This window comes from Pseudomonas sp. NCHU5216, from assembly GCF_052156495.1.
Classification (GTDB): Bacteria; Pseudomonadota; Gammaproteobacteria; order Pseudomonadales; family Pseudomonadaceae; genus Aquipseudomonas.
This window is the reverse complement of sequence record NZ_JBQLIX010000026.1, coordinates 1-57,671: the sequence shown is the minus strand read 5'-3', so window position 1 is coordinate 57,671 and position 57,671 is coordinate 1. Positions and strand designations below refer to the sequence as shown.

Annotated in this window: 38 protein-coding genes (1 of these 38 running past the window's edge); 20 read left to right on the top strand and 18 right to left on the bottom strand. The window is 65.3% G+C overall.

The features are described 5' to 3' along the window. A protein-coding gene (locus tag ACSVIK_RS17555; protein ID WP_442445528.1) for a non-ribosomal peptide synthase/polyketide synthase crosses the window boundary here: on the top strand, positions 1-9,081 show its 3' portion. Its footprint begins 6,915 nt before the window's first position; only the last 9,081 of its 15,996 coding nucleotides appear in the window; its start codon lies beyond the left edge, outside the window; it ends in the stop codon at positions 9,079-9,081. Between the two features lie 2 nt (positions 9,082-9,083). Next, positions 9,084-22,616 (top strand): amino acid adenylation domain-containing protein, encoded by a 13,533-nt coding sequence (locus ACSVIK_RS17550; RefSeq protein ID WP_442445527.1) that lies wholly within the window; start codon positions 9,084-9,086, stop codon positions 22,614-22,616. Between the two features lie 137 nt (positions 22,617-22,753). Here ACSVIK_RS17550 and ACSVIK_RS17545 read toward each other — a convergent pair whose 3' ends face one another. The 12 genes from ACSVIK_RS17545 to ACSVIK_RS17490 form a co-directional block, all read right to left on the bottom strand. Further along, positions 22,754-23,665, bottom strand: coding sequence for a GNAT family N-acetyltransferase (locus ACSVIK_RS17545; protein ID WP_442445526.1), 912 nt, complete (start codon positions 23,663-23,665; stop codon positions 22,754-22,756). Positions 23,666-23,845: 180 nt separating this feature from the next. Beyond that, the gene (locus ACSVIK_RS17540; protein ID WP_442445525.1) at positions 23,846-24,553 is read right to left on the bottom strand and encodes a GntR family transcriptional regulator; all 708 of its coding nucleotides are present in this window, start codon (positions 24,551-24,553) and stop codon (positions 23,846-23,848) included. Positions 24,554-24,709: 156 nt separating this feature from the next. Next, complete coding sequence (locus ACSVIK_RS17535; RefSeq protein ID WP_442445524.1) at positions 24,710-25,417, bottom strand: GntR family transcriptional regulator; 708 nt, start codon at positions 25,415-25,417, stop codon at positions 24,710-24,712. Between the two features lie 54 nt (positions 25,418-25,471). Then, positions 25,472-26,500, bottom strand: a complete 1,029-nt coding sequence (locus ACSVIK_RS17530; RefSeq protein WP_442445523.1) for a proline racemase family protein — start codon at positions 26,498-26,500, stop codon at positions 25,472-25,474. 10 nt (positions 26,501-26,510) lie between these two features. Further along, positions 26,511-27,992 carry an aldehyde dehydrogenase family protein gene (locus ACSVIK_RS17525; protein ID WP_442445522.1) on the bottom strand — a complete coding sequence of 494 codons (1,482 nt, stop codon included), beginning with the start codon at positions 27,990-27,992 and terminating at the stop codon, positions 26,511-26,513. Then, positions 27,989-29,272, bottom strand: a complete 1,284-nt coding sequence (locus tag ACSVIK_RS17520; RefSeq protein ID WP_442445521.1) for an NAD(P)/FAD-dependent oxidoreductase — start codon at positions 29,270-29,272, stop codon at positions 27,989-27,991. Before ACSVIK_RS17520 ends, ACSVIK_RS17525 begins: the two co-directional genes overlap by 4 nt. A gap of 208 nt (positions 29,273-29,480) precedes the next feature. Beyond that, the gene (gene dapA, locus ACSVIK_RS17515; RefSeq protein ID WP_395503002.1) at positions 29,481-30,359 is read right to left on the bottom strand and encodes a 4-hydroxy-tetrahydrodipicolinate synthase; all 879 of its coding nucleotides are present in this window, start codon (positions 30,357-30,359) and stop codon (positions 29,481-29,483) included. Positions 30,360-30,385: 26 nt separating this feature from the next. Continuing rightward, positions 30,386-31,051 (bottom strand): amino acid ABC transporter permease, encoded by a 666-nt coding sequence (locus ACSVIK_RS17510; RefSeq protein ID WP_395503003.1) that lies wholly within the window; start codon positions 31,049-31,051, stop codon positions 30,386-30,388. Between the two features lie 10 nt (positions 31,052-31,061). Beyond that, positions 31,062-31,733 (bottom strand): amino acid ABC transporter permease, encoded by a 672-nt coding sequence (locus tag ACSVIK_RS17505; protein ID WP_395503004.1) that lies wholly within the window; start codon positions 31,731-31,733, stop codon positions 31,062-31,064. Positions 31,734-31,744: 11 nt separating this feature from the next. Further along, entirely contained in the window at positions 31,745-32,566 is an 822-nt protein-coding gene (locus ACSVIK_RS17500; RefSeq protein WP_442445520.1) for an amino acid ABC transporter ATP-binding protein, read from the bottom strand. A 53-nt stretch (positions 32,567-32,619) separates the two neighbouring features. After that, positions 32,620-33,465 (bottom strand): substrate-binding periplasmic protein, encoded by an 846-nt coding sequence (locus ACSVIK_RS17495; protein ID WP_442445519.1) that lies wholly within the window; start codon positions 33,463-33,465, stop codon positions 32,620-32,622. Positions 33,466-33,699: 234 nt separating this feature from the next. Next, positions 33,700-34,611 carry a LysR family transcriptional regulator gene (locus tag ACSVIK_RS17490; RefSeq protein WP_442445518.1) on the bottom strand — a complete coding sequence of 304 codons (912 nt, stop codon included), beginning with the start codon at positions 34,609-34,611 and terminating at the stop codon, positions 33,700-33,702. 100 nt (positions 34,612-34,711) lie between these two features. Here ACSVIK_RS17490 and ACSVIK_RS17485 point away from each other — a divergent pair, with 100 nt between their 5' ends. From ACSVIK_RS17485 to ACSVIK_RS17460, 6 genes are all read left to right on the top strand, one after another. Further along, the gene (locus ACSVIK_RS17485; RefSeq protein ID WP_442445517.1) at positions 34,712-36,058 is read left to right on the top strand and encodes an aspartate aminotransferase family protein; all 1,347 of its coding nucleotides are present in this window, start codon (positions 34,712-34,714) and stop codon (positions 36,056-36,058) included. Positions 36,059-36,154: 96 nt separating this feature from the next. Beyond that, on the top strand, positions 36,155-37,651 hold the full coding sequence (locus ACSVIK_RS17480) for a CoA-acylating methylmalonate-semialdehyde dehydrogenase (protein WP_442445516.1): 1,497 nt from the start codon (positions 36,155-36,157) through the stop codon (positions 37,649-37,651). Positions 37,652-37,864: 213 nt separating this feature from the next. Next, a complete protein-coding gene (locus ACSVIK_RS17475) occupies positions 37,865-39,373 on the top strand; it encodes an alanine/glycine:cation symporter family protein (RefSeq protein ID WP_442445515.1) in 1,509 nt (502 codons plus the stop codon). A gap of 66 nt (positions 39,374-39,439) precedes the next feature. Continuing rightward, the gene (locus ACSVIK_RS17470) at positions 39,440-40,144 is read left to right on the top strand and encodes an SDR family oxidoreductase (RefSeq protein ID WP_442445514.1); all 705 of its coding nucleotides are present in this window, start codon (positions 39,440-39,442) and stop codon (positions 40,142-40,144) included. 207 nt (positions 40,145-40,351) lie between these two features. Next, positions 40,352-41,521: a hypothetical protein gene (locus ACSVIK_RS17465; protein WP_442445513.1), complete on the top strand. Its 1,170-nt coding sequence runs from the start codon at positions 40,352-40,354 to the stop codon at positions 41,519-41,521. 10 nt (positions 41,522-41,531) lie between these two features. Beyond that, on the top strand, positions 41,532-42,251 hold the full coding sequence (locus ACSVIK_RS17460) for a ferritin Dps family protein (protein ID WP_442445512.1): 720 nt from the start codon (positions 41,532-41,534) through the stop codon (positions 42,249-42,251). Between the two features lie 712 nt (positions 42,252-42,963). Here the strand turns inward: ACSVIK_RS17460 and ACSVIK_RS17455 are convergent. Continuing rightward, on the bottom strand, positions 42,964-43,218 hold the full coding sequence (locus ACSVIK_RS17455) for a general stress protein (RefSeq protein ID WP_442445537.1): 255 nt from the start codon (positions 43,216-43,218) through the stop codon (positions 42,964-42,966). 241 nt (positions 43,219-43,459) lie between these two features. Here ACSVIK_RS17455 and ACSVIK_RS17450 point away from each other — a divergent pair, with 241 nt between their 5' ends. Beyond that, entirely contained in the window at positions 43,460-44,944 is a 1,485-nt protein-coding gene (locus ACSVIK_RS17450) for an FAD-dependent oxidoreductase (RefSeq protein WP_442445511.1), read from the top strand. A gap of 8 nt (positions 44,945-44,952) precedes the next feature. On the opposite strand, the gene ACSVIK_RS17445 is transcribed toward ACSVIK_RS17450, so the two are convergent. From ACSVIK_RS17445 to ACSVIK_RS17435, 3 genes are all read right to left on the bottom strand, one after another. Further along, positions 44,953-45,435 carry a hypothetical protein gene (locus tag ACSVIK_RS17445; protein ID WP_442445510.1) on the bottom strand — a complete coding sequence of 161 codons (483 nt, stop codon included), beginning with the start codon at positions 45,433-45,435 and terminating at the stop codon, positions 44,953-44,955. Positions 45,436-45,510: 75 nt separating this feature from the next. Further along, entirely contained in the window at positions 45,511-45,975 is a 465-nt protein-coding gene (locus ACSVIK_RS17440) for a ferritin-like domain-containing protein (RefSeq protein WP_442445509.1), read from the bottom strand. A gap of 193 nt (positions 45,976-46,168) precedes the next feature. Then, the gene (locus ACSVIK_RS17435) at positions 46,169-46,720 is read right to left on the bottom strand and encodes an ATP-dependent Clp protease proteolytic subunit (RefSeq protein ID WP_277374707.1); all 552 of its coding nucleotides are present in this window, start codon (positions 46,718-46,720) and stop codon (positions 46,169-46,171) included. Positions 46,721-47,597: 877 nt separating this feature from the next. On the opposite strand from ACSVIK_RS17435, the gene ACSVIK_RS17430 reads away from it, so the two are divergent. Beyond that, positions 47,598-48,011 carry a CopD family protein gene (locus tag ACSVIK_RS17430; protein ID WP_442445508.1) on the top strand — a complete coding sequence of 138 codons (414 nt, stop codon included), beginning with the start codon at positions 47,598-47,600 and terminating at the stop codon, positions 48,009-48,011. 45 nt (positions 48,012-48,056) lie between these two features. Here ACSVIK_RS17430 and ACSVIK_RS17425 read toward each other — a convergent pair whose 3' ends face one another. After that, positions 48,057-48,518, bottom strand: a complete 462-nt coding sequence (locus ACSVIK_RS17425; protein ID WP_442445507.1) for a DUF2231 domain-containing protein — start codon at positions 48,516-48,518, stop codon at positions 48,057-48,059. A gap of 144 nt (positions 48,519-48,662) precedes the next feature. Here ACSVIK_RS17425 and coxB point away from each other — a divergent pair, with 144 nt between their 5' ends. From coxB to ACSVIK_RS17375, 10 genes are all read left to right on the top strand, one after another. Then, entirely contained in the window at positions 48,663-49,550 is an 888-nt protein-coding gene (coxB, locus tag ACSVIK_RS17420) for a cytochrome c oxidase subunit II (protein ID WP_442445536.1), read from the top strand. Next, positions 49,547-52,078, top strand: coding sequence for a cytochrome c oxidase subunit I (ctaD, locus tag ACSVIK_RS17415; protein WP_442445506.1), 2,532 nt, complete (start codon positions 49,547-49,549; stop codon positions 52,076-52,078). Before coxB ends, ctaD begins: the two co-directional genes overlap by 4 nt. Continuing rightward, on the top strand, positions 52,078-52,431 hold the full coding sequence (locus tag ACSVIK_RS17410) for a hypothetical protein (protein WP_442445505.1): 354 nt from the start codon (positions 52,078-52,080) through the stop codon (positions 52,429-52,431). Before ctaD ends, ACSVIK_RS17410 begins: the two co-directional genes overlap by 1 nt. Then, positions 52,422-53,219 (top strand): cytochrome c oxidase assembly protein, encoded by a 798-nt coding sequence (locus ACSVIK_RS17405; RefSeq protein WP_442445504.1) that lies wholly within the window; start codon positions 52,422-52,424, stop codon positions 53,217-53,219. Before ACSVIK_RS17410 ends, ACSVIK_RS17405 begins: the two co-directional genes overlap by 10 nt. A 295-nt stretch (positions 53,220-53,514) precedes the next feature. Beyond that, positions 53,515-53,832 carry a hypothetical protein gene (locus ACSVIK_RS17400; RefSeq protein ID WP_442445503.1) on the top strand — a complete coding sequence of 106 codons (318 nt, stop codon included), beginning with the start codon at positions 53,515-53,517 and terminating at the stop codon, positions 53,830-53,832. A 120-nt stretch (positions 53,833-53,952) separates the two neighbouring features. Beyond that, positions 53,953-54,270, top strand: a complete 318-nt coding sequence (locus ACSVIK_RS17395; protein ID WP_442445502.1) for a hypothetical protein — start codon at positions 53,953-53,955, stop codon at positions 54,268-54,270. A 74-nt stretch (positions 54,271-54,344) separates the two neighbouring features. Next, positions 54,345-54,569: a PLD nuclease N-terminal domain-containing protein gene (locus tag ACSVIK_RS17390; protein ID WP_442445501.1), complete on the top strand. Its 225-nt coding sequence runs from the start codon at positions 54,345-54,347 to the stop codon at positions 54,567-54,569. A gap of 136 nt (positions 54,570-54,705) precedes the next feature. Further along, positions 54,706-55,083 (top strand): four-helix bundle copper-binding protein, encoded by a 378-nt coding sequence (locus ACSVIK_RS17385; RefSeq protein ID WP_442445500.1) that lies wholly within the window; start codon positions 54,706-54,708, stop codon positions 55,081-55,083. Positions 55,084-55,175: 92 nt separating this feature from the next. Then, positions 55,176-55,700 (top strand): DUF4142 domain-containing protein, encoded by a 525-nt coding sequence (locus ACSVIK_RS17380; protein ID WP_442445499.1) that lies wholly within the window; start codon positions 55,176-55,178, stop codon positions 55,698-55,700. A gap of 17 nt (positions 55,701-55,717) precedes the next feature. Next, the gene (locus ACSVIK_RS17375) at positions 55,718-56,830 is read left to right on the top strand and encodes a mechanosensitive ion channel family protein (protein ID WP_442445498.1); all 1,113 of its coding nucleotides are present in this window, start codon (positions 55,718-55,720) and stop codon (positions 56,828-56,830) included. 41 nt (positions 56,831-56,871) lie between these two features. On the opposite strand, the gene ACSVIK_RS17370 is transcribed toward ACSVIK_RS17375, so the two are convergent. After that, on the bottom strand, positions 56,872-57,354 hold the full coding sequence (locus tag ACSVIK_RS17370) for a CinA family protein (protein ID WP_442445497.1): 483 nt from the start codon (positions 57,352-57,354) through the stop codon (positions 56,872-56,874). Positions 57,355-57,671 lie beyond the last annotated feature (317 nt).

Here is a 57,671-nt window from a genome sequence, read left to right as displayed (position 1 = left end):
CAGACCAGCGCCCTGCCGGCGCCGGTGCCGTACCGTGAGTTCATCGCCCACCTGCAAAGCCTGCCGGCTGACAGCCACACCGAGTATTTCCAGCGCCGCCTGGCCGATATCGACACACCCACCGCGCCATTCGGCCAGCTCGATGTACAGGGCGATGCGGCCAGCGTGCACGAGGCGCACCGGCGCCTGCCGAACGCACTGGCCGAGCGCCTGCGCAACTGCGCGCGCCAGGCCCAGGTGACTCCGGCGGTACTCTTCCATGTCGCCTGGGCCCAGGTACTGGCGCGCTGCACCGGGCAGTCGGATGTGGTGTTCGGTACCGTGCTGGCCGGCCGCTCGCAGGGTTCGCTGGGGGCCGGTCGTGCCCTGGGCGTGTTCATCAATACCCTGCCGCTGCGGGTGGCCTTGCAAGGCCGCAGCAGCCAGGCGCTGCTCGCAGACACCGCTGCCGACCTGGCCGAACTGCTGCGCCATGAACAGGCCCCGTTGACCCAGGCACAGCGCTGCAGTGTGGTCGCCGCCCCGCTGCCGCTGTTCACCACCCTGCTCAACTATCGCCACCAGACCGAAGGTGGCTCGCTGGCCAACGATGGCGCGGTTCTGGCCTGGGACGGCGTGCAGGTACACAGCAACGAAGCACGCACCAACTACCCGATCGAAGTCGCGGTGGGTGACGAGGGCCTGGGCTTCTCCATCAGTGCCCAGGCCGTGGCGGGCATTGATCCGGCGCGGGTCGCCCAGTATCTGGAGCAGGCCGTGTCCTCCCTGGTCGATGCCCTGCAGCACGACCCGGCACGCCCGGCCCAGACCCTGGAGGTGTTGCCCGACACCGAGCGCGAGCAACTGCTGCACGGCTTCAACCACAGCGCCGAGGATTTCGGCGCGGTGCGCCCGCTGCACCAGCAGTTCGAGCAACAGGCCGAGCAGCAGCCCGACGCCACGGCGCTGGTTCATGAGCAGCAACAGCTCAGCTACCGCCAGCTCAACCGCCGCGCCAACCACCTGGCTCGTCAGTTGCTGGCCCTCGGTGTGCAGCCCGACGACCGCGTGGCGCTGTGCGCCGAGCGCAGCCTGGAGATGATCGTCGGCGTGCTCGCCGTGCTCAAGGCCGGTGCCGCCTATGTGCCACTGGACCCGGCCAACCCCACCGAGCGCATGGCCTTCCTGCTCGCCGACAGCCAGCCTTGTGCGCTGCTGGCCCAGGCCGCCCTGACGCTGCCGCCAGTCAGCGTGCCGCGCCTGGCGCTGGACACCGCCGAATCCCTGGCCGCTATCGACGACTCCGGCTACGACAGCAACCCGCAGGTGCCCGCACTCACCCCTGAACACCTGGCCTACGTCATCTACACCTCCGGCTCCACCGGCCAGGCCAAGGGCGTGATGGTCGAGCACCGCTCGCTGTTCAACTTCAGCCAGGTGCTGGCGCGTACCACCCACAGCCATTGCAGCGCGCAAGCGCGGGTGGCGCTGAACGCCGGCTTCTACTTCGACATGTCGCTCAAGGGCATCTGCCAGCTCGGTGCTGGCCACTGCCTGGTGATCGTGCCGCAGCACCTGCGCGCCAGTGGCCAGGAGCTGCTGGACTTCCTCGAAGCCGAGCAGATCCAGGCGTTCGACTCCACCCCTTCGCAACTCGACGGCCTGCTCGCCGCCGGGCTGCTCGAGCGTGAACGCTACAAACCGCGCAGCGTGCTGCTGGGTGGCGAGCCGATCAACGCCGCGACCTGGGCACGCCTGCGTGCCTGCCCGAGCATCCACTTCTACAATATGTACGGGCCGACCGAAGGCACCGTGGACGCCAGCCAGGGCCGGATCGCCGACCTCGGCGAACAGCCGAGCATCGGCCGCCCGCTGGCCAACGTGCAGCTCTACGTGCTCGATGCTCTGGGCCAACCAGCACCGATTGGCGTGGCCGGTGAGCTGCACATCGGCGGTGCCGGTGTGGCACGCGGTTACCTCAACCGCCCGGAACTGACCGCCGAGCGTTTCGTGCAGACGCCGCTGGGCCGCCTGTACAAGACCGGCGACCTGGGCCGCTGGCGCGCCGACGGCACCCTGGAGTACCTGGGCCGCAACGACTTCCAGGTGAAGATCCGCGGCTTCCGCATCGAGCTGGGTGAGATCGAAAGCGCCCTGCTGGCCTGCGACGGCGTGCGCGAAGCGGCGGTGCTCGCCCGCGATGGCAAGCAACTGGTCGCCTACCTGTGCGGCACGCCTGCCGATGCTTCAACCCTGCGCGCTGCGTTGCTCGAACGCCTGCCGGAGTACATGGTGCCCAGCGCATTCGTGGTGCTGGAGCAGTTACCGCTGACCGCCAACGGCAAGCTCGACCGCCGCGCCCTGCCTGCCCCGAGCGCCGACGCCCTGGCCAGCCAGGCCTACCGTGCGCCAGAAGGCGCAACCGAACAGGCCATCGCGCAAATCTGGCAAGCCCTGCTGGGGGTCGAACAGGTGGGCCGCGACGACAACTTCCTGGCCCTGGGTGGCCATTCGCTGCTGACCGTGCAATTGCAGGCCCGCCTGCTGCAGGAGCTGGGCGTGCAGCTCGACCTGCAAACCTTGTTCGCCCAGCATTCGCTGCGTGAGCTGGCCACCTATGTGGAGCAGGCCAAGCCGACCGAACTCCAGGCCATCGAGCTGGTTTCTCGGCATAAACCCGTGCCGCTGTCGCTGGCGCAACAGCGCCTGTGGTTCCTCGACCAGCTCGACCCGGCGGCCAGCCAGGCCTACCAGATGCCTGCCGCCCTGCACCTGCGTGGCGAGCTGAACGTGGACGCGCTCAAGCAGGCGCTGGATCGTATCGTCGCCCGCCACGAAAGCCTGCGCGCACGCTTTCCGCAGGCCGGCAGCGTGCAGTTCGCCCCGGCCAACTGCGGCTTCAGCCTGGTCGAGCACGACCTGCGCGGCCAGCCGGCAGAGGCCGTCGAGCAGCAGCGAGCCGAGGAAGCACGCACGCCGTTCGACCTCGGCAATGGACCACTGGTACGTGGCCGTCTGCTGCGCACCGCCGATGACGAGCACCTGCTGCTGGTCACCCAGCACCACATCGTCTCCGACGGCTGGTCAGTCGCGGTGATGATCGGCGAATTCAACCGCCTCTACGCTGCCTTCTGCCAGGGCCAGCCGGATCCACTGCCGCCGCTGGCACTGCAATATGCCGACTACGCCGCCTGGCAACAGCAGCAGCTGCAGGGTGAACGTCTGCAACGCCAACTGGCGTTCTGGCAGCAGCACCTGAACGGTGCCCCGGCGCTGCTGGAGCTGCCCGCCGACCGCCCACGCCCCGCCGAGCAGAGCTACCGTGGTGCGGCCCTGGCCGTGCAGTTGCCGAGCGAGCTGAGCCAGCGCCTGCGCCAGTTCAGCCAGCAACAGGGCCTGACCCCCTTCATGACCCTGCTGGGTGCCTGGTCGATCCTGCTCTCGCGCCTGAGCAACCAGGCGCAAGTGGTGGTCGGCACCCCCGTCGCCAACCGCACCCGCCAGGAAACCGAGGCGCTGATCGGCTTCTTCGTCAACACCCTGGCCCTGCGCCTGGATCTGTCCGCCCACAACCGCGTCGACGAGCTGTTGGCGCATATCAAGGCCACCACCCTGCAGGCCTACGAGCACCAGGCGGTGCCGTTCGAGCAAGTGGTCGAAGCCCTGCAACCGGAGCGCAGCCTGGGCCACAGCCCGCTGTTCCAGGCCATGCTGGTGCTGGGCAATACGCCGCAGGATCAGGCCATCACCCTACCGGGCGTCGAGCTGACCGCGCTGACGCCCGAGGCCAGCACCACCCAGTTCGACCTGACCCTGGCACTGAACGACGACGGCCAGACCTTCAGCGGCCAGTTCGAGTACGCCAGCGACCTGTTCGACGCGAGCACCATCGCCCGCTGGCGTGAGCACCTGCTGTGCCTGCTCGACGCCATGCTGGCGAGCGCCGAGCAGCCCGTGACGGCGCTGCCGCTGCTGACGCCGGCCCAAGCTGCGCAACAGCAAAAGGCCTTCAGCGGCCCGCAGGTGGCCCTGGACGAGCGCGCCGAACGCCTGCCGCAGCGGGTGTTCCAGGCCCAGGCGGCACGCACCCCAGACGCCCTGGCGGTGGTCAGCGCCAGCGAGCGCTGGAGCTATGCGCAACTCAATGCCCGCGCCAACCAGGTCGCCCATTGGCTGATCGGCCAGGGCGTGGGCGCGGATGACACCGTCGGCCTGTGCGCCAGCCGCAGCCCGCAGATGGTTGCGGGCCTGCTGGGCATTCTCAAGGCCGGTGCCGCCTACGTGCCACTGGATGCCAACTACCCCGCCGAGCGGCTGGCCTACATGCTCGCCGACAGCGCCCCCCGCGCGCTGGTCTGCGAGGCTGGCCTGAGCCTGCCGGGCGCCGACGGTCTGCCGACCCTGGTGCTCGGCAGCGCCGACCAGCAACGGGCCGCCAGCCAGGATCCGCAGGCGCCTGCGCCGAGCTTCGAGCAACTGGCCTACGTGATCTACACCTCCGGCTCCACCGGCAAGCCCAAGGGCGTGATGGTCGAACATCGCGGCCTGCGCAATCTGCTCGACTGGTACCTGCAGGACCTGGCCCTGGACGCCAATGACGCGGTGCTGCTGGCTTCTTCCTACAACTTCGACCTGACCCAGAAGAACATCCTCGCGCCACTGATGGTCGGTGCCGCCCTGCACCTGGCCACCGAGCCGTTCGACCCAGTGGCCATTGTGGCGCACATCCATAGCGCCGCTATCAGCCACCTGAACCTTTCGCCCAGCGCCTTCCGTGCGCTGGTCGAAGCCGACCCCGAGCAACGCATGGCCGGCCTCAGGCGCGTGGTTCTGGGCGGTGAGCCGATCCAGTTGAGCGTGCTGGAAAAGCTCGCCCAGCCGCGGCCACAGTTCATCAACAGCTATGGCCCCACCGAGTGCAGCGATGTGGTGGCCTGGCATCGCCTCGACAGCGATCTGGAACACTACCGTGAGCAGCTCATCCCGATTGGCCTGCCGATCCGCAACCTGCACCTGCATGTACTCGACGCGCACGGCCAGGTGCAGCCGATTGGCGTGGCGGGAGAAATCCACATCGGCGGCGCCGGTGTGGCGCGCGGTTACCTCAACCGCCCCGACCTGACCGCCGAGCGTTTCATCGATACGCCACAGGGTCGCTTGTACAAGACCGGTGACCTGGGCCGCTGGGCGGCCGATGGCACCCTGCACTACCTCGGCCGCAACGATGAACAACTGAAGATTCGCGGCCTGCGCGTCGAGCCGGGCGAGATCGAAGCGGCACTCACCAGCCTGCCTGGCGTACGTGAAGCCGCGCTGGTGGCCCGCGACAGCGACCAGGGCAAACAGCTTGTGGCGTACCTCTGTGGTGAGCCGGGCGAGCCTGCGCAACTGCGCGAAGCGCTGGCCAGCCAGTTGCCGGCGCACATGCTGCCGGCGGCCTTCGTGACCCTGCCAACCCTGCCGCTGACGCCCAATGGCAAGCTCGACCGCCGCGCGCTACCCGAGCCCGACGCCAAGGCCTGGGCCAGCAGTGCCTACGAGGCCCCGCAAGGGCCGCTGGAACAGGCGCTGGCCGGCCACTGGCAGGCCCTGCTGGGCGTGCCGCAGGTGGGTCGCCACGACAACTTCTTCGCCCTCGGCGGGCATTCGATGATGGCCGTGAGCCTGATCGAACGGCTGCGCGGGCAAGGTCTGAACGCCGACGTACGCACACTGTTCAGCGCCCCGACCCTCAAAGCTCTGGCTCAGGCGCTGAGCGACAGCCACGGCCAGCACTTCCGTGCCCCGGCCAACGCCATCCCGGCCGGCTGCACCGCCCTCACCCCGCACATGCTGCCGCTGGTGGACCTCAGCCAGGCGCAGCTCGACCAGTTGAGCACGGCGGTAGCGGGTGGCGCGGCGAACATCCAGGACATCTACCCGCTGGCGCCGCTGCAGCAAGGCATCCTGTTCCACCACATGCTCGGCCAGCAGAGCGATGCCTACCTGGTGCGTTCGCTGCTGGAATTCGCTGACCGCGCCGCACTGGACGCCTTCCTGGCGGCCCTGCAGCAGGTCATCGACCGCCATGACATCCTGCGCACCGGCGTGCACTGGGAAGGTCTGCCGCAGGCCGTGCAGGTGGTGCAGCGCCAGGCCAGGTTGCCGGTGCAACTGCTGGAGCTGCAGGCCGAAGGCGATGCACTGGAACAACTCAAGGCGCACACCGAGCCGGCGCGCACTCGCCTGGATCTGCGCCAGGGCCCGCTGATGCGCGCCTGCATCGCCCAGCAGCCGGGCAGCGAGCGCTGGCTGCTGGCCCTGCTCAACCACCACATGGCCAGTGACCACGTCACCCTGGAAACCGTGCTGGAAGAGATCCACACCTTGCTGCACCGGGCCGATGCGCCGCTGCCACCCGCGCAGCCGTTCCGTGACTTCATCGCCCAGGCCCTGGCCACCCCAGCCGAGGTTCACGAAGCCTATTTCACCGCGCGCCTGAGCGATATCGACACACCGACGGCGCCGTTCGACGAGTTCGACGTGCAGGGTGATGGCAGCCTGCTGGAAGAGGCCGAGCTGGCGCTGAACGACGTGCTGAACCAGCGCCTACGCAGCCAGGCCCAGGCGCTGGGCGTGACCCCGGCGGCGCTGTTCCACGTGGCCTGGGCGCAGGTTCTGGCACGTTGCACCGGCCTCGACGACGTGGTGTTCGGCACCGTGGTCAGCGGCCGCCTGCAAGGTTCGGCGGGCGCCGAGCATGCCCTGGGGGTGTTCATCAACACCTTGCCGGTGCGCGTGTCGGTGGCCGGCCAGGCTGCCCGGGCACAAGTATTGGCGACGCATCAGGATCTGATCGAACTGCTGGCCCACGAACAGGCGCCGTTGGCCCTGGCCCAGCGTTGCAGTGGCGTGGCCAGTGGCGTGCCGCTGTTCACCAGCCTGCTCAACTACCGCCATCAGCGTGATGACCGCCAACTGCAATGGCCTGGCCTGCGCATCCTCGGCAGTGCCGAGCGCAGCAACTACCCGCTGGCACTGTCGGTCAACGACCATGGCCACGCCCTGAGCCTGACCGTGCAGTGCCTGCCGGCCATGTCGGCGACGCGTATCGGGCAGATGATGTTGCGGGCTCTGCAGACCCTCAGCCAGGCGCTGGCCAGCCAGCCTGAGCAGCCGCTGGGCGAGCTCGATGTGCTACCGGTCCAGGCCCGTGAGCAGGCGCTGACCTGCAGCAATGTCGAGGCGCAGGCCTTCCCCGGCGACCCATGCATCCAGCACCTGTTCGAAGCGCAGGTGCGGCAGACGCCACAGGCCATTGCCGTGCAGGCGGGAACGCACTGCCTGAGCTACCTGCAGCTCGACGCTCAGGCCGACCAACTGGCCCGTCAGTTGATCGCCGAAGGCGTGCTGCCCGGTGAGCTGGTGGCGCTCTGTGTAGCACGTGGCGCGGCGATGATCGTCGGCCTGCTGGGCATTCTCAAGGCAGGGGCGGCCTATGTGCCGCTGGATCCGGCCTACCCTTCGACACGCCTGAGCGCCATCGTCGAAGACGCGCGACCACGCCATGTGCTGGCCGATGCCACAGGCCGCGAAGCCCTGGGCAGCCTGCCCGCAGGCAGCCGCTACCTGATGCTCGAACAGGCCCTGAGCAGCGCCCCGCAAACGGGGCCCGCCGCGCCTGAGAACGGCGCGCTGAGTTCCGCCAGCCTGGCTTACGTGATCTACACCTCGGGCTCCACCGGCACACCGAAGGGCGTGATGATCGAGCACCGCCAACTGGTGGCCTCCACCCGGGCGCGCCTGCAGGTGTATGGCACCTCGGCCGAGCGGCGCTTCCTGCTGCTCTCTTCGGTAGCCTTCGACAGCTCGGTGGCCGGTATCTTCGGCAGCCTGTGCAGCGGCGACACCCTGTGCATCGCCTCGACCGAGCAGGCCCGTGACCCGCTGGCCCTGGCCGAGCTGATCGAAGCCCAGTCGATCACCACCCTGCTGTGCGTTCCGTCACTGGCGCGGCCGTTGCTGGCCAGCCTGTCGCCTGCCAGCAGCCTGCGCGAAATGATCGTCGCCGGCGAGGCCTGCCCGGCCGACCTGGCCCAGGCCTGTGCGGCACGGGAACCAGCCCTGACGCTGTACAACGAATACGGCCCGACCGAAGCCACCGTGTGGGCCAGCGTGCACCGCTGCGGCGCCGATGAACAGGGTACGGTTCCGATTGGTCGTGGCATTCCCAATGCACGCCTGTACGTGCTCGATCCGCAGGGGCGCCCGGTGCCCCAGGGCGTGGCCGGTGAACTCTACGTGGGCGGCGCGGGCGTGGCCCGTGGCTACCTGGATCAGCCGGCGCTGAGCGCCGAACGCTTCCTGGACGACCCGTTCTCGGAGGGTGCGCAGGCGCGCATGTACCGCACCGGTGACCGGGTGCGCCAGCGTGCGGATGGCGCGCTGGAATTCCTCGGGCGCCTGGATCAGCAGATCAAGCTGCGCGGCCTGCGCATCGAGCCGGGCGAGATCGAGGCACGGATGCTCAGCTTGGCGGGCGTGCGTGAGGCGCTGGTGATCGCCCGGGAAGACACCCCCGGCGTGCCGCGCCTGGTGGCCTACCTGAGCATCACCGGGGAGCTGCCTGATGCACCGGCGACCCTGCGCGAGTATCTGGGTGAACACCTGCCGGCCTACATGGTGCCAGCCGCCTTCGTGGTGCTGGAGCGCCTGCCGCTGAGCCCCAACGGCAAGGTGGACCGCAACGCCCTGCCGGCGCCTCGCAGCGACGACTTTTCCAGCCGCGTGTTCGAGGCAGCGCAAGGTGAAACCGAAACCGAACTGGCGCGCATCTGGGCCGAGTTGCTGGGCCTGGAACGCGTCGGCCGCCACGACCACTTCTTCGAGCTGGGCGGGCATTCGCTGCTGGCCGTGCAGGTGACCCTGCAGGCTCGACAAACCTTCGGTGTCGAGGTGCCGCTGCGCGAGATGTTCGAGCACCCCACGCTCGCCGCCCTGGCCGACCTGATCAACACCCTGCAACTGGCGCAGTTCAGCGCTGAACAACTGCTCGAGCTGGAGGGCCAGATGGCCTCGCTCAGCGAAAGTGAACTGCTTGCCCTCGTTTCCAAGGATGCCTGACCGTGACCGACACTACGCAAAGCCTCGACGCCCTCAAACGCGCAGCCCTGCTGCGCATGCTCAAGCAACGCGGCGCCCAGCCCGAACAGGTCAAGGCCCAGGCCAGCATCCCGCAGGCCGACCGCACGGCGCCCCTGCCCTTGTCGTTCGCCCAGCAGCGCTTGTGGTTCCTCGACCAGCTCGACCCTACGGCCAGCGTCGCCTATCACATGCCGGCGGCCCTGGCGCTGCGTGGCGAGCTTGACCGTGACGCCCTGAAAGCCGCCCTGGATCAGCTGGTGGCGCGCCATGAAAGCCTGCGCACCACCTTTGCCCGCGACGGCGAGCAGACCGAGCAGGTGGTTGCGCCGGCCGACAGCGGCTTCAGCCTCAGCGAACACGACCTGCGTCACCTGCCCGCTGCCGAAGCGCGTGCCGAGGCCGAGCGTCTGGCCGAGGAAGAAGCCCGCGCCCCGCTGGTGTTGAGCGAAGGCCCGCTGGTGCGCGGGCGCCTGCTACGCCTGGCCGACCACGAGCACCGCCTGCTGCTGACTCAGCACCACATCATCTCCGATGGCTGGTCGACCGGCGTGCTGGTCAAGGAACTGGCAGCGCTGTACCAGGCACTGAGCAGTGGCCAGGCGCCCGCCCTGCCCGATCTGCCGCTGCAATACGCCGACTACGCGGCCTGGCAGCGCGCGCAGCTCAGCGGCGAGGCGTTGGCCGAACAGGTGAATTTCTGGCGTGATCGTCTGGCTGGTGCCCCGGCGCTGCTGAGCCTGCCGACCGACCGGCCACGCCCGGCGGTGCAGAGCTTTCGCGGTGACACCCATGTGTTCGACCTGCCGCCGACGCTGGCCGGGGCCATCCAGCAGCAGGCCCAGGCCCGCGCCGCCACGCCGTTCATGCTGCTGATGGCGGCCTGGGCGGTATTGCTGGCCAGGGTCAGTGGCCAGCAAGACGTGGTGATCGGCACCGTCGCCGCCAACCGCGACCGCCCCGAATGGCAGGGCGTGATCGGTTTCTTCGTCAACACTCTGGCCATCCGCGTGCGCCTGGAAGCCGATCCGACCCTCGCCGAGGTGCTGGAGCAGGTCAAGGCGCTGATGCTCGAAGCTGCCGACTACCAGGGTGCGCCCTTCGACCAGGTGGTCGAGGCGCTCAACCCGCCGCGCAGCGCCAGCCACAGCCCGGTCTTCCAGAGCATGCTGTACACCAATGCCGGCGGCGCCGGGGCCTCGCTGCAACTGCCAGGGCTGGAGCTGGAATTCCTGCCCTCGCACAAGGCCAGCACCCAGCACGACCTTTCGCTGCACATCGACGAAGGCCACGGGCGCCTGTCGTGCAGCCTGTCCTACGCCACCGCGCTGTTCGAGGCGGCCAGCATCGAACGCCTGGGGCAACGCTTCGAGAACCTGCTGGAACACTTCACCCAGGCTCCGGATACCCGCCTGAGCCGCCTGGAACTGGACCGCGAGACGCCGCTGCCGGCCATCGAAGCGCTGCCCGAGCATCCGGCGCAGATGCCACTGTCGTTCCACCAGGAACGCCTGTGGTTCATCGACACCTTCGAGGCCGGCTACCTGTACCCGGCCAACCCGGTGTACCACAACATTCCGCTGCTGCTGGCCCTGGACGGCGAAGTCGACCAGGCAGCGCTACGCCAGGCCCTGAATGGCCTGCTGGAGCGCCACGCGCTGCTGCGCTGCCGCATACACGGCGATGGCGCGCGTGGCTGGCAGACTTTCGCCGGGGCAAGCCAGTTGCCACTGACGCTGATCCAGGCCGACGCGCACGCGCTGTTTGAACAGGCCCTGGCGGAAACCCGCAAGCCGCTGCCGCTGGGCGATTCCAGCCTGGTGCGCGCCTGCCTGGTGCAGGCCGACGAACGCCAGGCCGTGCTGGCGCTGACGGTGCACCACCTGCTGGCCGACCGCACCAGCATGAGCGTGCTGCGCCGCGACCTGCTGGCGCTGTACGCGGCAGCCTGTGCCGGGCGCGAAGCCGACCTGCCGGCGCTTGACCATTCGTTTGCCGACTTTGCCGTCTGGCAGCGCCAACTGCCGGCGGCGGTCACGGAAAACCTGCGCGCCTGGTGGGCCTACCAGCTACGCGGCAAGCTGCAGGCGCTGGAACTACCGCTGATCCGGCCGCGGGCGGCGGTGCATGTGTTTGCCGAAGCCACGCATGATTTCCGTGTCGAGCCGGCGCTGGTACTCCGCCTGCAGGGCCTCGCCGAGCAGACTGGCTACAGCACCCAGAGCCTGGCGCTGAGCGCTTTCAGCGCACTGCTGCGCCGCTACGCCGGGCATGACGAGCTGGTGCTGGGCACCAGCGCCGCGTGCCGCAGCGAGGCGCTAGCCGGAGTGGTCGGGCCCATCGACAACCTGCTGGTGATCCGCAGCCAGTGCCCGGCCGGCACCACGCCGCAGGCGCTTTGCGCCAGCACCGCCGAGACCCTGGCCCAAGCCCTGGCGCACCGCCAGTTGCAATTCGACCAACTGGTGCTGGCGCTGAACCCGGCCAAGGACATGAGCCGCACCGCGCTGTTCGATGTGCTGTTCAACTACAAGCAGGCCGAGCCGAGCGAAGTGGTCGCCGGGGTGTCCTTCACGCCATTGGAAACCAACCTGGGCTACGGCAAGAACGATCTGCACCTGCTGATCGACGACCATGGCCTGCACTGGAACGGCCACCTGGTGTACAACGCCGAATTCTTCGAGCCGGCGTTCACCGAGCAACTGATGCAGCACTACGTGCGCCTGCTCGAAGCCCTGGTGGACGCGGCGCAGACGCCCGTGGACGACCTGCCGCTGCTCAGCGCCGAGCAGCGCCAGCAGCAGGTGCTGGCGTTCAACGACAGCGAAGCGGCCTGGCCCGAGCAGATGACGATTCACCAACTGTTCGAGGAACAGGTGCGTCAGTGCCCCGAGCGCATTGCCGTGAACCTCGGCAACCAGCGCCTCAGCTATGCGCAGCTCAACGCCCAGGCCAACCAGCTGGCGCACCGCCTGCGTGCCGCCGGGGTCACCCCGCAGGCGCCGGTGGCCATCGCCCTGCAGCGTTCGCTGGGCATGGTGGTGGCGACCCTGGCAGTGCTCAAGGCCGGTGGCGCCTATGTGCCGGTCGACCCCAACGCCCCCGCAGAGCGCATTGCCTTCGTCCTGCAGGACAGCGGCGTACGCCACGCCATCGTCGACCCGGCGCTGGCCGAGACGGCCGCCCGGCTGGGCATCCAAGTGCTTGCCCTGCAGGACGACAGCGCCAGTCCTGCCGGCAGCGAAAATCTGCCCAACCTCAGCGCGCCGGATCACCTGGCCTATGTCATCTACACCTCGGGCTCCACCGGCCAGCCCAAGGGTGCGCTGCTGGAACACCGCAACGTGGTGCGCCTGCTGCACAACAGCCGCGCACCGTTCGACTTCGGCGCGAGCGACGTGTGGTCGCTGTTCCATTCGCATGCCTTCGATTTCTCCGTGTGGGAGATGTTCGGCGCCCTGCTGCACGGTGGCCGCCTGGCCCTGGTGCCGGAAGCCCTGCGCCGTGACCCTCAGGGGCTGCTGGACTTCCTGCAGGCCGAGCAGGTCAGCGTGCTCAACCAGACCCCTTCGGCCTTCGATGCGCTGAGCAGTGTGGCCGTGGATCACCCCGCCAGCCTGGAACACCTGCGTTATGTCATCTTCGGCGGCGAAAGCCTGGAGCCGGCACGCCTGGCGGGCTTCCACCAGCGCTTCGGCCATGTGGCGCTGGTGAACATGTACGGCATCACTGAAACCTGCGTGCACGTGACCTTCAAGGCTCTGCAGCAGGCCGACATCGACGCCGGCATCTCCAACGTCGGGCGACCGATCCCGACCACCGAGGTGTACGTGCTCGACCACCGGCAGCGCCTGCTGCCGGTGGGCGTGGCCGGGGAAATCTGCGTGGCTGGCCTGGGTGTCGGGCGTGGCTACCTGAACCGCCCGGAACTGACCGCCGAACGCTTCATCGACAACCCGCTGCGCCCTGGGCAGCGTCTGTACCGCTCGGGGGACTTGGGCAAATGGCTGACCAACGGCGAGCTGGTGCACCTGGGGCGCATGGATGCCCAGGTGAAGATCCGCGGTTTCCGCATCGAGCTGGGCGAGATCGAGGCCAAGCTGCTCGCCTGCCAGGGCGTGCGCGAAGCTCGCGTGCTGGCCCGCGACGATGCGGCCCAGGGCAAGCGCCTGGTGGCCTACCTGATCCCGCAGCCGGGCACCACGCTGGCCGTGGCCGCATTGCGCGCGCAACTGGGCGCGACACTGCCGGACTACATGATTCCCAGTGCTTTCGTCAGCCTGGCAAGCTACCCGCTGACGGTCAACGGCAAGCTCGACACCCAGGCCCTGCCTGCCACTGACCTCAACGCCATGGCCAGTGAGTCCTATGCCGAACCCGAAGGGCCGACCGAACAGGCCCTGGCCGAGCTCTATGAGGAGCTGCTCGGGGTTTCGCCGGTGGGCCGCAACGACAGTTTCTTCGAGCTCGGCGGGCATTCGCTGCTGGCGGCGCAACTGGTCGTTCGGGTGCGCCAGCAATTGGGCCACGAGCTGATGCTGCGCGACCTGTTCAGCAACCCCAGCGTCGCCGCCCTGGCGCAGGTGCTCGGCGTCACCCAGGCCAGCACCCAGCCAGTCATTCTGCCGGCCGATCGCAGCGCGCCGCTGCCGCTGTCGTTCGCCCAGCAGCGCCTGTGGTTCCTCGACCGCCTGGATCCTGGTGCCAGCGCCGCCTATCACATGCGCGCCACCTTGCTGCTGCGCGGCGAGCTGGACCGTGGCGCCCTGCAAGCCGCGCTGGATCGCCTGGTCGAGCGCCACGAAAGCCTGCGTACCACCTTCAGTTGCCCTGGCGAACAGCCGGTGCAGGTCATCGCAGCAGCAGACATCGGCTTCAACCTGAGCGAGCAGGATCTGCGTGCCCTGCCCTATGAGCAAGCCAGCCAGAGCGCCGCGCGCATCGCCGATCATGAAGCGGCCAAGCCCTTCGACCTGAGCAGCGGGCCGCTGATTCGCGGCCATCTGCTGCGCGTGGCCGACGATGAGCACGTGCTGCTGGTGGTGCAGCACCACATCATCTCCGACGGTTGGTCGGTGGGTGTCTGCGTGCGCGAGCTGGGTGCCTTGTACCGCGCCTTCAGCCAGCAGCAACCCGACCCGCTGCCGCCCCTGGCGATCCAGTACGCCGACTACGCCGCCTGGCAGCACCGTACGCTGGGCCATGAGCAACTGCAGGCGCAGGCGGCCTACTGGCGCGAACACCTGCAAGGCGCACCGGCGGTGATCAACCTGCCCAGCGACCGGCCACGCCCGGCGCGGCAGAGCTTCCGCGGCGGCGATGTAACGGTGCTGATCGAGGCGCCGCTGTACCAGCGTCTGGCGAATGTCTGCAAACAGCACCAAGTCACGCCGTTCATGGCCTTGCTCAGCGCCTGGGCGGTGCTGATGGCACGCCTGGGCAACGAGCCGGACGTGGTGATCGGCGTGCCCAACGCCAACCGCAGCCGCGCCGAGACCGAAGCGCTGATCGGCTTTTTCGTCAACACCCAGGCGCTGCGCCTGAACCTCGCCGACAACCCCAGCGGTGCGCAACTGCTGGATCTGGCCAAACAGGCGGTGCTGGGTGCCCATGAACATCAGGACATCCCCTTCGAGCAGGTGATCGAGGCGTTGCAGCCGCCGCGCTCGCTCAGCCACAGCCCGGTGTGCCAGGTGGCCCTGTCGCTGGACAACACCCCCGGCCAGGCCGACCTGGCGCTGCCGGGCCTGAGCCTGACGCCGGTGGAGCAGGCGCACCACACCGCGCAATTCGAGCTGATGCTGACCCTGGGCCATGCCGATGGCGGCCTGGCCGGGGTGATCGAGTACGCCAGCGACCTGTTCGAGCGCAGCACGGTGGAACGCTTCGCCGAGCATTTCAAAGTGCTGCTGACGGCGCTGCTGGATGACCTGCAACGGCCGGTGCTGAACCTGCCGCTGCTCAGCGCTGCGCAGCGTCAGGCCAGCCCGGCCACGGCACAACCCAAGGCGCGCTTTGCCGGTACGCCGCTGCTGCACCAGCGCTTCGAGCGGGCCGCCGCCGACGCACCGCACAGCATTGCCCTGAGCTTCGCCGACCAGCAGGTCAGCTATCAGACCCTGAACCGCCGGGCCAATGACCTGGCCGAGCAGTTGCTGAGCCAGGGCGTACAGCCCGATCAGCGCGTGGCCATTCTCGCCGAGCGCGGCATTGGCCAGGTAGTGGCGATTCTCGCGGTGCTCAAGGCGGGTGCCGGCTACGTGCCGCTGGACCCGGCCTACCCGGCCGAGCGGCTGGGCTACCTGCTGGACGACAGCCAGCCGACCCTGCTGCTGGCCGAGCCGGCCTGCCTGAGCGTCTTGCCAGACCACGACGTGCCGGTACTGGCCCTGGACATCGCTGGCGAAGAGCCTGGGCCGGAGTACGACCACAACCCGGAACTGCCGAACCTGCAGGCACGGCACTTGGCCTACGTGATCTACACCTCCGGTTCCACCGGGCAGCCCAAGGGCGTGCAGGTGGAACATCGCCAGGTCGCCCGGCTGTTCGATGCCTGCGCCGAGCTGTTCGACTTCGCTGCAGAGGACGTCTGGACGCTGTTCCACTCCTTTGCCTTCGACTTCTCGGTATGGGAACTGTGGGGCGCACTGAGCCATGGTGGACGACTGGTGATCGTACCGGCCGAAGTGGCCCGCTCCGCCGAAGACTTCCATGCCCTGGTGTGCCGCGAGCGTGTCACCATACTGAACCAGACCCCGAGCGCCTTCCGCCGCTTCATCCAGGCCCATGAGCGTGCCCCGGGTGAGCACAGCCTGCGCGAGGTGATCTTCGGCGGCGAAGCGCTGGAGTTCGCCAGCCTGCGCCCGTGGACCGCACACACACCCCTGAACCGCACGCGTCTGGTGAACATGTATGGCATCACCGAAATCACCGTGCATGCGACCTTCTACCCGCTGGCCCAGCACGAGATCGACGAAGGCGCGCCGAGCCTGATCGGCACCCCGCTGCCAGACCTGTGCCTGCGCGTACTGGATGCCAACCTGCAGCCGGTACCGGTCGGTGTGGAAGGCGAAATCTACATCGGTGGCGGCGGTGTGGCCCGCGGTTACCTCAACCGTGACGCGCTCAACGCCGAGCGTTTCATCGACGACCCCTGCGCCCCCGGCGAGCGTCTGTATCGCACGGGTGACACCGCGCGCTACAACAGCGACGGCGGCGTGGTGTACGTGGGCCGCAATGACTCCCAGGTGAAGATTCGCGGCCTGCGTATCGAGCTGGGTGAAATCGAAGCACGTCTGCTGGCCTGCCCAGGCGTCAGCCAGGCCAGGGTGCTGGCCTTCGAGTACGCGCCGGGCGATCAGCGCCTGGTGGCGTATCTCATCCCTCACGACGGCGCGGTGCTGGACGCGGCGCGACTGCGCGAGCAACTGGCCGAGCACCTGATGGACTACATGCTGCCCAGTGCCTTCGTGTCGCTGCATGCCTGGCCGTTGACCACCAACGGCAAGCTGGACCGCAAGGCCCTGCCCGCCCCGGATACCGGCACCCTGGCACGCCGCGAATACCAGGCACCACAAGGGCCGGTGGAAACCCTGCTAGCGCAGGCCTGGCAAAACCTGCTGCGGGTCGAGCAGGTTGGCCGTGAGGATCACTTCTTCGAGCTGGGCGGGCATTCGTTCCTGGTCATCAGCCTGATCGAGCGCCTGCGCCAGGAAGGCCTGGCCCTGGACGTGCGCACCGTGTTCGCGGCGCCGACGCTCAAGGCCATGGCCGCTGCCACGGTGCCGGTCGATGCGCAGCAGGCCGCCGCCACCACGCCGACGATTCCCGCCGATTGCCAGCACATCACGCCCGATATGCTGCCGCTGGCGAGCTTGAGCCAGGCCGAGATCGAGCAGATCGTCGAGCAGGTGCCAGGCGGGGTCGCCAACGTGCAGGACATCTACCCGTTGTCGCCGCTGCAGGAAGGCATTCTGTTCCACCATCTGCTGCAGAGCGAAGGCGATGCCTACCTGATGCGCACCGTGGTGACCTTCGAGCGCCGCGAGCTGCTGGATAACTTCCTGGCCGCCGTGCAGGTGGTCATCGACCGCCACGACATCCTGCGTAGCGCGCTGCGCTGGCAGGGCTTGCCAGCTCCGGTGCAGGTGGTGCAGCACCAGGCCAGGCTGCCGCTGGTAACCCTCGACTGCCCGCCGGGGGCAAGCGCCCTGGAGGTGCTGCGCGAGCACACCGACCCGCATCGCCTGCGCCTCGATCTGCAACAGGCGCCGCTGATCGCCGCCTACGCCATTCACGACGAGCCGGGCCAGCAATGGCTGCTGGCGCTGCTCGACCACCACCTGATCAGCGACAACGTCACCCTGCGTCTGATCATGCTGGAGATCCAGGCCGTGCTCGATGGCCACGCCGAGCAGCTACCGCCGTCACAACCCTATCGTGACTTCATCGCCAAGAACGCCCAGGTGCCGGTCGCCGAGCATGAGGCTTACTTCCGCCGGCTGCTGCATGATGTAGACACCACCAGTGCGCCGTTCGGGGTGCTGGATGTACACGGCAGCGGTGCCGGTATCCAGCGCGCGGTCAGGCACCTGAGTCCGGCGCTGACCCAGCGCGTGCATCAGGTCGCCAGCGCCCAGGGCGTGCCGACCTCGGTGCTGTTCCACGCCGCCTGGGGCCTGGTGGTGGCCGCCACCAGTGGCAGCGATGAAGGCCTGTTCGGCACGGTGCTGTCGGGGCGCTCGCAAGGCACCGCCGGTGCCGACCATGCCCTGGGCATGTTCATCAATACCCTGCCGATGCGCCTGCGGGTTCGCCAGCACAGCATCGCGCAGCTGGTGGCCGATGCCTATGAGCAACTCAGCGAGCTGCTGGTGCACGAACAGGCGCCTCTGTCCCTGGCCCAGCGTTGCAGCGCCGTGGAAGCCTCCGCACCGCTGTTCACGGTGATCCTCAACTGCCGCCATGGCGAACTGATCGATGCCGACGGCCAGCAGCGCGAGCAACTGGCCGATCAGCCCGGGATTCACTTCCTGGCGTCGGAAACCCGCACCAACTATCCACTGGAAATCGCCGTCGCCGATGTCGGCGAACAGTTCTCGCTGACAGCCCAGGCCGTGGCGGGCATCGACCCGGCGCGGGTCGCCCAGTATCTGGAACAGGCCGTGTCTTCCCTGGTCGATGCCCTGCAGCACGACCCGGCACGCCCGGCCCAGACCCTGGAGGTGCTGCCCGACCTAGAGCGCGAGCAACTGCTGCACGGCTTCAACCACACCGCCGAGGATTTCGGCGCGGTGCGCCCGCTGCACCAGCAGTTCGAGCAACAGGCCGAGCAGCAGCCCGACGCCACGGCGCTGGTTCATGAACAGCAACAGCTCAGCTACCAGCAGCTCAACCGCCGCGCCAACCACCTGGCTCGTCAGTTGCTGGCCCTCGGTGTGCAGCCCGACGACCGCGTGGCGCTGTGCGCCGAGCGCAGCCTGGAGATGATCGTCGGCGTGCTCGCCGTGCTCAAGGCCGGTGCCGCCTATGTACCGCTGGATCCGGCCAACCCCGCCGAGCGCATGGCCTTCCTGCTCGCCGACAGCCAGCCTTGTGCGCTGCTGGCCCAGGCCACCCTGACGCTGCCGCCAGTCAGCGTGCCGCGCCTGGCGCTGGACACCGCCGAATCCCTGGCCGCTGCCGACGACTCCGGCTACGACAGCAACCCGCAGGTGCCTAGCCTCAGCCCGGAACACCTGGCCTACGTCATCTACACCTCCGGTTCCACCGGCCAGGCCAAGGGCGTGATGGTCGAGCACCGCTCGCTGTTCAACTTCAGCCAGGTGCTGGCGCGCACCACCCACAGCCATTGCACGGCTCAGGCGCGGGTAGCGCTGAACGCCGGTTTCTACTTCGACATGTCGCTCAAGGGCATCTGCCAGCTCGGTGCCGGCCACTGCCTGGTGATCGTGCCGCAGCACCTGCGCGCCAGTGGCCAGGAGCTGCTGGACTTCCTCGAAGCCGAGCAGATCCAGGCGTTCGACTCCACCCCTTCGCAACTCGACGGCCTGCTCGCCGCCGGGCTGCTCGAGCGTGAACGCTACAAGCCGCGCAGCGTGCTGCTCGGTGGCGAGCCGATCAACGCCGCCACCTGGGCACGCCTGCGCGCCTGCCCGAGCATCCACTTCTACAACATGTACGGGCCGACCGAAGGCACCGTGGACGCCAGCCAGGGCCTGGTCGCCGACCTCGGCGAACAACCCAGCATCGGTCGCCCGCTGGCCAACGTGCAGCTCTACGTGCTCGACGCTCTGGGCCAGCCGGCACCGATCGGCGTGGCCGGTGAGCTGCACATCGGCGGTGCCGGTGTGGCACGCGGTTACCTCAACCGCCCGGAACTGACCGCCGAGCGCTTTATCGATACGCCACAGGGTCGTCTGTACAAGACCGGCGACCTGGGCCGCTGGCGCGCCGACGGCACCCTGGAGTACCTGGGCCGCAACGACTTCCAGGTGAAGATTCGCGGCTTCCGTATCGAGCTGGGGGAGATCGAAAGCGCCCTGCTGGCTTGCGAGGGCGTGCGCGAAGCGGCGGTGATCGCCCGCAATGACAGCCATGGCGACGAGGCAGGCACCCGCCTGGTGGCCTACCTGTGCGGTACGCCGCCGGACGCTGGGCAATTGCGCGCAGCATTGCTCGAGCGCCTGCCGGAGTACATGGTGCCCAGCGCCTACGTGGTACTGGAGCAGTTGCCACTGACCGCCAACGGCAAGCTCGACCGCCGCGCCCTGCCTGCCCCGGGCGCCGAGTCCCTGGCCAGCCAGGCCTACGTGGCACCGCAAGGCGAGACCGAACAGGCCATCGCGCAGATCTGGCAGGCCCTGCTGGGGGTCGAACAGGTCGGTCGTGACGACGGCTTCCTGGAGCTGGGCGGCCACTCGCTGCTGGCGGTGCAGTTGCTGTCGAGGCTGCGCCGCAAACTGGGAGCACGCATCAGCCTGCGCGAACTGTTCGAGGCGCCCACCGTGCGCGGCCTGGCGGCGCTGGTGGACGGCACTTCGTCGAGTGACGCCGGCAGCATCCCGCTGGCCAACCGCAACCAGCGCCTGCCGTTGTCGTTCGCCCAGCAGCGCCTGTGGTTCCTCGATCAACTGGATCCGGCAGCCGGCGCGGCCTACCACCTGCCCCAGGCCCTGCGCCTGAGCGGCCCGCTGGATCGCCGTGCGCTGCAGGCCACGCTGGACCGCCTGGTGGCCCGCCACGAAATCCTGCGTACCCGTTTCGAGCGGGTCGAGGGTGAGCCAGCCCAGGCCATCGCACCGGCCGACTGCGGCTTCAACCTGGCCTATGAAGACCTCCGTGGGCTGCCCGAGGTCGAGCGTGAAAGCGCCCTGCAGGCCCTGGGCGAAGCCAACGTCACGCAGTTGTTCGACATGGCGCGTGGCCCGCTGCTGCGCGGCTTGCTGGCGCAAGTGGATGAACAGGAGCACGTGCTGTTCATCACCCTGCATCACATCATTTCCGATGGCTGGTCGAACAGCGTCCTGGCCAGCGAGGTCAGCCGGCTGTACAGCGCCTTCGCCCAGGGTCAGCCGGATCCCTTGCCGCCGCTGCCGCTGCAATACGCCGACTATGCCGCCTGGCAGCGTCGTGTGCTCGACGGTGCCGGCCTGGAAGCCAGCCTGAACTTCTGGCGGCAGTACCTCGATGGCGCCCCCGCGCTGTTGAACCTGCCGCTGGACCGCCCACGCCCGGCCACCCAGAGCTATGCCGGCGGGATCGTCGAGTGCCGCTTCCCGGTCGAGCTGAGCACGCAGTTGCGCCAGTTCAGCCAGACCCAGGGCAGCACCTTGTTCATGCTGTTGCTGGCCGGCTGGTCGGCGCTGATGAGCCACCTCAGTGGCCAGCAGGATGTGGTGATCGGTACCCCGGTCGCCAACCGTTCGCGCCCGGAGCTGGAGCCACTGATCGGCTTCTTCACCAACACCCTGGCACTGCGCGTCAAACCCTGCGGCGAAACGCCGGTGAATGACCTGCTGGCGCAGGTCAAGGCCACCACGCTGGCGGCCTATCAGCACCAGGATCTGCCGTTCGAGCAGGTGGTCAGCGCCCTGCAGCCGGTGCGCAACATGGGGCACAACCCGCTGTTCCAGGTGATGCTGAGCCTGAACAACACCCCGGACGCGCCGCTGCAACTGCCCGGCCTGCAGGTGGCCGGTGTCGAGCGTCCGCACCATGCCACGCAATTCGACCTGGCGCTGTCGCTGGTCGACCACGGCGACTCCATCGGCGGCAGCCTGCAGTACGCCAGCGACCTGTTCGACACCGCCAGTGCCGAACGCATCGCGGCGCTGTTCGTTACGCTGCTGGAACACTGGGTTCGCGATACCGATCAGCCGCTCAGCCAGGTGCTGGCTCAGCTGCCGGCGCCGGTGCGCAAGGTGCACAGTGACGAACCGGCGCTACAGGCCACGGCGCAGCCCAAACCCTTCGAGGCGCCGCAGGGCCCGGTGGAACAGGCGGTGGCAGCCATCTGGCAGAGCCTGTTCAACAAGGAGCAGATCAGCCGTCACGACGACTTTTTCCAGTTGGGCGGGATTTCCCTGATGGCCGTGCAAATGGCCTCGCGCCTGCGCAAGGTGCTGGGCAAGCCGGTGGCGGTGCGCGACCTGTTCGTCGAGCCGACCCTGGCGGGCTTCGCCCGCACGCTGAGCGGCGAGGCCGGGCAAGGCCAGGCGAGCAATCTGGTGCCAGTACGCCCGCGCGGCGAACGGCGCCCGCTGTTCCTGGTGCATCCATTGGGGGGCGAGGTGCAGTACGCCTACGACCTGGCCGCCGCCTTGCCGGACAGCCTGCCGGTCTACGGCCTGGCCGCCAGCGGCTTGAAGGCCGATGAAAGCGTACTCAGCGACGTGCCGGCCATGGCCTCGCGCTACCTGGCCGCTATCCGCCAGGTGCAAGGCCGCGGACCTTACCGCATCGCCGGCTGGTCGGCGGGTGGCCTGATCGCCTATGAAATGGCCCGCCAGCTTCAAGCCAGCGGCGAACGTCTGGAGTTCCTCGGCATCATCGACGCTTCGGCGCGCACCGAAGCCGAGGCTGGGCCTGCACCGAGCGAAGCGCAGTTCCTCATGGCCTGGCTGCCCCAAAGCATCCCGGAGGATCTGCACCAGCGCCTGCAGTCGCTGGCCGAGGACAACGCCGTGGAGCCCATGCTCGCACTGTGCAGCGAACACGGGCTGCTGCCCGAAGAACTGCCGGCGGGCATCGACCTGGCCTTGCTGCGCAGCCACCTGGCGGTGGCCTGGGGCATTCGCAAAGCAGTGGGCGCCTACGTGACCCCACCGAGCACGCTGAGCCTGAAGCTGTTCAGCGCTGCCGACCAGCCACGCCAGGACCCGACTCTGGGTTGGACACAGGTGGTGGCTGAACAGGTGCAGGCAGTGGCGCTGCCAGGCACGCACAACAGCTTGGTCAAGGCACCTTATGTCCAGGCATTGGGTGAGGCGATCGACCAGGTCTTGCAGGAGGCCTGATGCGCTGAAGGCTACTGCCCGGGTTCATTGCGATGGGCTCGGGCAGAGGTTTCCCGGTAGGAAAGTCTCCCTGCTTGGCTAGGGAGACTCTGTGGGCTGCCATCTCGCTGAGAATTAAGCGTTATCGCTAACGCCCATCAGAGATGGTAATCCCCCGCCGCCTCCGGCTGGTAAAGCACCTTCCTGATCTCGATACGGCGGGTTCGGTCGGAAATGCGCCGGTCGATGGCGTCGCCCTCCTGATAGCCCAAGATCGCAGCGCCGATCTCGGAGCACACTGAATGCTTCCCGGCGCTGCTGTCCGCGTCTTCCGGGTACACCAGAGCGACTTCGAGCTCTTCGTCGTCCAGTTGCAGCAAGGCCCTGGAATTCATCGTGACCACGGTGCTCGCCACCTGCTGCGGCTGGACGACGACGGCGCGTTCGAGCTCATGCTCGAGTTCGACTAGGGCCGGGCCCTCCTCGAGCACCACCAGGCTCTCGAGTCTGGCCTTGTCGATTTCGGTGATGTAGATATCGCTGCGGTCGCTGATGCTACCTTCGCGCAGGAACTGCAGATAACGCCCAGCCGTCATGGCATACGATTTCAAGGTCGGCGTTTCGCGCTCGAGCACGAAGCCACTGCGCAGAAAGGCTTTCTGCGAGCGCACATTGTCCGGGTGAATCTTGGCCACCAGCGTCTCGGCGCGCATGTCGAGGAAGGCCTGTTTCATGCCTTCGCGGATCATCCGTGCGCCAAGCTTGCGGCCCCATTTGTCGCTGTCTCCGATGGCCAGGACGATCTCGCAACTCGAGTCGCTCTTGACCAGGCGGACGAAGCCAACCGGTTCGTCATGCCGGTCATAGGCCATGAAGAAACGGCCGCCCTGGTTGAACAGATGGGTCAGGATCGGCAGTTGAGTCCGATCGATGGCTTGCTCGATGGATCGGGAGACATCACGCGAATCGCTCAGATAGTAGGTAACGCGCTCATCCTCCAGCCAATCCATCAACTTCAGTGCGTGTGCCCGGGTAATTTCAGGGCACAGCGAGATGAAAGGCTTGGTCATCTTCCCCTCAGTAATTGGTCGGAATGAAAGCCCTCCATGGTGATGGCCATGGGGGTTCTTTCGGCAACCGATTACTTTAAAACATAACGCCGGCCATGAACATGAACCGATCGCCATAACCCTCGCCTTCGTTTCTCGACCAAACCTTCTCCCTACGCTTGCGTTTCGGCGTCATTGAGCTCAGGTAATGGCCATATTCGCCGTCAGGTTCTGCTGCATGAAATCCAGGAACCTGCGCTGGAACAGCATCGTATGCTCATGCGCGGCGTTCTCCGCTGCATTGGCGTCACGGGCGGCGATTGCCTCGACGATCTCCTCATGATCACGCCCAAGGCCGGATGAACTGGCCGTGCTGATGATGAAGTCGAAGTGCAGGTGCAGCAGGCGCTGCCCCTCCCCCAGCAACCGCTCGTAGTAACTGGTCAGGTAAGGATTCTTTCCGGCTCTGGCGATTTCGAGATGCAGCGTCTTGTTCAGCTCGGTCATGGCCTGGAAGTCGCCCTTGGATATCGAGGCCATATAGGCGTCCTCGGCGGCACGTATGCGCTGCATGTCCTCCTCGGTGCGCTGCAGCGCGGCAAGCCGCGTGACCGCACGCTGGATCAGATCCAGTGCCGCCACGTAGCTGGGGAATTCTTCGATCTCGAACGGCGTGACCAGAGTGGTACGGTTCGGCAGGATGGTCACCAGCCCCTCTGTGATCAGGCGCGCCAGGGCATCGCGCACGGGTGAACGGGAGAGGCCGAACTGCGCAGCCAGTGACACTTCATCCAGTTGCGAGCCCGGTTTCAGTTTCAGGGTGAGAATCTGCTTGCGCAGTTCTTCGTAGATGTAACGCCCGCCATGCCGGCGCCCATTGTTTTCGGGTTCAACTGCATCGTTGCTCATCGGTGTTCCTGCCATTGCTTGGGCCCGGCTGTGCCGCCGGCGAATGCCGCCAAGAGTACCCCAAGGCCGTGACGGCGAACCATCGGTCTGGCGTCGTGCGCAGCGAGCGCACTCCTGAGGCGAGCTGTCAGCGTGGCCACTTGGGGCACGAGATCGTTAGTAGATCGAAACACCCTGGGTGAGATTCTGCTTCATGAATTCCAGGAAACGATCACGAAACAGAATGGTGTGCTCGTGGGAGGCCTGCTCGGCCAGATCCGCCTGACGCTTGGCGATGGCGTCGATGATGTGGTCATGATCCTGGTCAGCACCTTTTAAGCTCTGCGAGCTGACGATGAAGTCGAAGTGCAGGTGCAGCAGGCGTTGGCCCTCGCCCAGCAGCTTCTCGTAGTAGGTGGTGAAATAGGGGTTGTGCCCGGCCCTGGCGATCTCCATGTGAAAGGCCTTGTTCAACTCCGACATGACCTCGAAGCTGCCCTGCCCCAAGGCCTCGACATAAGCGACATTGGCCTGGCGAATACGCTGCAGATCCTGCTCGGTGCGGTTGAGCGCGGCGAGTCGGGTCACCGCGCGCTGGATCAGATCCAGCGCGGCAATGTAGTTGGGAAATTCCTCGATCTCGAAAGGCGTGACCAGCAAGGTGCGATTCGGCAGGATGGTCACCAGCCCTTCGCTGATCAGGCGTGCCAGGGCATCGCGTACCGGCGAGCGGGATACGTTGAACTGCAACGCCAGCGAAACCTCGTCCAACTGTGCGCCAGGCTTGAGTTGCAAGGTCAGGATCTGCCTGCGCAACGTCTCATAGATGTAGCGACCACCGTGTTTCCTGGCGCTGCCTTCCGCTTTGATCTCGACTACACCCATGGCGCTGCTTCCGAAGGTTCGGACGGGCCGACTGGCCCGCCCGGTGTCACGCACTCACTGAGGAAACGCCGGCCCCCAGGTATCGCTGAGCATGAAGCCTGCGGCCAGCGGGTCGTCAGGATCCACCCCTAGCTGCTGGATACCGTAGATCCAGGCGCGCCCGGTGATGCGCGGCAGCACTGCCGGGCGGCCGCCGACTTCGCTGCGCCCGAGCAGTTGCACCTGGAACTCGCCGCCGATGGTGGAACGCGAAACCAGTTGGTCGCCAACCTCGGCCTGGCCACGCGCGGCCAGCGTGGCCAGGTTGGCCGAGCTGCCGGTGCCGCACGGCGAGCGGTCGACGCGGCCCGGTGGCAAGGTGGTGCAGGTCTGGTAGGTGCTGCCGTCCAGGCGATTACGAAACATCACATAGGCCACGTCCTTGAGTGCCGCGAAAAGCGGGTGCTGAACGCGAACCTGCTGGTTGATCAGCTCCTTCAGCGCCACGCCTGCAGCCGCCAGCTCGCGGGCGTTTTCCGGGGCGATGCGCAGGCCTACCTGATCCACGTCGACCAGGGCGTAGTACACCCCACCGAAGGCGATATCGGCCTTGATGGTGCCGAACGCCTCGGTGTCGATGGCCACGTCCAGGTGCTCGACGAACGACGGCACCATATCCAGCGACACGCTCAGGCAGCGCCCGTCTTCACAGCGCGCACGGGCGGTCACCAGGCCGGCCGGGGTGTCCAGCACGACCGTGGTTTCCGGTTCCTGCATCGGCACCATGCCCAATTCCAGCAAGGCGGTGACCACGCAGATGCAATTGCTGCCAGACATCGGATGGGCCTTGTCGGCCTGCAACACGATGAAGCCGGCCTGCGCTTCCGGCCGGGTCGGCGGTAGCAGCAGGTTGACCGACATCTGCAGGCAACCGCGTGGTTCCAGCATCACCAGGCGGCGCAGGCTGTCGTCCACCTCGTTGATGTGGTTCATCTTGTCCAGCATGGTTTCGCCGGGAATGCCGACGACGCCACCCGTGATGACCTTGCCGATCTCACCTTCGCAATGCACGTCCACCAGTTGCAGCGTTTTCTTCCAGCGCATGGCGGTTACCTCACTTGATGTACCAGGCCCAGGGTTGCTCGCTGTCGTAGCGAGTGATCTGCTTGGTTTCCAGATAATTGTTCAGGCCCCACTCACCCAGCTCGCGGCCGATACCGCTCTGCTTGTAGCCACCCCAGGGGGCTTCGGTGAAGGTCGGCTGCGAGCAGTTGACCCAGACGATGCCAGCGCGCAGCTTGCGCGCGACGCGCTCGGCGCGCGGCAGATCTTTGGACATCACCGCCGCGGCCAGGCCGAAGCGCGAGTCGTTGGCGCTGCGCAGCGCCTCGGCCTCGTCGTCGAACGGACGGATGCACACCACCGGGCCGAAGATTTCCTCGTTCCAAATCCAGCTATCTTCCGGTACGTCGGCGAAGATGGTCGGCTGCAGGTAGAAACCCTTGGCGAAACCGGCCGGGCGCTCGCCGCCGTAGACCAGCCTGCCCCCCTCCTCGCAACCACGCGCGATGGCTTCACGCACCTTGTCGTACTGGCTCTTGTTGACCAGCGGGCCGAGCAGCACGCCCTCCTCCATGCCGTTGCCGATGCGCACTTTCTCGGCTTCCTGCTTCAGGCGTTCGAGCAGCGGCGCGTACAGTTCGCGCTGCACCAGCACGCGGGAGGTGGCGGAACAGACCTGGCCCTGGTTCCAGAAGATGCCGAACATGATCCACTCGACGGCAGCCTCGATATCGCTGTCGGCGAAGACGATGAACGGCGACTTGCCGCCCAGCTCCAGGCTGATGTTCTTGATGTCCTTGGCGGCGGCCTGCATGATCCGGCTGCCGGTCGGCACACTGCCGGTAAAGGCCAGCTTGTCTATGCCCGGGTGCTCGGCCAGCGGCGCACCGGCATCCGGGCCCAGGCCGGTGACCACGTTCAGCACCCCGGCCGGCAGCCCGGCCTCGTGGGCGATACGTGCCAGTTCCAGGGCGGTCAGCGGAGTCAGCTCGGATGGCTTGAGCACCATGCAGCAGCCGGCAGCCAGCGCGGGGGCGACTTTCCAGGCGGCCATCAGCATCGGGAAGTTCCACGGAATGATGGCGCCGGCCACGCCGATCGGCTCCTTGCGCGCCACCGAACTGAAACGCTCGTCGGCCAGCGCCACGGCTTGTTCGGCATGGCTGTCGAGGTCTTCGGCCAGGTCGGCATAGAAATCGAAGCAGCCGGCGGTGTCGCCGATATCCCAGAGCGCTTCGGGCAACGGCTTGCCATTGTCGCGCACGTCCAGTTCGGCCAGTTCCTGCTGGCGGTCGCGGATGCCCTGAGCGATGCGCCGCAGCACCGCGGCACGTGCCGCACCGCTCATGCTCGGCCAGGGGCCTTCGTCGAAGGCCTGGCGCGCCGCCTGGACTGCGTGATCCACGTCTTCGGCCGTGGCCGCGGCGACCGCTGCCAGGACTTCCTCATTGCTCGGATCGAAGGTCTCGAAGGTGCCGCCTTTTACTGGCGCCACCCACTGGCCGTTGATGTAGAGCTTGTCATAGGTGTTCATGCGAGTCCTCCAATAAGGGCGAAGCGCTTGGCGCTGAATGGGGTCAGGTTCTGGGCAGTGGGTCGCCCCGCTGCCAGGTCGGCGATCAGCCGCCCGGTGGTGGCACCGAGGGTCAGGCCCAGTTGGCCGTGGCCGAAGGCCATGAGTACGTTGGGCAGGCGCGCCGAACGGTCGATGATCGGTTTGGTATCCGGCAGGAACGGACGATAGCCCACGCCGTATTCGAACTTGGCGGTCTGCAGCTCGGGCAGGATGCGCCGAGCCTTCTCCAGGATGATGTCGGCACGCTTGAAGTTCGGCTCGGCACCCTCGCCTGCGAATTCGATGGTGCCGCCGATCTGCAGGCCGCGGGTCATCGGCGCGAAGCAGAAACCGCCGTCGGCGTAGATCACCGAGTGGCGGACTTCCACGGCGGGATCGGGCAGCACCACCTGATAACCGGCGATGCCGGCCAGTGGAGCATCCACGCCAAGCTGCGGGAAGAACGCCCGCGAACCGGTGCCGGCAGCGACCACCACATGCTCGGCCGGCAAGCGGGTGCCGCTGGCCAGGGTCACGCCGATGGCGCGGTCGGCCACGCTGTCGATGCGTTTCGCCTGCTCGCGTACGCGCACGCCGCCCTGGTCGATGAAACTCTGCGTCAGCGCTGCGATGAAACCTTCGGTATCGCTGACTGCACGCCAGTCCGGGAACAGCAAACCACTCTTGAACTTGCCGGCCAGGCTCGGCTCCAGCTCGGCGATGGCGCCGGCGTCCAGTTCCTCGGAGGCGAAGCCCAAGGATTTGCGCAGTTCCAGATGCGGGCGCTCGTGGGCCACGCCAGCCGGTGAGTCGAATACTTCGATGATCGGTCGGTCACCCAGCAGGCTCTTGTCCGCGCAGGCGTCGAGCAGCGGCGCATAGTCCTGGTAGACATGCTCGGTCAGGGTGGTCATGGCCTGGGCGATCTCGACGATCTTCGCGTGACGGGCATTGGCCACGAAGCGCAGGAACCAGGGCAGGATGCCCGGCAACGCGCTTGGACGCAGAGCCAGCGGGCCCTTCTGATCCAGCAGCCAGCCTGGGATCTTTTTCAGGATGCCGGGCTTGGACAACGGGATGACCTCGCTGACGGCCATCTGCCCGCAGCTCCATTTGGCCGTGCTGTCGCCGGGCGCGGCCGGGTCGACCAGCGTCACCCGATAACCTTCGCGCTGCAGGTACAGCGCGCAACAGACGCCGACGATACCGCCACCGATGACCACAGCCTGTTCCGGGTTTGCAGCGGGTAAAGAGTTCATAATGACGCTCACTTGGAGTAACCGATGGGTGACGAATTCATCGCAGGTAAAGCCAATAAAACCGGGTTGCCGATCAGCAACCCGGAAGGCGCTGCCTGCATGCAGACAGCGCCAAGAAATGCTCTGTTTCCATTGTTGCGCAACATCGCCGCAACCAGCGGCGTGCTGCGCCATCGCCTGCCAGCCCAAGGGCCGGCAGGCGTCAGACTCACAGTTGCGAAGCCTCGAAGACGCGGCGGAACTCGGCCTTTTCCTCGTCGGTCAGCGGCAGCAGCGGCGCACGCGCATTGCCGGCCTTGAAGCCAGCCAGTTCGGCGCCGTACTTCACCTTCTGCACGAACTTGCCGCTTTCCAGGTTGGCCATGATCGGGAACAGATTGCGCATCACGTTCTGGGCACCGGCCAGATCGCCAGCGGTGAACTTGTTGTAGAAGTCCACCACCTTCTCCGGGAAGATGTTGGCCGGGCCGCAGATCCAGCTGGTGGCGCCCCAGATGAAGAAGTCCAGCGCCTGGTCGTCCGAGCCGCAGGAGAGCTGGATCTTACCCTTGTAGTTCTCGCCGATCTCGATGCCGCGCAGCAGATTGCCGCTGCTTTCCTTGATGCCGATGACGCGCGGATGATCCTTGAGCGCTTCGATCACACCCATGCCCACCTCGACGTTGGTGCGGATCGGGTAGTTGTAGAGCACCACGTTGATCTGCGGGAAGGCCTCGAGGATCGTCTGGTAGTGGCTGAGCAGCTCTTCCTGCGACGGCAGCGCGTAGTACGGCGGTGCGATCAGCAGGTTGCTGTAGCCGGCGTCGACGCTCTGCTGCACCTGCTCCAGTACCTCGCGGGTGCAGGAGCCGTTGGCCCCGGAGATCAGGGTGCCGCGATCACCGACCACTTCCTTGACGGTGGCCAGCACCTGACGACGCTCTTCGTTGGTCAGCGCGTAGTATTCGCCGGTCGAGCCCAGCGGCACGAAGCCGCTGACGCCAGCCTTGAGCTGATGTTCGAGAATCGAGGCGAGGATCTCGTGATCGACGGCGCCGTTCTTGTCGAAGGGGGTGACGATGGCGGGCAGGATGCCTTTCAGTTGCATTGCGATATCTCCAGTAGAGCTGGGGTTTAGTATGCGTAGCGACGCAACATCCGCGACTCGATCACGCCAACCAGGCGGGTCAAGGGGAATGCGACGAAGAAGTAGATGACGGCGACGGCGCTGAGGAACTCCACTGGGCGGGCCGTGCTGTTGGAAATGTTCTGGCCGACGAACATCAGGTCGGCGATGCCTACCGAGGAAATCAGCGCGCTCTCCTTGAACAGGCTGACCACGTTCGACAGCAGCGGCGGCGTGGCGCGCAGCAGGGCCTGTGGGAAAATCACGAACAACACCTTGACCCGTGGCGTCAGCCCGAGCGCCGTGCAGGCGTCATGCTGTTCACTGGCGATGGATTTGAGCGCACCGCGGAATGTCTCGCTGGTGATCGCCGCCATGTACAGAATCAGTGCCAGCATTACCGACACGTAGGGCGACAGCGTCAGGCCGAACACCACCGGAAAGCAGAAGAACACCCAGAACAGCTGGATCAGCAGCGGCGTACCGCGGAAGAACTCCACATAGAGGGTGATCGGCAGCCTGATCAACGCATTGCGCACGTTGCGCAGCAGGCTGATGACGAAGCCCAGCAGGCTACCCAGAACTGCACAGGTCAGGGTGATGGCAATGGTCAGCCCAAGCCCTTTGAGCAGGATGTGCCAGTAAGGGAAAACGACGGAAAAATCGATGTGCATGACGTTCTCCTCAGCGTGCGGCCGCGGCTTCCTGACGGCGCTCGATGTACTGCACCAACTGCGCGATGGGCAGTGACAGGGCGAAGTAGATCAGGGCGATCAGGGTGTAGGTTTCCAACGGTCGGTAGGCCTCGGTGGCCAGGCTCTTGCCCACGTACATCAGATCGGCGACCGCGACGATGGCCACCAGCGCGCTCTGCTGCAGGCTGCCGATACCGTTGGTCATCAGCACTGGCAGCGCGCTGCGCAGGGCTTGCGGCAGCACCACGTAGAAGGTGCGCTGCCAGGAGCGCAGGCCGAGGGCGATGGAGGCGTCTAGGTGCTCCCGAGGCACCGCCTGTACCCCGGCGCGATAAGCCTCGGAGTTGAAGGCCGCGAGGTTCAGGCCCAGCGCCAGGAAGCCCATGGCCACCGGGTCGATGAAAACGTTGAACAACATCGGCACGCAGTAGAAGAACCAGACGATCTGCAGCAGTGCCGGAGTGCAGCGGAAGAACTCGATGAACAGTTGCGCCGGCCAGCGGATGAAGAACCAGCGGTTCAGCGTCATCAGGCACAGGCCGAAGCCGAGCACCAGACCGATCAGGTTGGAGACCAGTGCCAGCTCGAGGGTAACTTTCAAGCCATCCCAGAGCGCGCCGAAGCTGCCGCTCAGGAAATGGAAATCGAATTGGTAGTTCATGGTGGCCGCCCTCAGTCCAGGTGCAGGACTTTTTCAAGGAACTCGCGAGTACGAGCTTCTTTAGGCTGAGTGAAAATCTGCTCCGGCGGCCCCTGCTCGATCACCCTGCCGCCTGCGCAGAACACCACGCGCGTGGCGATATGCCGGGCGAAATGCATGTCATGGGTGACGATGATCATGGCCATCTTCTGCTCAGCCAGCTGCATCATCACGTTCTGCACCTCGATGACCATTTCCGGGTCGAGTGCCGAGGTCACCTCGTCGAACAGCATCAGCTTGGGTTCCAGCATCAGTGCGCGGGCAATCGCCACGCGCTGCTTCTGGCCACCGGAGAGTTGGCTGGGGTAGGCCTGCAGCTTGCTTTCCAGGCCTAGGCGAGCGAGGTAGGCACGGGCCTTCTCGGTGGCCTCGGCCTTCGACAGACCATGCACCTTGGTCGGAGCCAGGATCAGGTTGCCCAGCACCGTGAGATGCGGGAACAGGGTGTAGTGCTGAAAGACCATGCCGATCTGCGTGCGCAGGCTCTCGTTGAGAGGCTTGCCGCTGCCCGATCCGCCAGCGATATAGGGCTTGCCCTGAAAGTGGATGGTGCCACCCTGAATACCCTCCAGCCCCATCAACACCCGCAGCAGGGAACTCTTGCCACTACCGCTCGGGCCGATGATGACCAGCCTGTCGTCGGCGCGCATGTCCAGATCGAGGTTGTCCATCACCACCAGTTGCTCGCCGTAGGACTTGCACACACCGCGCAACTGGATGAAATCGCCACCTGGTATCGAGCTGGGGGCGTGAGTGGGCTGTGGCTGGGCGGCCACCAAATGGGGAGTATTCATTGAAGCGTCTCCGGAGGGCTGCCCTGGCAGGTAGCCCTCAGCTCTAGGCAGGATTACTGGGCGGGCTTGGCTGCGGCATTGACTTCGGCAGAAGCCTTGTCGATCAGCGCATCGATCTCGCCAGTTTCACGACGCTGTGTCAGATAGATGTTCAGCACCTGCAGGTCGGCCGGAGAAATGTCGCGACGCAGGCCGAAGGAGACGCCCTGCTTGGCCAGGGCCGGCTCAGGCAGAATCTCTTTGGTCCAGTCCGGGTTGGCCAGGGCGAACAGGTGGTTGGTGTCGTTGGCATCGACCAGCACGTCGGCACGACGCGACATCACCGCCAGGCGAGTATCGTCCATGGCCGGCAGGCGCATGATCTTGCCGTTCTTCACGACAGCCGAGATCAGCTTGTCGCCAGCCGTACCGGACATCACCGCGAAGGTCACGCCTTCCTTGTCGTAGTCGGCAACGCTGTTGCCGGCACCGGCGAACTTCGGATTGTCCTTGTTGATCAGCAGGGACACCTGATACTCGGTCGCGGGTACCGAGAAGGCCAGCGCCAGGGCGCGCTCCGGCGTCTGGTTCAGCGCCATGGCCATGTCCCATTTGTCGCTCTGAACGCCGGCGACGATGTTGTCCCAGTTGGTATCGACGAACTCGACCTTGACCTTCAGCACCTTCTCACCGAAGTCGCGGCAAAGGTCCACGAAGTAACCGCTGTACTGACCGGAAGCGGCATCACGCATGACGTAGGGTGCGGCCACCGCTGCGCCGCAGCGTAGTACGCCGGCTTTCTGAATGTCCTTCCAGACCTGGGTTTCGGCTGCCTGAGCGGGAACCTGAGCGAGCAGCGCGCCGACTGCAGCCGCGCTGGCAATCACATTACGAATGGAGCGTGGGAAAAACCGAGCCATGTTGCACCTCACCGATAAGTTGTTTTTGTAGGCAGAAGTAACAGCAAAGGATTTTGCACTGTGTGCTATAGGGTGCGCCGCTTTGTGTGCAGCGCTGCATGCAGATTAGGACTGAGAAAAACACCCTGTCAACACGGCACATGGAATTTTTTCCAAGCCGATGACTTACCGGTCGCGCCAACGAGTGCTGGCTCGACCGTGAAAATCCAGAGGAATCAGGGATATAGGCGAGGGTTAGCGGGAGAGCTGCAAGGCGTCGAGAAAACGCTCGAGGATGAGGTTCTGCCGGCGCCCTTTGCGCACGGCTACGGCCAGCTTGGCATCGAAGAACAGGCGATCCGGGCTGAGCGGAACCATCATCCCCTTCTCCACCCAGGACGCTGCGTAGTGATCCGGCAGAAAGCCGATGTAGCTGCCGGTGAGGATCAGAAAAGCAATACCTTCACGATCCGTTGCCGAAGCGGCGAAATTGAGCAACTGGTGCAGACCGATGGCCTCCGCGCTCATGCGGTAGCTCGGCACCACGGCGTCGGCACTGCGCAGTTCCTCGTTGCTGACCTCGGCGGCCCGCGAGAAAAAGGGGTGCTCACGGCTGCAGTAGAGATTCGACCGCTCCTCGTACAGCAGGCTGTACTCGAGCCCCGACAGCGGTGTGATCAACGGTACGGCGCCCACGTGCAGGCGGCCGTCGAGCAAGCCGCGCTCGATCTCGCCCGGAGTGCTCATGCTGAGATTGATCCGCACCCCGGCGCCCTGCGCGCGTACTGCCTGCAGGGCACGGGTGATACGCATCTTCGGCTGGGTCACGAGGTTGTTGACGATGCCGACGTTGAGATCGCCGCGCAGTTGCTGGTGCATCTGGTTGACTTCACTGCGAAAGCCTTCGATGGCCACCAGAACCGCCTCGCCAGCGCGCAGCACCTCGCGCCCCTCGTCCGTCAGGGCGAACCCGGCGCGGCCACGCTGACACAAGCGCATGCCCAGGCGTTTTTCCAGGTCGCTCATGTGCAGGCTGATGGCCGAGCGGCTGATCCCCAGCGCCCCCTCGGCCGCGGCGAAGCTGCCGCATTCGGCCACCGTCTTGAACAGCCGGAGCAGGCGCAACTCGAAATCGCTGACCTGGCTCAGAGGGGCTTTCTTGGGCATAGGTGAGTTTTCCAATATCTAAATTCAAACAAATATAGATTTAACTCACCAAACGCTTCATTACAAGCTGATGACGTCTACCACCACCAGGACGTGCGTCATGAACCAAGCCCTGCAGATTCCTTCCCCACTCGCCAGCCAGCTCAAGCTGGATGCGCACTGGATGCCGTTCTCCGCCAACCGCAACTTCCAGCGCGACCCGCGTTTGATCGTGGCCGCCGAAGGCAACTGGCTCACCGATGACAGCGGGCGCAAGGTCTACGACAGCCTGTCCGGCCTGTGGACCTGCGGCGCCGGTCACTCGCGCAAGGAAATTCAGGACGCCGTGGCCAAGCAGCTCGGCACCCTCGACTACTCGCCGGCCTTCCAGTACGGCCATCCGCTGTCGTTCCAGTTGGCCGAGCAGATCGCCGACCTGATGCCGGGCGAGCTCAACCACGTGTTCTTCACCGGCTCCGGCTCCGAGTGCGCCGACACCGCGGTGAAGATGGCCAAGGCCTACTGGCGCCTGAAAGGCCAGCCGGCCAAGACCAAGTTCATCGGCCGCGCCCGTGGTTACCACGGTGTCAACATCGCCGGCACCTCGCTCGGCGGCATCGGCGGCAACCGCAAGATGTACGGCCAGTTCATGGACGCCGACCACCTGCCGCACACCCTGCAACCGCACCTGGCCTTCACCAAGGGCATGGCCGAAACCGGCGGCGTGGAGCTGGCCAACGAACTGCTCAAGCTGATCGAGCTGCACGACGCCTCCAACATCGCCGCGGTGATCGTCGAGCCGATGTCCGGCTCGGCAGGTGCCATCGTGCCGCCGGTTGGCTATCTGCAGCGCCTGCGCGAGATCTGCACCCAGCACAACATCCTGCTGATCTTCGACGAAGTGATCACCGGCTTCGGCCGTATGGGCAAGTGGAGTGGCGCGGAATACTTCGGGGTTACCCCGGACCTGATGAACGTGGCCAAGCAGATCACCAACGGCGCCATCCCCCTGGGCGCGGTGATCGCCAGCAGCGAGATCTACACCACCTTCATGCAGCAGCCGTCGCCGGAGCACATGATCGAGTTCACCCATGGCTACACCTACTCGGCGCACCCGGTGGCCTGCGCCGCCGGCCTGGCGACGCTGGAACTGCTAAAACGCGAGAACCTGATCCAGCAATCCGCCGAGCTGGCACCCAAGTTCGAGGCCGCCCTGCATGGCCTGAAAGGTGCCAAGCACATCGTCGACATCCGCAACTGCGGCCTGGCCGGCGCCCTGCAGATCGCCCCGCGTGACGGCGACGCCGTGATCCGCCCCTTCGAGGCCGGCATGGCCCTGTGGAAGGCCGGTTTCTACGTGCGCTTCGGCGGCGACACCCTGCAGTTCGGCCCCACCTTCAACGCCAAGATCGAAGACCTCGACCGCGTCTTTAACGCCGTCGGTGATGTGCTGAACAAACTGGATTGAACCGTAGGGTGGATGACGCTTTATCCATCCACCAATCATCGAATCCCCAAGGTGGATGAAAAGAGCGTCATCCACCCTACGCCTCTGGAGAACCCCATGAGCCATATCCCCCACCTGATCAATGGCGAACGTGTCGCCGGCACTGGCCGCACCGCTGCGGTATTCAACCCCTCCACCGGCGACTCCACTGCCGCCGTTGGCCTGGCCGACCGCGCCACCCTGCAACTGGCCATCGACGCCGCCAAGGCCGCCTTCCCGGCCTGGCGCAACACCCCGCCGGCCAAGCGCGCACAGATCATGTTCCGCTTCAAGCAACTGCTGGAGCAAAACGAGAACGAAATCGCCGCGCTGATCAGCGCCGAGCATGGCAAGACCATCGAGGACGCCATCGGCGAACTCAAGCGCGGTATCGAGAACGTCGAATTCGCCTGCGCCGCCCCGGAAATCCTCAAGGGCGAATACAGCCGCAACGTCGGCCCCAACATCGACGCCTGGACCGACCTGCAACCGGTTGGTGTGGTCGCCGGCATCACCCCGTTCAACTTCCCGGCCATGGTGCCGCTGTGGATGTATCCGCTGGCAATCGTCTGCGGCAACTGCTTCATCCTCAAGCCGTCCGAGCGTGACCCCAGCTCCACCCTGTTCATCGCCGAACTGCTGCAACAGGCCGGCCTGCCCAAGGGCGTGCTCAACGTGGTCAACGGCGACAAGGACGCGGTCGACGGCTTGATCGAAGCTCCGGAAGTCAAGGCCCTGAGCTTCGTCGGCTCGACGCCGATCGCCGAATACATCTACAGCGAAGGCACCAAGCGCGGCAAACGCGTGCAGGCTCTGGGCGGCGCCAAGAACCACGCCGTACTGATGCCCGATGCCGACCTGGACAACGCCGTCAGCGCCCTGATGGGCGCGGCCTACGGCTCCTGCGGCGAGCGCTGCATGGCCATCTCGGTGGCCGTGTGCGTGGGCGATCAGATTGCCGATGCGCTGGTGGAGAAGCTCGTGCCGCAGATCCAGGCGCTGAAGATCGGTGCCGGCACCTCCTGCGGCCTCGACATGGGCCCGCTGGTTACCGCCGCTGCGCGCGACAAGGTCAAGGGCTACATCGACGCCGGCGTGGCGCAAGGCGCCAAGCTGGTGGTCGACGGTCGTGGCCTGGTGGTGCCGGGTAATGAAAACGGCTACTTCGTCGGCGGCACCCTGTTCGACAAGGTGACCTCGGACATGACCATCTACACCGACGAAATCTTCGGCCCGGTGCTGTGCATCGTCCGCGTCGGCAGCCTGGAAGAAGCCATGCAACTGATCAACGATCACGAGTACGGCAACGGCACCTGCATCTTCACCCGTGACGGCGAAGCGGCGCGCCTGTTCTGCGACGAGATCGAAGTGGGCATGGTCGGCGTCAACGTGCCGCTGCCGGTGCCGGTGAGCTACCACAGCTTCGGCGGCTGGAAGCGCTCGCTGTTCGGCGACCTGCATGCCTACGGCCCGGACGGCGTGCGTTTCTACACCCGCAAGAAGGCCATCACCCAACGCTGGCCCAAGCGTGCCTCGCATGAGGCGGCGCAGTTCGCTTTCCCCAGCAACGGCTGAGCGCAACGCGCTATTACCGAGTGCGAGCGGTAACGGAACGACTCTTGCCTCACCTCTCGCACCCAGAGGCCTCCTTCGGGTTACCGAGGGAGGTCATCGGAGGATGACGCAATCAACAGCGTGGCGATGAATCCATCATTCGACGAATTCCGCCCTACTGCTGCGAGCAACAAATCGGCTACAACTCACGAATAAATATAAGAGGCGAATGTAATGGAAGACTTGGTAGGCAAGCTCAATGGTTATGTCTGGAGCTCCGCGCTGGTCTACACCTTTCTCGGGCTGGGCTTGCTCTATTCCGTCGTGACCCGCTTCGTCCAGCTGCGCTTGTTCAAGGATATGTTGAAGCTGGCATTCCAGGGCGGTGACTCTAATGCTGGAGTCAGTTCCTTTGCCGCGTTCTCCTTGTCCCTTGGCAGCCGTGTTGGCACCGGCAACATTGCCGGAGTAGCCACTGCCATTGCCCTGGGCGGTCCTGGCGCGGTGTTCTGGATGTGGATGGCGGCCTTTCTCGGCAGCGCCACCTCGTTCATCGAAATCACCCTGACCCAGACCTACAAGGCCAAGATCAACGGCCAGTATCGCGGTGGTACGCCCTACTACATTGAAAAAGGCCTGAAGATGAAGTGGCTGGCGATCCTATCCGCCGCCCTGACGTTGATCGTCATGAGTTGCCTGTGGCCTGGTGTGCAGGCCAACACGGTCGCGCTGTCGGTTGAGAAGGCCTTCGGCATCGCCCCATCCATCACCGGCATCGCCATCGCCTGCCTGCTCGCGCTGATTATCCTCGGCGGCACCAAGCGCATCGCCAAGGCAGCCGAGATCATGGTGCCGTTCATGGCCATCGGCTATATCCTCGCCTGCATTTTCATTCTGGCGTTGAACATCGGGCAGGTGCCGGCGGCGTTCACCCTCATCCTGAAAAGCGCTTTCGGCCTGGACGCCACGTTCGGTGGGCTGGTCGGCTCCGCCATCGCCCTCGGGGTACAGCGCGGCGTCTACTCCAACGGCGCGGGGATCGGCAGCGAGACCTTCGAGTCGGGTGCAGCCGAAGTCTCCCACCCGGTGAAACAGGGGCTGGTGCAGGCATTCTCGGTATATATCGACACACTGCTGATCTGCACCGCGACGGCCCTGATGATCCTGGTCACCGGCATGTACGACGTGAAACCGGCCGGTATCGAAAACATCGGCACGCAACCTTCGCTCTATACCCAATTGGCAATCGAGTCCGCCCTGCCGGGTCTGGGGGAGATATTCCTGGCTGCCGCGCTGTTCTTCTTCTGCTTCACCACCCTGCTGTCTTACTACTACAAGGCCGAAACCTGCCTGGCGTACCTCTTGGGCAAATGGCGCACGGCCTATCTACTGGGCAGCGTTGGGCTGAAGCTGCTTCTGTTGCTGACCATCTACTATGGCAGCATCAAGACAGCGGCGGCTGTATGGGCCCTCGGTGATCTGGGCATGGGCCTGATGGCCTGGGTCAACCTGATCGTCATTCTTTTCCTCACCCGACCGGCGCTCAAGGCCCTGAGAGACTACGAGCAACAGAAAAAGGCCGGCAAGAATCCGCAGTTCAAACCCAGCAGCATTGGTCTGGCGGACGCCGACTTCTGGGAGCGCGAATATCCAGATCACGATGAGCGCTCTTTGCTCGCTGAACGCACCGATAAAGGGCGCAAGGTTGCAAAATCCGCACAGCCGGCACACTCAGCACATTGACAGATAACGCCAATCGTCATGGCATGCAGGCACTCGTCGTCCCATTGAGAGTAAGGAGAACCGCAAATGTCAGCAGATAAAGTCGCCATCGTCACCGCTGGAGGCAGCGGCATGGGCGCCGCCGCCGCCCGCAAGCTCGCCGAGGACGGTTTTCGCCTGGCGATTCTATCGTCGTCGGGCAAGGGCGAGGCGCTCGCCAAAGAGTTGGGTGGTATCGGGGTGACCGGCTCGAACCAGTCCAACGCAGACCTCAAGCGCCTGATCGATCAAGTGATGCAGCAGTGGGGGCGCATCGATGTGCTGGTGAACAGCGCCGGCCATGGCCCGCGCGGGCCGATCCTGGAAATCTCCGACGAAGACTGGGTGCAAGGCATGGAGACCTACCTGCTCAACGTGATTCGCCCCACGCGCCTGGTCACGCCGATCATGCAGCAGCAGAAAGGCGGCGTGATCATCAACATCTCCACCGCCTGGGCCTTCGAGCCGAGCGACATGTTCCCCACCTCGGCGGTGTTCCGTGCCGGCTTGGCGTCGTTCACCAAGATCTTCGTCGACACCTACGCTGCCGACAACCTGCGCATGAACAATGTGTTGCCAGGTTGGATCGACAGCCTTCCTGCCACCGAAGAACGACGTGAATCCGTGCCCATGAAGCGCTACGGGCATGCTGAGGAAATCGCCGCCACCATCGGCTTTCTGGCCAGTGCAGGCGCCGGCTATATCACCGGACAGAATATCCGCGTGGATGGCGGCCTGACTCGCTCCGTGTAGGTTGCAAGGCGCCGCACTACCAGCGCCGTGCCCGGGCACCGACGGCACTCGCTGTCTGGCCCGGGCTGCTGGAGTGGGGCAACAGCAAAGGCCGAGGCGTCGGCGCCGACGCATTCGCCACTCATCGTAATACTGCAACCTTGTGCTCACCCGGCCACTCCAGACGCACAGGCTCTTACTGCCTGCAACCGTGCTGGAGGATTACAGATGGAAACCCTGACTGGCCTGTTCGACACCAAGGGCTGCCCCTTGGAAAAACAACGATTCACCTGGCGTGAGATGGCGGAAAAGCCCATCAGCAAGCTCGATGACGACGCGTTCACCCGAGTGCGCATCATTCTGATGAATGGGATCGAGGCCGATGCGCTGCGTCTGAAGCACATCGGTGCGCGCTTCAACGGCCACCTGCGTGAGGCCCTGGCGCAGGTGCGGCGTACCGAGCATCACCAGGCCACCATGGTCAACTGGTTGCTCTCGGCCGATCACTCGCCGCTGGAAACCACCGTGGCCTACGAGCAGGTGGCGATCGAGGTCACCGCCGCCGTGGCGCAGAACGAACCCGACCCCTACCAGGCGCAGACCTACCGCTTCGGCCTGCTCGAAGACTTCGACCACCTCTACCGCTACTCGGCGATGCTCGACCGCCTGGAGGGCAAGGACGCCAACAACATCCTCCAGGGCTATACGGACATCATCCCCGGCCGCCCCACCACCGTGCACCACCGCGCCCCCGAGGACGATCTGCGCGATCACTACCAGCGCGATTCCGCCGCGCTGATCACCAAGATCCACGCGGCGATGATCACCGCCGCCGAATACCAGACGCACGATTACTACATGAACATCGGCCCCACCTTCGCCGACCCCCTCGCCCGCCAGCTCTACGCGGAAATCGCTTCGGTCGAGGAGCAGCACGTGACCCAGTACGGCTCGCTGCAGGATCCGGACGAAAGCTTTCTGGAGAAATGGCTAATCCACGAAGCCATGGAGGTCTACGCCTACCACAGTTGCCTGGAGCAGGAAGACAACCCGAGGATCAAGGCGATCTGGGAGCGTTTCCTCGATTACGAGCAAGGCCATCTGCACCTGGTCTGCGAGCTGTTCAAGCAGTACGAGCGGCGTGATCCGGCGGAAATTCTCGGCGGTGCCGTGCCCAAGCTGATTGCGTTCAAGAGCCAGCGCGACTTCGTGCGCAAGACCCTGGCCGAGGAAATCGACCTGCGCACCAATGGCCACGACTACGTCGACAAGCAGCACGAAGGGCAGGCCAGCCGTGACTACCGCAACCAGTTGAACGCCGATGGTGTGCCGGCCGAAGTGGTGTCTGCGGGTTATCGCTGGGCGCCGGGCACCGAACTCAATCTGAAGGCTTCCTGAGGAGATCGTCATGCAAAACGCAACCAAGATGGGGCTCAACCACACCGGCGCGCAGATGTCGCCGATCGATACCAAGGCCATGCTCAAGGCCAGCCAGGAGGTGCTGCCGGACGTACCCGGCGACGCCCGCAAACTGGCCCTGGTGCGCAGCGAGGAAGTGGCCAGTGCCGATGCCATAGGTTCGGTGCCCTTGCCAGGCTCGTCCAAGGGCATGGTCAAGAGCGCACTGAACAAGCTGGTCGGTGTCAGCCCGGAAATGCTCATCGACAAGCTGGGCGAACGCCTGGCGTTCGAGCGCACCGGCGTGCGTCTTTACGACGCGCTGCTGGCCAAGGCCTCGGTCATCGAGGTGGTCGACGAGGCGCAACTGGAAACCCTGCAACGCTTTCGCGCCGAGGAAGCCGAGCATTTCGAGCTGGTCAAGGCGGCCATGGAAAAGCTCGGCGCCGACCCCACGGCGATGACGCCCTGTGCCGATGTCGCCGGCATCACCGCAATGGGGCTGGTGAAGACCATCAGCGATCCGCGTACCAACCTCGCGCAATCGCTCAATGCCTTGCTGACCGCGGAGCTGACCGATAACGCCGGCTGGGAACTGCTGATCGACCTGGCCGATACCTGTGGCCAGCCCGAGATCGCCGAAAGCTTCTACAAGGCGCTGAATCAGGAGCAGGTGCACCTGCAGAGCATTCGTCAGTGGCTCAAGGATGAGATCGTGCGCCAGGTCTAGCAGGCCAGGCGCCATGGGCATCCATCGCAGAAGGTGGATGCCCACCTGCCCCTTGCCCAGCATTTCCCTCAGGCGCCCACGACAGGTGCCGAGCGTGCGCACGGCGAGGTGATCGGAAAATATAGGTGTATTGGGCGTGAGCCGGGGTGCCGAGCTCGGCATGGCCCGGCGGACTGTTCGCTGGCGCTCCTGAGTCCGCCCTACGGCTGCCCTCATCAAGCACGCAGAGTTACTGGGAATAACCGTAGTTTCAGGCGCGTGCAGAGCCCGCCCAGGAGGGCGAACGGAATCGTCGTGGAAGAGGTTGAGCGGCATGGATGCCGCGACGACTGCATGGATGCAGGAGGTAGAGCGACGCAGGATGCCAAAGCCGAGAGCCACGATGGCCGGGGCCGCCTAGGTAGGGATGGCCCACCGTGGCGGGCCTCTGGAACGACGATGGAGTGAGCGAACCCTGACGCAGCAGGGCGGGGGCGCCTAGCTCGGATGACCGGGCGGAGGGTTTTGGTTACTTTTGTCGGGCCGGCCATCCGGATACAAAAGTGACTCGCCCGGGAGGGCGAAACCAAAAACACCAGCCAAAACGCGGCAATTCGGAACAAACACCTGAAACATCAACACCGTATTGCCAGTCCGGTGTCAACCAGGCATCCCCCTCAAAATGCGAGGAACCTTTAAAAAGAGACGGAGGCCGAAGCCCCCGCCCATGGGCTTACTGGTTGCGACCGCCGTGGCTGTTCTCGCCGCCTTTGCGGCCTGCCTCGGAAGCACGCTCACGGTCATTGGCGAAGTTGCCGCCGCTGGCCTGTCCACCCTTGCGGCCGGCTTCGGAAGCCCGTTGCGGGTCATTCTTGAAGTTGCCGCCGCTGTTCTGCCCGCCCTGGCTGCCAATCTCCTGATAGAAGTCCTTGTCGTGGCTGGCGGAGGTGCTTTCGCCGCCTTTGCGCCCTGCTTCTTCTACGGTCATCTTGCCTTTCTGCGTGGTCATGGAAACCTCCATTTCTTCGCGTTCAAAGGAAAAGGGTTCGCGTGATTGCGTTGGCCCTCACTAGAAGGGAGTGAGTGGATTCGAGGACGGTTCAGGCAATTTTTCGCGGCGATGATGGGCGGTATCTGCAGGCATTCTGCCCTGCGGAAAAAGGTTGAACCGCCTTGCGCGGCGGGCTTTCTACACAGCTATGACGCTGCCCGAACGAGGAGAAATCACCATGTCCGCGCTCTCTGCCACACCCCGCTGTTGCTGGATCGACTCGGCCCCCGAGGGCGACTTCGCCAGGCTCGAAGGTGAACACCAATGCGAGGTGGTGGTGGTCGGTGCCGGTATCGCCGGGCTGAGTACGGCCTTGGCGCTGAGTGAAGCCGGCAAGTCGGTGATGGTGCTCGAGGCGCGGCAGGTGGGGCGCCAGGTCACGGGGCTGTCGACGGCGAAGATCACCACTCAGCACGGGCTGATCTATCGGGAACTGATCGACAGCGTCGGCATGGACATGGCCCAGGCCTATGCCGACGCCAATCGCGAAGGGCTGCGCCGGATAGCGGGCTGGATCCGCGATTACCACATCGCCTGCGACTACCAACCCTGCTCGGCCTATGCCTATGGCCTCTCGCAATCGTCCAGGAGTGCGCTGGTCAGGGAGGCGGAAGCGGCGCGGCTGCTGGGGCTGGAGGCACGGGTGCTGGCCCATGCGCCCCTGCCCTTCGCCACTGCCTGCGCGCTGGAGTTTCCGGGCCAGGCGCAGTTCAACCCGGCCAGTTACCTGGGGGGCCTGGCGCATGCCGTGCAGAGCAAGGGAGGACGGGTTTTCGAGCACAGTCGGGCGATGAGCTTCGAGCAGCAGGACGGGCGCTGGAAGGTCGGCTGCACGCAAGGCAGCGTCAGCGCCGCGCAGGTGGTGCTGGCCACGCATATGCCGGTGCAGACGCCGGTGGATTACATCAGCCCGACCCAACCCCGCTGCCACGTGGCCATGGCCTTCCGCCCCGAACCCGGCCAGACACTGGAGGGCATGTTCATCGCGGTCGAGCAACCGACGCATTCCATCCGCATGGGCCAGGACGCCGAAGGGCCGCTGATGGTCGTGCTCGGGCCGCGCTTCAACACCGGCCAGGATGGCGACGTGGCGCGGCGTTTCGTCGAGCTGGAACGCTGGTCCCGGGCGCATCTGCCGGTAGCCGAGGCCCTGTGGCGCTGGTGCAACGAGGATTACGACACGCCGGATCGCATGGCCTACGTCGGCGAACCCGACCCCAGTGGCTCGCCGGGGCTGTACATCGCCACCGGCTTCAGCGCCTGGGGCATCAGCAACGGTACGGCGGCCGGTCATGGTCTGGCGCAGCAGATCGTCAGCGCGCACTGGCCCTGGGGCAGCCTCTTCGACCCCCGGCGGCCACCCGTTCAGAAGCTCAACCAGAGCAGCGACACGCACACACGCCTCGACTCCCTGTCTGCCCTCGCTCCCGGTGAGGGTGGCGTGATCAACCAGGGTGAAGAACGGCTGGCGGTCTGGCGTGACGATGCCGGCGCCTTGCATGCGCTGTCTGCGGCCTGCACGCACAAGGGCTGTGCGGTGACCTGGAACAACGCTGACCGCACCTGGGATTGCCCCTGCCATGGCTCGATCTTCGAGGCCGACGGCAGCGTGCGCCACGGCCCGGCGCGCGAGCCGCTGAGCAAGCGCTCGCTGCCAGGCTGAGGCGCGGTTCAGTCGATATCGGCGATGGGGTCGAGCGCATCCAGTTGCGGCCAGTGCGCACGCGCTGCCCGCAACTGACGGATGCGCACCTGGGCGCAGTGATGATGCTCGACCAGTTGGCGCTTGAACGCCGGTGACAGGGTTTGCCCGAGCAGGCTCTCGAAGTCGTGCTCGATCTCGGTTTCGCACAGCAGTGCCAGGGCGAGCCGGTTTCGGTCACCGCCGGGAGCGCCCAGTGTGCTGAACGCATTGCGACAGCGCCGCCACAGGCCGAGCAGGCCACGATGCCTGGCGAGCAAGCCGCCATAGCTGGTGATCTGCCCGTGCAGGCAGTTGCTCAGGGCGCCCTGTTCACGTTCGCGCTCGGCCAGGAACTGGCGCAGAGGCGCCGCCTGGGCACCGGCTGCGAGCTGGCGGAAGTGGCGTTGCGCGCACAGGCAGGTAAGGTGCAGGCGCTTGAGGTGGGCGATGGTCTTGTCCAGGGTGGGCATGCGTGCTGCTTGTCTTCGCTTCGCGGGGATAAATGAAGCCAGGCGGCGCGTGGCGCACGCCCGGCACGAGGGTCATCAGCTCTTGGCGCGTTCGGCGTTGCGCAGCGCGCGCACCTCGTCGTGGTTGCGCAGTACGCCTTCGTACTGACGCTGCACCATGGCGCGAATGTCGCTGGGCAGGTTCTCTTTCAGCGCCTCGCTGTAGCGCGACTTGGCCACGTCCTCGCCACGTTCGGCTTCGTTGAGGATGGCGGTGTCATCCTTGCCGGTGACCAGGGACTTGAGATCGACCCAGCGGCGATGCAGATCCGCGCCGGTGCTGGTGCTGTCCTCCGGTTCGTCACCGAATGCCAGCACGGTTTTCTGCAGCTCCGCGGCGGCCTCGGCGCATTGACGGGCACGCCGGGTGAAGAGCTCCTGGATGTCCGGGCGGGAGATGTCATCGGCACAGGCCTTGAAGCCAGCCTCACCGTCCTTGCAGGTTTCGATCAGTTTGTTGAGGGTGCGGATGAGTGCTTTGCGATCGTCCGGGTTATCCATGTTTGACCTCCAGGCCGTGATGACGGCCGATGCTGGTTGCTGGATGCCCCTGGCGGACACCTCCGGCCCCCGCCTCAACGTTGCGCTGATAGCAGCGGGGTGCCTGAAGAAGTGCCCTGTCGGGGTACATGGAATCCGACGGGCCGCTTGCTGCGAACGTTCAGGTAATTTTCCAGGCGGCTGGTATTCGGCTTCAGGTGTGCACGCACCAGTTGACGGCTTCAGCTGGCATGCCCAGGCAGTCGATGCGGTCGATCACGCCCGCCTGCAATGCCTCCTCGGCATTGAGAATGCGCGGCGCGCAGGTCAGGCAATCGAGCACGTTCAATGGCGACTCGGCCGTGAGGGTGCGCTCCTTGACGATGTCGCTATAGAGCTGCAGGTCGTAGTCCAGGCTCATGGCGTATTCGGACATGCGCGAATGGTCGACCGCGCCGTTGACCGTCCAGTGAAAGGGGTGAAAGAGGAACTTGCTATGCGGGCAGGCCGTGCGGGTCTGCCCGGCGAGAAAGATGATGTTGCCCATCGATTCCACCGTGCCCAGGTTGTGGGTGGTAACCGGCACCGGCAAGGAAATGAGGAAGTTGTACAACGAGAAGCCGTAGCTGCACTCCCCGCCCATGGTGGCGATCTTGACGATCAGCTCATCGGCCCCCTGGTGGATGGCCTGGCTGCATTTGTCGATCAACTGCCCGCAGGTGTAGGAGTTGATCGGTGCAGTGAAATGCACGACGTGGGTTCTCATGATGATCTCCTCTGCCAACGAGGGCCTTGAAATGGCCTCCTCTTCAAGGAGTGGGGATTGGCCGTCAGGGTTTCATTTTTCTGCCTGGCCAGTCGCGGCTCTCGGCTTTGCCATCTTGCGTCGCTCTACCTCCTGCATCCATGCACTCGTCGCGGCATTCATGTCGCTCAACCGTGGTGCCGAACTCGGCATGGCCCGGCGGACTGTTCGCTGGCGCTCCTGAGTCCGCCCTACGGCTGCCAAGCATCGGCGTAGGGCGTACTCGCGAAGCAGTACGCCGTTGGGACAGGGGGTTACCTAGGGTTCAGGCGCGTGCAGAGCCCGCCCAGGAGGGCGAACGGAGTCGTCGTGGAAGAGGTTGAGCGACATGGATGTCGCGAGAGCCGCGATGGGCCAGGGATGGCCCACCGCGGCGGGCCTCTGGAGCGGCGATGGAGCGAACGAACCCTGGCGCAGCCAGGGCCGGATGACCGGGCGGAGGTTTTGGTTACTTTTGCCCCAAAAGTGACTCGCCCGGGAGGGCGAAACCAAAAACATCAGCAAAAACGCGGCAATCCGGAACAAGCATCGAACACCGAAACAACCGAAACAACCGAAAACCAGCACACGGCAAGCACCGACCGACGCCAAACAAAAAACCTGAACATATCGATCTCCCCCGAACTCAGTGCTTACAAGGGAATTACGGTGCCTCGCGTACCCGATCCAGGCCTGTGATCGAAATTCCCCCGGGGCCGCCGCATCGTCTCCCTCCTTCTCCTTGCGGCGGTTCCTTCTTTGTCTTTCCTGCCGAGGGCGTGAAGGGGCCGCGCTCGCATCGCCTCAGGCGGCCAGCCGCCAGGTAGCCGCTGACAACCAAAGGAGGCCAGCGCATTCCATGCCGCTGCTCAAACTGCTGCATCTGTCCTCATTGATCTGCTGGTGCGGTGCCCTGCTCTACCTGCCGGCGATGATCGCCGCCGGTACCCGCAGCAGTGATGACCTGTTCTACCGCGACCACGCCCATCTCACCCGCATGCTGTTCACCCTGGTGGCGACGCCGGCGGCGTTGCTGGCCATCGCTTCGGGCACGGCGCTGTTCCTGCGCGAGCAGCTATTCGACGCCTGGCTGATCGTCAAGCTCACCAGCGTGGCCGGCATGGTGGTCTGCCATGCCCTGTGCGGCGTGCTGATCCTGCGTATCGAGCGGGTGGCGGAACCTTCGTTGCGCCGTCAATGCGCGGTGATCGGCGTGCTGATTCTGACCCTGATCGGCTGCACGCTGTGGCTGGTACTGGGCAAACCCTTCTGAACGAGGAGCCTCCCGCACATGCCCCCAGCCCCGCTCGCGCGCCACTCACGGCCGGGTATCGACGCCCACGCCATGCTCGTACACCAGGCGCCCGCCGAGGTAGGCCGCCAGGGCGATCAGCGTGGCGGTGAGCAGCGACAGGTAAAGCCCCCAGCGTTCCATGCCCTGCTCCGGCCCGGCGTAACGCAGCAGCCAGTTGAGCGAGGCCAGCGACAGCATCATCACGGCGATGATGGCATGGCACCAGGCAGTGACCTTGCGGCGAATGCTGGTGACGCTGAGCAGATCCACCAGCCCGGCGAGGCTGGCGACCCAGCCACCGAAGGCGCCGACACCCGCCAGCCAGAGGCTGGCACGCGCCCAGAACGGGTCGCCCAGCCACAGGTAGGCCATGTCGCTGGCCACCAGGCCGAGCAAGGCGGCCACCGGGAAGTGAATCATCATCGGGTGCAGGGGATGGCCGGCAATGGCGGCGCGGCTGACGATAGGTTGGTTGCTTGGGGGCATCGCGGCGTTCCTGAGCAGATGAATGAAGGCGCCCGGCACCGGCAAGGACGCCGCCCTCGTCTGAAATTGACCGCGCTGGCCCTGTCAGTTCCGCTTATCTGTGCCTGCCAGGGGCCGCAGTCGATGCTCGACCCGGCCGGCCCCATGGCGCGCGAAGTGGCCGTGCTGTGGTGGGTGATGTGTGGCTTCGCCAGCCTGGTGCTGCTGTTGGTGACCGCGCTCTGGGTGCATGCCATGCGCCGTGCGCCACGCGCGGTGGACGAGGCCAGGGCACGTACCATCACCCTGCGCTGGCTGGTCGGCGGTGGCTTGCTGCTGCCGGGCCTGAGCATCATCCTGCTGTTGCTGTTCGGCGTGCCCATCGGCCAGCGCATGCTGCCCTTGCCGCTGAGCGAGCCGCCGCTGCGCATCGAGGTGATCGGCCACCAGTGGTGGTGGGAGGTGCGCTACCCGCAAAGCGGCGTGGTCACCGCCAACCAGTTGCACCTGCCGGCTGGGCAGCCGGTGGATCTGGACGTCAGCAGCGCAGATGTCATCCATGCCTTCTGGGTGCCGCGCCTGGGCGGCAAGATCGACATGATCCCCGGTCGGCACAACCGCATCCGCCTGCAGGCCGATGCGCCGGGCGTGTTTCGTGGTCAGTGCTCGGAGTTCTGCGGCACCCAGCACAGCCACATGATCCTCGACGTGCAGGCGCACACGCCCGAAGACTTCCTGGCCTGGCTGCAGGATCGCCGTGAGCCACAGATCACGGCGCTGTCGGGCGCAGCCGGCGCCACCTTCCTGGCCCGCTGCGGCCAATGCCATCGCGTCGCGGGCGTCAGTGCGGGCACGCGCGGGCCGGATCTCAGCGATGTCGGCAGCCGCGCCCATCTCGGTGCCGGCGTGCTGGCCAACGAGCCCGGCGCCATCCTGCGCTGGTTACGGCAGCACCAGCGGCTCAAGCCTGGCAATGCCATGCCGCACCACGACGATCTCGACCCCGATCAACTCGGCGCCATCGCCGACTGGCTGGAGACCCTGGCACCGTGAGCGACGACAAGGCCGACGCAACACTCGACGCGCAACAACTACACGACCGCTTCAACGAGGTCTGGGGCAACCCGCGCGGCTGGAAGGCCCTGACCATCGTCAACCACAGCACCGTCGGCGTGCGCTTCATGCTCACCGGCCTGGGCTTCTTCCTCTTCGGCGGGCTGCTGGCGATGCTGATTCGCACGCAACTGGCGCTGCCCGGGCGGGAATTCCTCACGCCGGATCTGTACAACCAGATCTTCACCATGCACGGCACGGTGATGATGTTCCTGTTCGCCGTGCCGATGATGGAAGGCCTGGCGGTCTACCTGATCCCCAAGATGCTCGGCGCACGCGACCTGGTGTTCCCCCGGCTGTCGGCGCTGGGCTACTGGTGCTACCTGTTCGGCGGGCTGATTCTCTGTGCCAGCCTGCTGCTGGGCATCGCGCCCAAGGCCGGCTGGTTCATGTACACGCCGTTGTCCAGCGCCGCCCACACGCCGGGGCCGAACTCGGATTTCTGGCTGATCGGCATTACCTTCGTGGAGATATCGGCAGTGTCTGCCGGGGTCGAGCTGGTGGTGTCGATCCTGCGCACGCGGGCCGAGGGCATGGCGCTGAACCGCATGCCGATCTACGCCTGGTACATCCTGGTGATGGCCATGATGATCGTGGTCGGCTTCCCGCCGCTGATTCTCGGCAGCATTCTGCTGGAGCTGGAACGCGCCGCCGGCCTGCCCTTCTTCGAGGTGGCCCGGGGCGGCGACCCGCTGCTCTGGCAGCACCTGTTCTGGCTGTTCGGCCACCCCGAGGTGTACATCATCTTCCTGCCCGCAGCCGGCATCGTCTCCACCCTGCTGCCGGTGTTCTGCCAGCGCCCGCTGGTGGGCTACCGCTGGGTGGTGCTGGCAATTCTCACCACTGGCTTCATCAGTTTCGGCCTGTGGGTGCACCACATGTTCACCGTGGGCATCCCGCAACTGGCGCAGGCCTTCTTCTCGGCGGCGAGCATGCTGGTGGCGGTGCCGACGGCGATCCAGGTGTTCGCCTGGATCGCCACCCTGTGGCTGGGGCGCCCGCGCTATCACGTGCCCATGCTGTGGCTGCTGGGCTTTCTGGTGATCTTCGTCTGTGGCGGCCTGACCGGGGTGATGCTGGCTCTGGTGCCCTTCGATTGGCAGGTGCACGACACCCATTTCGTGGTGGCGCACATGCACTACGTGCTGGTGGGCGGCATGTTCTTCCCGCTGCTGGCCGGCCTGTACTACTGGCTGCCGCACTTCTCCGGGCGCATGCCGTCGCTGCGCCTGGGCAGATGGGGCTTCTGGCTGGTATTCATTGGCTTCAACCTGACCTTCCTGATCATGCACTGGACCGGCATGATGGGCATGCCCAGGCGCATCTACACCTACCAGGGCGAACTGGGCTGGGATCTGCCGAACCTGCTGTCGTCGATCGGCAGCTTCATCATGGCCATCGGCATCGCCACGGTGTTGCTGGATATCGTCCTGCACTTTCGCTTCGGCCTGCCGGCCGCCGACAACCCCTGGCAGGCCGATACCCTGGAGTGGGCCACGCACCTGCCACCGAGCCCCTACAACTTCGTCAGCCTGCCGCGCATCGACAGCCGCCATCCGCTGTGGGATGCGCCGCAACTGCCGCACAGCATCGCCCGAGGTGAACACGCGCTGACGGTGATCGACCACGGCCGCCGGGAAACCTGGGGCGTCGAACCGCTGACCGGCAAGGTGCGCGAGATCATCCACCTGCCCGGCAACAGTGCGCTGCCCTTTCTCGCCGCTCTGGCCATCGCCGTGCTGTGCCTGGGGCTGCTGTTCAAACTGTACTGGGGCGCCCTGCTCGCCTGCCTGGTGGCGCTGGCGCTGCTGCTGCGCTGGAGCTGGGAGAACGGCGCCCACCCGCGCGCCGCGCCGGATGCCCGCACCCAACCCGGCGAGCCGCCGCTGCACTCGCGCACCTGCGATGGGCCGGGGCTGTGGGGCATGGGGGTGACGCTGCTGGCCAACGGCGCGCTGTACCTGTCGCTGCTGTTCGGCTGGTTCTACCTGTGGACGGTGGCGCCACACTGGCAGGCGCCGTCGCAGCCGGTCTTCGACCAGCGTCTGGTGCTGGCCAGCGGCGTGCTGCTCGGCCTTGCCGTACTCTGGCAACGCCCGCTGCTGCAGCGTCTGCGTAAGGGCCAGGGCGAGCCAGCGGCATTGCTCAGGTGCTTCAGCGGCATCGCCCTGCTCGGCCTGCTGCAATCGGCATTGCTGCTCTGGGCCATGCTCGGAGGGCAACTGGCACCGCGCGCGACTGCGCACGATGCCGTGACGCTGGTACTGCTGGGTTACAGCCTCATGCATGGCCTGCTGGCCTGCGTGCTCAGCGCCCTGCAGGCGCTGCGCGTGCACCACGGCTATGTGGGTAAGCAGGCACCTTACGAGCCACTGGTAGTCGCCCAGCTCTGGCACTACAACCTGGCGGTGCTGTGGATCAGCTACTGCGCGCTGGTGCTGTTCCCGCCCACCTTCGGAGGCCTTTGATGCAATCCTTGCGCTCCCCCTACAACCCGCTGCACATAGTGCTCGGCCTGGTGCTCTGGAGCCTGTGGTTCGTGGCGCTGTACGGCGGGCTTTCGCTGGGTTGCGCAGCCGCTCCACCGCCTGCGGCGCAAGGCCCCTGGAACTGGCTCAACGCCCTGCTCGGTGTGATGAGCCTGCTCACCTTGCTGGTGCTGCTGTGGCTGGCGCGGCATTTTCAGTTAGCGGCCAGGCGCAGCGTTGCGGGCTCGGTGCAGGGCTTCATCGCCCGGCTGGCGGCCAGCGTGCACCTGGTGGGCGCCATCGCCACCCTGTTCATAGGCCTGACCACCCTGCTGCTGCCGCCATGCATCTGACCCTCGCCCTGCTGCCTGGCCAGGTCTACGCCCATGGCGTGCTGACTCCCGAGCTGAGCCTGGACGAGCGCTTGCCCCTGCTGCTGGCCGCGCTGCTGCTCGGCACGGCCTGGCTGCTCTATGGCCTCGGTTCGCGCCGGGTACGCCCGCATGGGCGCGAAGCCTGGTGGATGCACCTGGCCATGCTGATCACCCTGCTGGCCGTGTTCGGCCCCCTGGACGAGTGGGCCGAAACCAGCACCAGCCTGCATATGCTGCAGCACATGGCGTTCATGATCGTCATCGCGCCGCTGTGGGCGCTGGCGCGACCCTTGCCACAATGGCGCGCGATGCTCGGCCACTGGCCGCGCCCGGCGTTCGACGCGGTGCTGCGCAGCGGCCGTTATCCGGTGGCGCTGGCCATGCTGCATGGCGCGATGATCTGGATCTGGCACAGCCCCAGCCTGTACCTGCTGGCGCTGCGAGATCCCGCCTGGCATGCCATCGAGCATGCCTGCTTCCTGTTCAGTGCCTGGCTGTTCTGGTGGTCGTGCCTGCACGCCAGCCCCAGGCGCGTGCCAGAAGCGCTGATGGCACTACTGCTGACGCTGATGCATACCGGCCTGCTGGGGGCACTGCTCACCTTCGGCAATCGCTCCTTCTATGGCGCTGAACGAGCCATTGCCGACCAGCAATTGGCAGGGCTGTTGATGTGGGTGCCGGGCAGCCTGGTCTACCTGGCTGCCGCCGCCTGGATCACCTGGCGCTGGCTGAGCCGCATCTGGCGTCGTCAGGGGCAATCGGGCTGAACGTCGAGCTCACTCGAGAATGAAGCATGGCGAAATGCAATCAAGTTTGGGGTTGTTTTATTGGCGCTTTTCCAATCGCACTATCTGCCTTACTCAAGTGCCGGAAAAAAATCAATAAAACCTTTCTCTCAGGCGCGCTTGATTTGTTTACTTGTCGAGACCGTCAATTATATGCAACATAGTCTCCGAGTTGCTTGATATCAGATTGATAGAAATTCCGACCATTCGTCCTTTCGACTGGACGATCAGAGAGAGATCGCTATGTTTGATTGTTGTTCCCAACAAGGAGGCAACAATGAAAGCGGACATAGACAGAATCAAGTCAGCACTCTCTTGCTATGCAATCGATGAAACTTATCGGCCCGATGGCAGTGTGGTGTTGACGGTAAAACACGGAGACAAAAAGATCGTTCGGGTCATCGAACCAAATAGCGACCCAGAACAGACCGTGCGCCTCATCAAGTTCGACATGACCTTGGACGAAACTGGAGAGGCGATCAATGAAGCGGTCAAGTACTGCAATTGCACTCAACTGCCGACGTACTCGCGCGAGCCCATCTTCCGGACGCGTCACGCCCGGTTGTGGGCCCTCAGAAAGATTACCAATCCATGAGGAGCCGACGTTATGCCGACACCCCTAGACTCACCATCTCACTCACGTATCCAGGCCATGGCTCGCGGTGCCAGCCGGCATGCGGCCTGTTGCCTGCACCTACCCGATGAATGGCCATACATGGCCTGTTCGACCTGCCTGGTGGCGCTGCTGATCCTGCACCCCTTCGACTCGTCCTCGGCAACCGCTACACAGCCCGATGCGAGCCTTGCGGGTCAGCGCTCGTTACACGAAATAACCACCCATTGTCTGCAGGATCAGGGGCGCAGCACGGTCAGCAGCGCAGCGCTCGCAGAGCCTGCGGATATCGATGACCCGCGCTTCAGCCGCTCGCTTCTCACCTGCCGCAGCGACAGCGTCGTACCGGGAATGTATCCGGCCCATAGCCACGTACAGAACCGGATCATCCAGGCGGCGCCCGTCAGCAGAAGCTTCTGAAGGCCCAGGCCTGGCCGCTCTTTGGCCAGGCTTGCCCGCCACCTTCTCCCGCCATGCCAAAGGATCACCGGATCATGCCGGACGCACTCGTCTATTTCTGGATCGCGCTCGCCGTGATCATCGCGTTCATTCATCTATGGGCCATCGTCAACGTCTTTCGCAGTGACAAGCCATTGCCCAGCAAGACTCGCTGGGCATTGTTCATCGGACTCGTGCCGGTCATTGGCCTGGTTGTCTGGGGTATTGCCGGGCCGCGTGGACATGATGACGGGCCACAATCACCGGAACATAGCAAGTGATAAAAGTTACTTATCCTCTGATAGTCTCAAGTTATCTGTTGCCGCGCATATGGCGAGATATTAGCACCTCCATAGTGGCAATTGAATATTGCACTTCCGGGAAACCTTTGCAGCACTTGTACAGGAGAATGGAGAGATGAAAGATGCGTATAACCATGCAAATGAAATAATGGCATACAACAGTTGTGCTGATGCCTGCGAACATTGTATTGCCCTCTGTCTCAGTGAAAAGAACGCTGCCTATTTTCGCTGTATCGAACTATGCCGTGACTGCGCCGATCTTTGTCGGCAGACGGCAACTTTCATGTTACGAAACAGTGACTATGCGGATGTTTGTGCACAACTTTGCCGGGTCGCCTGTCTGGCCTGCGCGGAAGAATGCCTCAGCCACGACGCAGCGCATTGCCAGGCCTGCGCGCAAAGCTGCCAGGCCTGCGCCGACGAGGTGCTGATCAACGATCCAGGCAACGAGGATCCAGGCTCGCTGATCGAGGACGAGGGGGCACCGTCCTGAGCCTTCTGTGCCCTTGAGGCAAATTCTCCCTGAACCAAGACCTCCAGTTGGCCTTCTACCCCCATGAATGCATAACCACAGGAGAAACGACCATGCGTCCATTCAAACCACTGAGCTTGCTGGCCCTCCTTGCCCTGGCCATGTTTGCCGTTGGTAGCCTGCAGGCTGCCGATCAGGTCGAGGCGATCGACACCGATGAATTCGTCGAGGAAGCTTCGGCCAAAGGCATCGCCGAGATCGAGGCCGCCAAGCTGGCGCTGGAGAAGGCCCGGAGCGAAGAGGTCAAGGGTTTCGCCCAGATGATGATCGACGATCACCGCAAGGCCAATCAGGAGCTCAAGGAACTGGCCAAGCGCAAGGATCTGGAAGTGTCCGACGATGCCGAGCTGATCAGCCAAGCCAAGGCCATGATTCTGGAAATGCGTGATCAGGACAGCTTCGACAAGGCCTACATGAACAACCAGGTCGGCGCTCACCAGGAGACCATCGAGCTGTTCAAGCGCGGCATGAAGGCGCAGGATCAGGACATCGCCGCCTTCGCCCGGGAAACCCTGCCCAAGCTCGAGAAGCACCTGGAGCGGGCTCAGCGCATCAACGGTGAACTGCCCGAGAACTGATCCGCCCGGCAACGCTCATGTTGAACGGTGACTGGCTCGCCTTCCTGCCCTGGCCAGCACTGCGCACTCTCTGCGTGGTGTTGCTGGCGGCAGGACTGGCGAGCCTTTTCGTGACCACCCTGCTGCGCCTGCTGAGCCGCCTCGGCAGCCACCTGCCCTTCGCCCAGGTTCTGTTGCAGCGCTGCCGTGCCCCCTTGCGCTGGCTGGTGCCCCTGCTCGCCGCGCAACTGGCCTTGAACGCCGCGCCGGATGACATGGCGCTGATCGCCGAGGCCCGACGCATCATGGCGCTGGCCAGCATCGCGGTATTCACCTGGCTCGGTTTGCGTGCAGCCGATGCACTGCAGCGCATCGTCGTGCTGCACCATCCGGTGGATGTCGTCGACAACCTGCAGGCACGCCGCATCCAGACCCAGACGCGGGTACTGGTGCGCATCCTCAGCGTGTTCGTGTGGTTATTCGGCTTATCCACCATGCTCATGACCTTCCCCGCCGCGCGCCAGTTCGGCGCCAGCCTGCTGGCATCGGCCGGGCTCGCCGGGCTGGCGGTGGGCTTCGCCGCCAAGCCGGTGCTGGGCAACCTGATCGCCGGGCTGCAGATCGCCCTGACCCAGCCCATCCGCCTGGACGACGTGGTCATAGTCGAGAACGAATGGGGGCGCATCGAGGAGATCAGTGGCAGTTACGTGGTGGTGCGCATCTGGGATGACCGGCGCCTGGTGGTACCGCTGCAATGGTTCATCGAGAATCCTTTCCAGAACTGGACTCGCCGCAGCAGCTCGATCACCGGCTCGGTGTTCTTCTGGGTCGATTACGCCACGCCACTGGAGCCGCTGCGCCAGGAACTCACGCGCCTGTGCCAGGCAGCGCCGCACCTGTGGGACGAGCGGGTCAACGTATTGCAGGTGGTGGACGCCAGCGAGCGTGCCATGCAATTGCGCGTGCTGGTCAGTTCGCGTGACTCCTCGCGCAACTGGGATTTGCGCTGCTACATCCGCGAGAACCTGATCAACTTCGTCAGCAACCGCTATCCCGAGCACCTGCCCCGTCTACGTGCCAGCCTACAGGGCGACAGGCCGCAAGCCCCGCAGGTGCCTACCGCCGAGGCGCAGCGCCAACCGCCGGTGTGACAGGCCTTTGCAACGACACCTATGTCTTCTAGCAGGCGTGCTCAAGTGGCGCGCAGGCGCTCGTAGTAATAGGGCAGTTGCAGCAAGGCATAACGCGCCGTGGCTTCGCGCACCTCGTTGCGCGAGCCGCTGAACTGCAGCGTTTCGCTGACGATGCCCTGGTGTTGCTGCAAACGCATGGCGCAGGCGATGCATTGCAGACCGTCACGCTCGTCATCGGCCTCGGCCAGGCCGGTATTGGCCAGGGCGATGTGAGCATCGCTGCGTTGCAGCATGCCCAGCGCCATCTCCCGCGCCACCTCCTCGCTGGTCAGGCCATAGCGCTCGATGGTGCCGGCAGCCACTCCCAGGCAGCGTTGCTTGGCCTGCACCGAATAGACCACGAAGCCGCAATCGAGCACCTCGCCACTGCCGGGCACATCGGCCACCAGCGAGGCCATCAGCCCGGCGGTGCAGGATTCCGCCGTGCTCAGGCGCAGCTTGTACTTGCGCAGAAAATTCACCACCTGCTCGACACTGTCCATTCAGGCGCTCTCCTCGGTTGTGCTGGCTTGCCTAATGGAAGTCGGTGCCGGTGGCAAAGTTCAACCTTTCGGGGGCAACGGAGGTGGGGTTGGCTGTTGTGTGGGGGCTTGATTGTGGTGTTCGGGACGCCGCTGCGGTGTTCGGGAACTCCTTGTTCGCCCTCGAGCGACTCGCTTGTTCCGAATTGCCGCGTTTTTGCTGATATCTCTGGTTTCGCCCTCCCGGGCGAGTCACTTTTGGGGCAAAAGTAACCAAAACCCTCCGCCCGATCATCCGGCCCTGGCTGCGCCAGGGTTCGCTCACTCCATCGCCGTTC

What these genes read in the sequence shown, in the direction of transcription:
- ACSVIK_RS17455 (WP_442445537.1), bottom strand. Translation starts at nt 43,218, where the DNA reads ATGACCGTAGAAGAAGCAGGGCGCAAAGGCGGCGAAAGCACCTCCGCC.
- ACSVIK_RS17405 (WP_442445504.1), top strand. Translation starts at nt 52,422, where the DNA reads ATGCATCTGACCCTCGCCCTGCTGCCTGGCCAGGTCTACGCCCATGGC.
- ACSVIK_RS17480 (WP_442445516.1), top strand. Translation starts at nt 36,155, where the DNA reads ATGAGCCATATCCCCCACCTGATCAATGGCGAACGTGTCGCCGGCACT.
- ACSVIK_RS17430 (WP_442445508.1), top strand. Translation starts at nt 47,598, where the DNA reads ATGCCGCTGCTCAAACTGCTGCATCTGTCCTCATTGATCTGCTGGTGC.
- coxB (WP_442445536.1), top strand. Translation starts at nt 48,663, where the DNA reads ATGGCGCGCGAAGTGGCCGTGCTGTGGTGGGTGATGTGTGGCTTCGCC.
- ACSVIK_RS17545 (WP_442445526.1), bottom strand. Translation starts at nt 23,665, where the DNA reads ATGACCAAGCCTTTCATCTCGCTGTGCCCTGAAATTACCCGGGCACAC.
- ACSVIK_RS17435 (WP_277374707.1), bottom strand. Translation starts at nt 46,720, where the DNA reads ATGAGAACCCACGTCGTGCATTTCACTGCACCGATCAACTCCTACACC.
- ACSVIK_RS17465 (WP_442445513.1), top strand. Translation starts at nt 40,352, where the DNA reads ATGGAAACCCTGACTGGCCTGTTCGACACCAAGGGCTGCCCCTTGGAA.
- ACSVIK_RS17460 (WP_442445512.1), top strand. Translation starts at nt 41,532, where the DNA reads ATGCAAAACGCAACCAAGATGGGGCTCAACCACACCGGCGCGCAGATG.
- ACSVIK_RS17505 (WP_395503004.1), bottom strand. Translation starts at nt 31,733, where the DNA reads ATGAACTACCAATTCGATTTCCATTTCCTGAGCGGCAGCTTCGGCGCG.
- ACSVIK_RS17475 (WP_442445515.1), top strand. Translation starts at nt 37,865, where the DNA reads ATGGAAGACTTGGTAGGCAAGCTCAATGGTTATGTCTGGAGCTCCGCG.
- ACSVIK_RS17470 (WP_442445514.1), top strand. Translation starts at nt 39,440, where the DNA reads ATGTCAGCAGATAAAGTCGCCATCGTCACCGCTGGAGGCAGCGGCATG.
- ACSVIK_RS17530 (WP_442445523.1), bottom strand. Translation starts at nt 26,500, where the DNA reads ATGCGCTGGAAGAAAACGCTGCAACTGGTGGACGTGCATTGCGAAGGT.
- ACSVIK_RS17375 (WP_442445498.1), top strand. Translation starts at nt 55,718, where the DNA reads ATGTTGAACGGTGACTGGCTCGCCTTCCTGCCCTGGCCAGCACTGCGC.
- ACSVIK_RS17495 (WP_442445519.1), bottom strand. Translation starts at nt 33,465, where the DNA reads ATGGCTCGGTTTTTCCCACGCTCCATTCGTAATGTGATTGCCAGCGCG.
- ACSVIK_RS17380 (WP_442445499.1), top strand. Translation starts at nt 55,176, where the DNA reads ATGCGTCCATTCAAACCACTGAGCTTGCTGGCCCTCCTTGCCCTGGCC.
- ACSVIK_RS17385 (WP_442445500.1), top strand. Translation starts at nt 54,706, where the DNA reads ATGAAAGATGCGTATAACCATGCAAATGAAATAATGGCATACAACAGT.
- ACSVIK_RS17410 (WP_442445505.1), top strand. Translation starts at nt 52,078, where the DNA reads ATGCAATCCTTGCGCTCCCCCTACAACCCGCTGCACATAGTGCTCGGC.
- ACSVIK_RS17540 (WP_442445525.1), bottom strand. Translation starts at nt 24,553, where the DNA reads ATGAGCAACGATGCAGTTGAACCCGAAAACAATGGGCGCCGGCATGGC.
- ACSVIK_RS17485 (WP_442445517.1), top strand. Translation starts at nt 34,712, where the DNA reads ATGAACCAAGCCCTGCAGATTCCTTCCCCACTCGCCAGCCAGCTCAAG.
- ACSVIK_RS17450 (WP_442445511.1), top strand. Translation starts at nt 43,460, where the DNA reads ATGTCCGCGCTCTCTGCCACACCCCGCTGTTGCTGGATCGACTCGGCC.
- ACSVIK_RS17445 (WP_442445510.1), bottom strand. Translation starts at nt 45,435, where the DNA reads ATGCCCACCCTGGACAAGACCATCGCCCACCTCAAGCGCCTGCACCTT.
- ACSVIK_RS17535 (WP_442445524.1), bottom strand. Translation starts at nt 25,417, where the DNA reads ATGGGTGTAGTCGAGATCAAAGCGGAAGGCAGCGCCAGGAAACACGGT.
- ACSVIK_RS17490 (WP_442445518.1), bottom strand. Translation starts at nt 34,611, where the DNA reads ATGCCCAAGAAAGCCCCTCTGAGCCAGGTCAGCGATTTCGAGTTGCGC.
- ACSVIK_RS17520 (WP_442445521.1), bottom strand. Translation starts at nt 29,272, where the DNA reads ATGAACTCTTTACCCGCTGCAAACCCGGAACAGGCTGTGGTCATCGGT.
- dapA (WP_395503002.1), bottom strand. Translation starts at nt 30,359, where the DNA reads ATGCAACTGAAAGGCATCCTGCCCGCCATCGTCACCCCCTTCGACAAG.
- ACSVIK_RS17425 (WP_442445507.1), bottom strand. Translation starts at nt 48,518, where the DNA reads ATGCCCCCAAGCAACCAACCTATCGTCAGCCGCGCCGCCATTGCCGGC.
- ACSVIK_RS17390 (WP_442445501.1), top strand. Translation starts at nt 54,345, where the DNA reads ATGCCGGACGCACTCGTCTATTTCTGGATCGCGCTCGCCGTGATCATC.
- ACSVIK_RS17400 (WP_442445503.1), top strand. Translation starts at nt 53,515, where the DNA reads ATGAAAGCGGACATAGACAGAATCAAGTCAGCACTCTCTTGCTATGCA.
- ACSVIK_RS17510 (WP_395503003.1), bottom strand. Translation starts at nt 31,051, where the DNA reads ATGCACATCGATTTTTCCGTCGTTTTCCCTTACTGGCACATCCTGCTC.
- ACSVIK_RS17525 (WP_442445522.1), bottom strand. Translation starts at nt 27,992, where the DNA reads ATGAACACCTATGACAAGCTCTACATCAACGGCCAGTGGGTGGCGCCA.
- ACSVIK_RS17500 (WP_442445520.1), bottom strand. Translation starts at nt 32,566, where the DNA reads ATGAATACTCCCCATTTGGTGGCCGCCCAGCCACAGCCCACTCACGCC.
- ACSVIK_RS17395 (WP_442445502.1), top strand. Translation starts at nt 53,953, where the DNA reads ATGGCCTGTTCGACCTGCCTGGTGGCGCTGCTGATCCTGCACCCCTTC.
- ACSVIK_RS17440 (WP_442445509.1), bottom strand. Translation starts at nt 45,975, where the DNA reads ATGGATAACCCGGACGATCGCAAAGCACTCATCCGCACCCTCAACAAA.
- ACSVIK_RS17370 (WP_442445497.1), bottom strand. Translation starts at nt 57,354, where the DNA reads ATGGACAGTGTCGAGCAGGTGGTGAATTTTCTGCGCAAGTACAAGCTG.